47 protein-coding genes (1 of these 47 cut by a window edge) are annotated in these 57,671 nt (G+C 53.5%); 35 read left to right on the top strand and 12 right to left on the bottom strand.

Features of this window, described 5'->3' with window-relative positions:
* Positions 1–32: 32 nt before the first annotated feature.
* From PXG97_RS02495 to PXG97_RS02440, 12 genes are all read left to right on the top strand, one after another.
* Positions 33–521: a SixA phosphatase family protein gene (locus PXG97_RS02495; protein ID WP_276496141.1), complete on the top strand. Its 489-nt coding sequence runs from the start codon at positions 33–35 to the stop codon at positions 519–521.
* Between the two features lie 107 nt (positions 522–628).
* Positions 629–1,375 (top strand): ParA family protein, encoded by a 747-nt coding sequence (locus tag PXG97_RS02490; protein WP_276496140.1) that lies wholly within the window; start codon positions 629–631, stop codon positions 1,373–1,375.
* A 149-nt stretch (positions 1,376–1,524) separates the two neighbouring features.
* Complete coding sequence (locus PXG97_RS02485; protein WP_476744720.1) at positions 1,525–6,039, top strand: HAMP domain-containing protein; 4,515 nt, start codon at positions 1,525–1,527, stop codon at positions 6,037–6,039.
* Between the two features lie 2 nt (positions 6,040–6,041).
* Positions 6,042–6,656, top strand: a complete 615-nt coding sequence (locus PXG97_RS02480; protein ID WP_276496138.1) for a chemotaxis protein CheW — start codon at positions 6,042–6,044, stop codon at positions 6,654–6,656.
* 24 nt (positions 6,657–6,680) lie between these two features.
* Entirely contained in the window at positions 6,681–7,055 is a 375-nt protein-coding gene (locus PXG97_RS02475; protein WP_276496137.1) for a response regulator, read from the top strand.
* Positions 7,056–7,103: 48 nt separating this feature from the next.
* Complete coding sequence (locus PXG97_RS02470) at positions 7,104–8,240, top strand: chemotaxis protein CheB (protein ID WP_276496136.1); 1,137 nt, start codon at positions 7,104–7,106, stop codon at positions 8,238–8,240.
* Positions 8,215–9,855 (top strand): chemotaxis protein CheA, encoded by a 1,641-nt coding sequence (locus tag PXG97_RS02465; protein ID WP_276496135.1) that lies wholly within the window; start codon positions 8,215–8,217, stop codon positions 9,853–9,855. The genes PXG97_RS02470 and PXG97_RS02465 overlap by 26 nt, the downstream gene beginning before the upstream one ends.
* A gap of 34 nt (positions 9,856–9,889) precedes the next feature.
* The gene (locus tag PXG97_RS02460; RefSeq protein ID WP_276496134.1) at positions 9,890–10,537 is read left to right on the top strand and encodes a chemotaxis protein CheC; all 648 of its coding nucleotides are present in this window, start codon (positions 9,890–9,892) and stop codon (positions 10,535–10,537) included.
* Positions 10,538–10,623: 86 nt separating this feature from the next.
* On the top strand, positions 10,624–11,436 hold the full coding sequence (locus tag PXG97_RS02455) for a putative phage abortive infection protein (protein ID WP_276496133.1): 813 nt from the start codon (positions 10,624–10,626) through the stop codon (positions 11,434–11,436).
* A 159-nt stretch (positions 11,437–11,595) separates the two neighbouring features.
* The gene (gene speE, locus PXG97_RS02450; RefSeq protein WP_276496878.1) at positions 11,596–12,930 is read left to right on the top strand and encodes a polyamine aminopropyltransferase; all 1,335 of its coding nucleotides are present in this window, start codon (positions 11,596–11,598) and stop codon (positions 12,928–12,930) included.
* Complete coding sequence (locus PXG97_RS02445) at positions 12,920–13,990, top strand: agmatinase family protein (protein ID WP_276496132.1); 1,071 nt, start codon at positions 12,920–12,922, stop codon at positions 13,988–13,990. Before speE ends, PXG97_RS02445 begins: the two co-directional genes overlap by 11 nt.
* A 148-nt stretch (positions 13,991–14,138) precedes the next feature.
* Positions 14,139–14,471, top strand: a complete 333-nt coding sequence (locus tag PXG97_RS02440; RefSeq protein ID WP_276496131.1) for a phage holin family protein — start codon at positions 14,139–14,141, stop codon at positions 14,469–14,471.
* Between the two features lie 79 nt (positions 14,472–14,550).
* On the opposite strand, the gene PXG97_RS02435 is transcribed toward PXG97_RS02440, so the two are convergent.
* Positions 14,551–14,886: a four-helix bundle copper-binding protein gene (locus tag PXG97_RS02435; protein WP_276496130.1), complete on the bottom strand. Its 336-nt coding sequence runs from the start codon at positions 14,884–14,886 to the stop codon at positions 14,551–14,553.
* A gap of 166 nt (positions 14,887–15,052) precedes the next feature.
* Between PXG97_RS02435 and recQ the strand changes: the two genes are divergently transcribed.
* The gene (gene recQ, locus PXG97_RS02430; protein ID WP_276496129.1) at positions 15,053–17,185 is read left to right on the top strand and encodes a DNA helicase RecQ; all 2,133 of its coding nucleotides are present in this window, start codon (positions 15,053–15,055) and stop codon (positions 17,183–17,185) included.
* 91 nt (positions 17,186–17,276) lie between these two features.
* Here recQ and PXG97_RS02425 read toward each other — a convergent pair whose 3' ends face one another.
* On the bottom strand, positions 17,277–18,737 hold the full coding sequence (locus tag PXG97_RS02425) for a S8 family serine peptidase (RefSeq protein WP_276496128.1): 1,461 nt from the start codon (positions 18,735–18,737) through the stop codon (positions 17,277–17,279).
* A gap of 547 nt (positions 18,738–19,284) precedes the next feature.
* Between PXG97_RS02425 and PXG97_RS02420 the strand changes: the two genes are divergently transcribed.
* Positions 19,285–20,070: an XRE family transcriptional regulator gene (locus PXG97_RS02420; RefSeq protein WP_276496127.1), complete on the top strand. Its 786-nt coding sequence runs from the start codon at positions 19,285–19,287 to the stop codon at positions 20,068–20,070.
* A 179-nt stretch (positions 20,071–20,249) separates the two neighbouring features.
* A complete protein-coding gene (locus tag PXG97_RS02415; RefSeq protein ID WP_276496126.1) occupies positions 20,250–20,975 on the top strand; it encodes a pirin family protein in 726 nt (241 codons plus the stop codon).
* Between the two features lie 82 nt (positions 20,976–21,057).
* Here PXG97_RS02415 and PXG97_RS02410 read toward each other — a convergent pair whose 3' ends face one another.
* Entirely contained in the window at positions 21,058–23,463 is a 2,406-nt protein-coding gene (locus PXG97_RS02410) for an ABC transporter permease (RefSeq protein ID WP_276496125.1), read from the bottom strand.
* Between the two features lie 275 nt (positions 23,464–23,738).
* Between PXG97_RS02410 and PXG97_RS02405 the strand changes: the two genes are divergently transcribed.
* From PXG97_RS02405 to PXG97_RS02395, 3 genes are all read left to right on the top strand, one after another.
* On the top strand, positions 23,739–25,124 hold the full coding sequence (locus PXG97_RS02405; RefSeq protein WP_276496124.1) for a sigma-54-dependent transcriptional regulator: 1,386 nt from the start codon (positions 23,739–23,741) through the stop codon (positions 25,122–25,124).
* Positions 25,114–26,469 (top strand): sensor histidine kinase, encoded by a 1,356-nt coding sequence (locus tag PXG97_RS02400; RefSeq protein WP_276496123.1) that lies wholly within the window; start codon positions 25,114–25,116, stop codon positions 26,467–26,469. Before PXG97_RS02405 ends, PXG97_RS02400 begins: the two co-directional genes overlap by 11 nt.
* A gap of 63 nt (positions 26,470–26,532) precedes the next feature.
* On the top strand, positions 26,533–26,988 hold the full coding sequence (locus PXG97_RS02395; RefSeq protein ID WP_276496122.1) for an OsmC family protein: 456 nt from the start codon (positions 26,533–26,535) through the stop codon (positions 26,986–26,988).
* 82 nt (positions 26,989–27,070) lie between these two features.
* Here PXG97_RS02395 and PXG97_RS21470 read toward each other — a convergent pair whose 3' ends face one another.
* A complete protein-coding gene (locus PXG97_RS21470) occupies positions 27,071–27,301 on the bottom strand; it encodes an NAD(P)H-binding protein (protein WP_420851742.1) in 231 nt (76 codons plus the stop codon).
* A gap of 146 nt (positions 27,302–27,447) precedes the next feature.
* On the opposite strand from PXG97_RS21470, the gene PXG97_RS02390 reads away from it, so the two are divergent.
* Positions 27,448–28,767 carry a type IX secretion system plug protein gene (locus PXG97_RS02390; protein ID WP_276496121.1) on the top strand — a complete coding sequence of 440 codons (1,320 nt, stop codon included), beginning with the start codon at positions 27,448–27,450 and terminating at the stop codon, positions 28,765–28,767.
* 227 nt (positions 28,768–28,994) lie between these two features.
* Here the strand turns inward: PXG97_RS02390 and ychF are convergent, their stop codons facing one another.
* Positions 28,995–30,092 carry a redox-regulated ATPase YchF gene (ychF, locus tag PXG97_RS02385; RefSeq protein WP_276496120.1) on the bottom strand — a complete coding sequence of 366 codons (1,098 nt, stop codon included), beginning with the start codon at positions 30,090–30,092 and terminating at the stop codon, positions 28,995–28,997.
* 152 nt (positions 30,093–30,244) lie between these two features.
* Positions 30,245–30,577 (bottom strand): DUF3276 family protein, encoded by a 333-nt coding sequence (locus tag PXG97_RS02380; RefSeq protein WP_276496119.1) that lies wholly within the window; start codon positions 30,575–30,577, stop codon positions 30,245–30,247.
* 135 nt (positions 30,578–30,712) lie between these two features.
* Between PXG97_RS02380 and PXG97_RS02375 the strand changes: the two genes are divergently transcribed.
* Both PXG97_RS02375 and PXG97_RS02370 read left to right on the top strand, forming a co-directional pair.
* A complete protein-coding gene (locus tag PXG97_RS02375; protein WP_276496118.1) occupies positions 30,713–31,126 on the top strand; it encodes a septal ring lytic transglycosylase RlpA family protein in 414 nt (137 codons plus the stop codon).
* A gap of 2 nt (positions 31,127–31,128) precedes the next feature.
* Positions 31,129–32,040, top strand: a complete 912-nt coding sequence (locus PXG97_RS02370; protein ID WP_276496117.1) for a DUF58 domain-containing protein — start codon at positions 31,129–31,131, stop codon at positions 32,038–32,040.
* 73 nt (positions 32,041–32,113) lie between these two features.
* Here the strand turns inward: PXG97_RS02370 and PXG97_RS02365 are convergent, their stop codons facing one another.
* Both PXG97_RS02365 and pgi read right to left on the bottom strand, forming a co-directional pair.
* On the bottom strand, positions 32,114–33,694 hold the full coding sequence (locus PXG97_RS02365) for a hypothetical protein (protein ID WP_276496116.1): 1,581 nt from the start codon (positions 33,692–33,694) through the stop codon (positions 32,114–32,116).
* A 106-nt stretch (positions 33,695–33,800) separates the two neighbouring features.
* The gene (gene pgi, locus PXG97_RS02360; protein WP_276496115.1) at positions 33,801–35,447 is read right to left on the bottom strand and encodes a glucose-6-phosphate isomerase; all 1,647 of its coding nucleotides are present in this window, start codon (positions 35,445–35,447) and stop codon (positions 33,801–33,803) included.
* A gap of 289 nt (positions 35,448–35,736) precedes the next feature.
* Here pgi and PXG97_RS02355 point away from each other — a divergent pair, with 289 nt between their 5' ends.
* The 5 genes from PXG97_RS02355 to PXG97_RS02335 all read left to right on the top strand — a co-directional run bounded on the left by PXG97_RS02355 (position 35,737) and on the right by PXG97_RS02335 (position 42,214).
* Positions 35,737–35,922: a hypothetical protein gene (locus tag PXG97_RS02355; RefSeq protein ID WP_276496114.1), complete on the top strand. Its 186-nt coding sequence runs from the start codon at positions 35,737–35,739 to the stop codon at positions 35,920–35,922.
* Positions 35,923–36,323: 401 nt separating this feature from the next.
* The gene (locus PXG97_RS02350) at positions 36,324–37,103 is read left to right on the top strand and encodes an HAD family hydrolase (protein WP_276496113.1); all 780 of its coding nucleotides are present in this window, start codon (positions 36,324–36,326) and stop codon (positions 37,101–37,103) included.
* A 143-nt stretch (positions 37,104–37,246) separates the two neighbouring features.
* On the top strand, positions 37,247–38,827 hold the full coding sequence (gene otsB / locus PXG97_RS02345) for a trehalose-phosphatase (protein ID WP_276496112.1): 1,581 nt from the start codon (positions 37,247–37,249) through the stop codon (positions 38,825–38,827).
* A gap of 4 nt (positions 38,828–38,831) precedes the next feature.
* Positions 38,832–41,234 (top strand): glycoside hydrolase family 65 protein, encoded by a 2,403-nt coding sequence (locus tag PXG97_RS02340; protein WP_276496111.1) that lies wholly within the window; start codon positions 38,832–38,834, stop codon positions 41,232–41,234.
* A 29-nt stretch (positions 41,235–41,263) separates the two neighbouring features.
* On the top strand, positions 41,264–42,214 hold the full coding sequence (locus PXG97_RS02335) for a 1-phosphofructokinase family hexose kinase (RefSeq protein WP_276496110.1): 951 nt from the start codon (positions 41,264–41,266) through the stop codon (positions 42,212–42,214).
* Positions 42,215–42,251: 37 nt separating this feature from the next.
* Here PXG97_RS02335 and fbaA read toward each other — a convergent pair whose 3' ends face one another.
* From fbaA to PXG97_RS02320, 3 genes are all read right to left on the bottom strand, one after another.
* Positions 42,252–43,331, bottom strand: a complete 1,080-nt coding sequence (gene fbaA / locus PXG97_RS02330; RefSeq protein WP_276496109.1) for a class II fructose-bisphosphate aldolase — start codon at positions 43,329–43,331, stop codon at positions 42,252–42,254.
* Between the two features lie 112 nt (positions 43,332–43,443).
* Positions 43,444–44,859 carry an exonuclease domain-containing protein gene (locus PXG97_RS02325; protein ID WP_276496108.1) on the bottom strand — a complete coding sequence of 472 codons (1,416 nt, stop codon included), beginning with the start codon at positions 44,857–44,859 and terminating at the stop codon, positions 43,444–43,446.
* 132 nt (positions 44,860–44,991) lie between these two features.
* Complete coding sequence (locus PXG97_RS02320; protein WP_276496107.1) at positions 44,992–46,131, bottom strand: AI-2E family transporter; 1,140 nt, start codon at positions 46,129–46,131, stop codon at positions 44,992–44,994.
* A gap of 351 nt (positions 46,132–46,482) precedes the next feature.
* Here PXG97_RS02320 and PXG97_RS02315 point away from each other — a divergent pair, with 351 nt between their 5' ends.
* The 9 genes from PXG97_RS02315 to rplT all read left to right on the top strand — a co-directional run bounded on the left by PXG97_RS02315 (position 46,483) and on the right by rplT (position 56,443).
* Positions 46,483–48,345 carry a DNA topoisomerase IV subunit B gene (locus tag PXG97_RS02315; RefSeq protein ID WP_276496106.1) on the top strand — a complete coding sequence of 621 codons (1,863 nt, stop codon included), beginning with the start codon at positions 46,483–46,485 and terminating at the stop codon, positions 48,343–48,345.
* Positions 48,338–51,088 carry a DNA gyrase/topoisomerase IV subunit A gene (locus PXG97_RS02310; protein WP_276496105.1) on the top strand — a complete coding sequence of 917 codons (2,751 nt, stop codon included), beginning with the start codon at positions 48,338–48,340 and terminating at the stop codon, positions 51,086–51,088. Before PXG97_RS02315 ends, PXG97_RS02310 begins: the two co-directional genes overlap by 8 nt.
* Before the next feature lie 66 nt (positions 51,089–51,154).
* Positions 51,155–51,943 carry a tetratricopeptide repeat protein gene (locus PXG97_RS02305; RefSeq protein ID WP_276496104.1) on the top strand — a complete coding sequence of 263 codons (789 nt, stop codon included), beginning with the start codon at positions 51,155–51,157 and terminating at the stop codon, positions 51,941–51,943.
* 12 nt (positions 51,944–51,955) lie between these two features.
* The gene (locus tag PXG97_RS02300; RefSeq protein ID WP_276496103.1) at positions 51,956–52,099 is read left to right on the top strand and encodes a hypothetical protein; all 144 of its coding nucleotides are present in this window, start codon (positions 51,956–51,958) and stop codon (positions 52,097–52,099) included.
* A 15-nt stretch (positions 52,100–52,114) separates the two neighbouring features.
* Positions 52,115–53,194: a tetratricopeptide repeat protein gene (locus PXG97_RS02295; RefSeq protein ID WP_276496102.1), complete on the top strand. Its 1,080-nt coding sequence runs from the start codon at positions 52,115–52,117 to the stop codon at positions 53,192–53,194.
* A 6-nt stretch (positions 53,195–53,200) separates the two neighbouring features.
* Positions 53,201–55,138, top strand: a complete 1,938-nt coding sequence (thrS, locus tag PXG97_RS02290; RefSeq protein ID WP_276496101.1) for a threonine--tRNA ligase — start codon at positions 53,201–53,203, stop codon at positions 55,136–55,138.
* A 119-nt stretch (positions 55,139–55,257) separates the two neighbouring features.
* Positions 55,258–55,779 (top strand): translation initiation factor IF-3, encoded by a 522-nt coding sequence (gene infC, locus PXG97_RS02285; RefSeq protein ID WP_276496100.1) that lies wholly within the window; start codon positions 55,258–55,260, stop codon positions 55,777–55,779.
* 23 nt (positions 55,780–55,802) lie between these two features.
* Positions 55,803–55,997 carry a 50S ribosomal protein L35 gene (gene rpmI / locus PXG97_RS02280; RefSeq protein WP_025605954.1) on the top strand — a complete coding sequence of 65 codons (195 nt, stop codon included), beginning with the start codon at positions 55,803–55,805 and terminating at the stop codon, positions 55,995–55,997.
* A gap of 101 nt (positions 55,998–56,098) precedes the next feature.
* Positions 56,099–56,443 (top strand): 50S ribosomal protein L20, encoded by a 345-nt coding sequence (gene rplT, locus PXG97_RS02275; RefSeq protein ID WP_276496099.1) that lies wholly within the window; start codon positions 56,099–56,101, stop codon positions 56,441–56,443.
* A 211-nt stretch (positions 56,444–56,654) separates the two neighbouring features.
* Here the strand turns inward: rplT and accC are convergent, their stop codons facing one another.
* Positions 56,655–57,671, bottom strand: the 3' portion of a protein-coding gene (gene accC, locus PXG97_RS02270) for an acetyl-CoA carboxylase biotin carboxylase subunit (protein ID WP_276496098.1). It continues 489 nt past the right edge of the window; 1,017 of the gene's 1,506 nt are visible here — the last part of the coding sequence; the start codon falls outside the window, past its right edge; its stop codon occupies positions 56,655–56,657.

Genomic DNA, 57,671 nt, shown 5'->3' with positions numbered 1-57,671 from the left:
CACCATAACTATACGTTCACCTGATCTACTATATGCAAAGAATTGTGCTCCTCTGCCGCCATGCTGAAGCGTATGACCCTTTTCCGCTTCAGCCAGACTTTGAACGCGAGCTTACACCGGCAGGCCAGCAACAAGCCCGAAACACGGGGAAATGGCTTCGTGAAAAATTTTCGAAGGTTGATGCTATTCTGGCTAGCCCAGCCACCCGCGCCAACGCCACCGCCCGTGCCATAGCAGGCCGTTTATACTTCGATGAGGAGCAGATCAACTACAACCCCGACCTCTACAATGCCCGCGAAGCATACCTGATCAAAGGCCTTGGCGAGCTGCCCGATCATGTAAAGCAGGTGCTGCTAGTGGCGCACAACCCCGGTATAACCCGCCTTGCCCGCGAATTAACGGATGAGCTGCAGCTTGGTTACCTGGACCCTGCCGGCGTGGTGGCTGTGGCCCTCGATTTAAAGCAGTGGCAGGACATACACATAACCACTGGCCACCTGCTGGACCAGTTTAAGGCATAGGCGCACTTCTTGCAGCCTTTTTCTTACTTTCAATTTATACTTTAATTCTTTAGTTTAGTGGCATGGCTGGCGCAAAGCCGCCAATCTGCACCCTTAAGACCTACTTGATGAAGACTAATGTAGTGGCCGTGATTAACCAGAAAGGCGGCACTGGCAAAACAACTACAACCATAAACCTGGGCAGTGCCCTGAGCAAGCAGGGGAAAAAAGTACTGCTGATCGACCTGGACCCCCAAAGCAACCTTTCCTACTCGCTGGCTGTTTCCAACCCGGAGTCCACGCTGGCCGATGTGTTTCAGGGCGATAAAAGTATAAACGACGTGCTGGTAGAGAAGAACGGTGTTTGGATAGCTCCTGGTTCCAACGAACTGGTGGATATCGAGATATCGCTGGTGACGCAGCCGGAGCGGGAGAAATTTTTAAAAGCCATCCTTTCGCAGGCCCGGGGCTTCGACTTTATCCTCATCGATTGCCCGCCCTCGTTGTCGGTGCTGACGCTAAATGCCTTAACGGCTGCCCATGAGGTGCTTATTCCGTTGCAGATGGAGGTGCTCACGCTGCAGGGGCTCGACCAGATTATGAACACGGTGCAGAAGGTGAAAAAAACATTTAACCCGAAACTTAAAATAAAAGGTGTCGTAGTGGTGATGTTTGATGTGCGCCGCAAGCTGAGTCAGGAGGTGCTGGAGTACCTGCAGGAGAACGTGAAGGAGAAGATTTTCCGTAGTCAGATCCGCATGAATGTGAAACTGGCCGAGGCACCATCGTTTGGGAAGAGCGTTTTGGATTACGATGCGTCCTCTAATGGTGCCCGTGACTATGCCGCCCTGGCGGAGGAGTACCTGGAAGCCTGAGCGTGAATACCTCCGCATAGATCAGGAAATTTGATACTTTTATAGTAAATTGCACTACTCGAAATCCTGCGGTGTCGAAACATCCCATTCTTCGGACTGTTTCGATGCTACACAAGGTTTAGAGATACCCTATTCCAACCAAACTAACTATGGCCTTAGGTAAAAACTTGAAGTTGAGTAAAGAGAAGCTCATCAGTGACGTAGAAGCCAAAGAAGAGAAGAAAAATGCTCCTCAGGCTAAAGCCGAGAGAGGGGGCGCCGCTACAGTCGTGGAAGAAGCCCCTGCCAAGCCTGCTGCCCCTGCGGCTAAAGAACTTCCAGCCGGTGCTGCCAAGCCAGCTGCCGACAAGGGCGCCCCATCCAAAAAGCTGCGACAAGGCAAACTGCCTAGCAATCCCGACTACATCAGTGACCAGCTGAACCGGGTGCTTTATGCCCTCGACGCATTTAAGAAAGGAGACGTGTCGGTGCGCCTGACAAAGCAAAACGACGACATCTTTGCGGATATAGCCGAGGCCTATAACTCGATGGTGGAGATGATTGGTGGTGTTGGTGGCGAGGTGTCGCGTATCTCCAAGGTAGCCGGTGTGGAAGGAAACCTGAAAGCCCGTGCCTCTGCCGAGAATGCTTCCGGTTTCTGGAAGGATATGATCAACAACATCAACGGTCTGGTGGATTCTATCGCGGTGCCTGTACTCGAGGTGGGTAAGGTACTGAAGAATATTTCCCGCGGTAACCTGGATGAAACCTTCCAAATCCCGGTGTCCGGCGACTTCAAGGTTATGGCCGAGACCATCAACCGGACCATCGATAACCTGAACCTGTTTGCCGGTGAGGTTACCCGTGTGGCCCTGGAAGTGGGTACAGAGGGTAAATTGGGTGGACAGGCATCGGTGCCGAACGTGGCCGGTGTTTGGAAAGACCTGACTGACAACGTAAATACCATGGCCTCCAACCTGACTTTTCAGGTGCGTGACATCGCCAACGTGGCCACCGCGGTGGCCAAGGGCGACCTGACGCAGAAAGTGTCGGTGGACGTGAAAGGGGAGTTAAGTGAGCTGAAGGAGAACATCAACCGCATGGTGGACTCGCTCAACATCTTTGCCGGTGAGGTAACCCGTGTGGCGCGTGAAGTAGGTACGGAAGGACGCCTAGGTGGCCAGGCCAGAGTACCGAACGTGGGCGGTGTTTGGAAAGACTTGACCGACAACGTGAACACCATGGCCTCCAACCTGACTTCCCAAATGCGGGATATTGCCAACGTGGCTACTGCCGTGGCCAAAGGTGACCTGACGCAGAAAATTACGGTGAATGTGCGTGGCGAGATGGCCGAGCTGAAGGAGAACATCAACCAAATGGTGGACTCGCTCAACATCTTTGCCGGTGAGGTAACCCGTGTGGCACGCGAGGTGGGCACCGAGGGCAAGCTGGGCGGCCAAGCCAATGTACCAAGAGTAGAGGGTACCTGGAAAGAACTTACTGATAACGTGAACCTGATGGCTGGCAACCTGACTTCTCAGGTACGTGACATCGCCAACGTGGCTACTGCGGTGGCCAAGGGCGACCTGACGCAGAAAGTGTCGGTGGACGTGAAAGGCGAGCTGGGTGAGCTGAAGGATATTCTGAATGAAATGGTGGACCGACTGAATGTGTTTGGCGCGGAAGTAACCCGTGTGGCACGTGAGGTGGGTACAGAAGGTATACTAGGTGGCCAGGCCAATGTGCCCAACGTAGCGGGTATCTGGAAAGAGCTCACGGACAACGTGAACTCCATGGCCTCTAACCTGACGCTGCAGGTTCGTGACATTGCGAATGTGGCGACGGCCGTGGCCAAAGGGGACCTGAGCCAGAAAATAACAGTGAATGTGAAAGGCGAGTTGGCCGACCTGAAGGAGAACCTGAACCAGATGGTGGACTCGCTCAACATCTTTGCAGACGAGGTAACCCGTGTGGCGCGCGAAGTGGGCACCGAGGGCAAGCTGGGCGGCCAGGCCAACGTGCCGAACGTAGGCGGTACCTGGAAGAACCTGACCGACAACGTGAACACCATGGCCTCCAACCTGACTTCGCAGGTGCGCGATATCGCTAACGTTTCTACGGCTGTTGCACAGGGCGACCTGACGCAGAAGGTGTCGGTGGACGTGAAAGGCGAGCTGGGTGAGCTGAAGGAAAACATCAACCGCATGGTGGACTCGCTCAACATCTTCGCCGGTGAGGTGACCCGTGTGGCCCTGGAAGTAGGTACCGAGGGTAGATTGGGTGGCCAGGCCAATGTACCGAACGTGGGCGGGGTTTGGAAAGACCTGACTGATAATGTAAATATCATGGCCTCCAACCTGACAACGCAGGTAAGAGGTATAGCCAAGGTAGCCACCGCGGTAGCGAAGGGCGACCTGAGCCAGAAGATCACGGTAGAGGCCCGCGGCGAGCTGCTTGACCTGAAAGAGAACCTAAACCAAATGGTGGACTCGCTCAACGTCTTTGGTGATGAAGTAACCCGCGTGGCACGCGAGGTGGGCACCGAGGGCAAGCTGGGCGGCCAGGCCAACGTGCCGAACGTGGGCGGTACCTGGAAAGACCTGACCGATAACGTGAACTACATGGCTTCTAACCTGACTTCGCAGGTGCGTGACATCGCTAAGGTGGCCACCGCAGTAGCGAAGGGCGACCTGAGTCAGAAGATCACGGTAGAGGCCCGCGGCGAGCTGCTTGACCTGAAGGAGAACCTAAACCAAATGGTGGACTCGCTGAACATATTTGCAGATGAGGTAACCCGCGTGGCGCGTGAAGTAGGTACAGAAGGACGCCTTGGTGGCCAGGCCAACGTGCCTAAAGTACGCGGCACCTGGAAAGAACTCACGGACAACGTGAACACCATGGCCTCTAACCTGACGCTGCAGGTGCGCGACATCGCCAAGGTAGCCACTGCGGTGGCCAAAGGCGACCTAACGCAGAAAGTGTCGGTGGACGTGAAAGGCGAGCTGAACGAGCTGAAGGAGAACATGAACCGCATGGTGGACTCACTGAATATCTTTGCCGGGGAGGTGACGCGCGTATCGCTGGAGGTAGGTACTGAAGGACGCTTGGGCGGCCAGGCCAACGTGCCGAACGTAGCGGGTGTATGGAAAGACCTGACTGACAACGTGAACACCATGGCCTCTAACCTGACGACGCAGGTGCGGGGTATCGTAAAAGTAGTAACAGCGGTATCCAAAGGTGACCTAACGCAAAAACTGACGCTGCAGGCAAAAGGCGAGATGGCCGAGTTGGCAGACACCATCAATACCATGGTGATCGACCTGAACCGCCTGGCAGGTGAGGTGTCGCGTGTGGCCAGGGTTGCGGGTGTAGAAGGCAAGCTGACCGAGCGCGCCACACTGCAAGGTGTGGGCGGTAGCTGGAAGGAACTGGTGGACACGCTCAACGACCTCCTGGAGTCTATCGTAACGCCGGTGCTGGATGTATCCCGCGTGGTACGTGCCATCTCCGAAGGTGACTTGACTCAGAAAGTAGAAGCGCAGACAGCCGGTGATATCTTGGATATGGCCAATGCCCTGAACCTGGCGGTAGAAAACCTGAACGCGCTTCTCGGTGAGATCAATGATTCTTCGCTGGTAGTAGGCTCTTCCTCCGAAGAAATGGCTGCCAAAGGATTGGAAATGAACAAGGTGACGCTGGACGTGGCCCTTGCCATGCAACAAATGGCGGAGGGTGCGCAGAACCAGGCCCTTAAAACAGACCAGGCTTTCAAGCTGATCGAGGAGATCATGAAAGCGACGAAAGAGACGGCTAACCGTGCCGAGGTGGTGAACAAATCAGCCTTGCTTGGTGAGGAAAGCTCTCAGATCGGCCTGAAGACAGTGGCAGAGGTGGTGAAGAACATGGAGGAAATCTCCAGTTCAGCAGCCCTCACCTCCAAAACGATTGAAGTACTGAGCACTCGCTCACAGGAAATATCCAAATCGCTTGGTGTTATTACGGATATCGCCGCACAGACAAACCTGCTGGCCCTGAACGCTGCCATTGAGGCGGCCCGTGCCGGTGAGGCGGGACGTGGCTTTGCCGTGGTAGCCGAAGAGATCCGAAAGCTGGCTGAGGGTTCACGCAAGTCTGCCAGCGAGATTGCTACACTGGTGGAGGACGTGAAGAAAGACACTGCCTCTGCGGCTACGGCAATCTCTACCATGGAGGGTCGTGTATTGAAAGGAAAGAATGCCACCTTCGAGGCGTCCGGGGCTTTCAAAAACATTGCAGCATCCAGCGGTGAGACACTGCGCACTGCGCAAGATATCTTAACGGCGACGGAGGTTCAGAAAACGACCATTGGCGACGTAGTGAAGTATGTGGAGGAAGTGGTAGCCATTGCCGAGCAGACGGCCTCTGGTACGCAACAGGTAGCTAGCACAGCCAAGCAGCTGTCTGGCTCGATGCAGGAACTGACCTCATCCTCACAGAACCTGAACGATATCGCGGCTGACCTGCAGGTGAGCATCTCTGCCTTCAAGCTGGTTGATGGCAACCTGGTGTTTAATGAGCGTAAGGGGCTGATGACTTCTATCCCAACCAACAGCCGCAAACAGCGCAGTCATACAGGAAACAGGCGTGCGGCCACCGATTCGCCTCGTAAGCTAAATGATGTGAAAATTGGTGATGGCAAGAAATAGGCATGGCAAAGGAAACGAAGACAACCAATAAACCAGCGCCGGTGCCAGCAGATACACAGCCCGTGGCTGCCAAACCTGAACTTACGCCTGAGAAGGATAAGCAAGAGAAGCAGGATACACCGGTTACAGAGGCTGCCCGAGAACAGGTTGCCCCGGAAATGGTGCACCTGATTGTCTTCAGGCTTGGCACGGAAGAATATGCCATCAGGATCGGGCAGGTAAAGGAAGTAACCGTTACACCAAGTGTTACGCGCATGCCCCGTACCCCTGATTTTGTGAAAGGCGTGGCCAATATCCGCGGCGATATTATCGCTATCATTGATCTGGAAAGGCGCTTTAACATCAAGCCTGACCCCGGAATGACAAGTACGGGAACAAGTTATACGCTCGTAGTGGAGGCTGATGATTATAGCATCGGCGTGGATGTGAGGGAGGTGCCGCAGTCGCTGAACCTGCCGCTGACCAAGATCGACAAAACCCCGTCATTTCTGCAGGATGTGAGCGTGAGCGAAAATTTTATCGAGGGGATTGCCAAAATTGACAACAGGCTTATCATCGTGCTGGATATGCACAAGATCCTGACACAGGAGGAAGTGAACCTGTTGCCTAACTTATAAATCAGAAACTATACTTTACCAGGTATGAAAAGAATACTAATTGTAGACGATTCCTTCTACATGCGCACCATGCTCAAAAACATGCTCACGGATGCTGGCTATGAGATTGTAGGTGAGGCACCAAACGGGCAAACGGCGCTGGAACTGGCAAAGGAAACGAAGCCAGACCTTATTACTTTGGATGTGATCCTGCCGGATAATACCGGTCTGGAGGTGCTAAAGGGTATAAGAGCGGAGCAGCCGGAGCAGCGGGTGATTATTGTAAGCGCCGTTGGCCAGGAAGTGATCGTGAACGAAGCAATGGAGAATGGTGCCAAGTCTTATATCGTAAAGCCGTTTTCAGAAGAGAATGTGCTAGAGGTGGTAAGCAAAGTGCTGGCCGACGAGCCAATTAAATAAAGCGTCTTCGCAGCAGGGGAGAAAGGAGTACTTTCATACTTTAAGGAAGTGGCGGAGGAAGGTTTTATGTTGCGTGTGCTGATTGCGGATGGCTCGAGTTACTCCCGTATGGTGTTGCAGGATATTATTGGAGCGGCACCAGGGGTACAGGTTACGAGTCTGGCCGCAAACAATGAGGAGTTGCTGAATTGCCTGAAGGCTGAAGAAGTTAGCCTGGTGGTGCTGGACCATGATTTGCCGGATAACGAGAACATGCTGGCGCTGAAGCGGATTTTCAGCGAAGAACCGGTGCCCGTTCTCCTGCTCCTGCAGCAAGAGCAGTTAACCCTCAACCTATTAAAGCAGGCTGTGGAGCTCGGGGTTTACGGCGTAGTGCTGAAACCCGGGAAAGGCCGCTACTATACAAAGTATAGGAGTATCGCCCAGGAGGTGCTGCAGAAGGTGTTGGCTGTTCAGGAGTACAGTGTGCTGGATGCACAGGACCGCCTAAGGGTGCTGCAGCAGCAGGTAGCCCTGCAGGAGGAGCCCCAAGGCAGTGTAACCCAGGCCGCCGCAGAGACCGTCATCGTTATAGGGGCGTCTACGGGAGGTACGCTGGCAGTGGAAAGCATCCTGAGGCAACTTTCGCCGGACCTGCAGGCTGCCGTATTAGTAGCGTTGCACCTGCCGCACAATTTTACCCGGACTTATGCCGAAAGGCTTCAGAAGCTTACGCTCCTGAAAGTGGTGGAAGGCCGTAAAGGCCAGAAGCTGAAGCCTGGCAAAGTGATCGTTGCGCCGGGAGGGCGCAACATGGTGGTTCAGCCCGTGCTGGGAAACAAGGCAAGCCTCACGGTTGCTTTTACAGAGGAGCAGAGCCCGCTTTTCGACCAGCCTTCCATTGACCTTTTAATGCGCTCAGTAGCTCAAAGCGACGTTAAAACGGTGATAGGAGTGATTTTAACAGGTATGGGCAAAGACGGTACCTCTGGTGCTGCTCATATCAAGGCCCGCGGAGGAATAATGCTGGCCCAGGACGAGGAGACCTCCACCATCTATGGGATGGCAAAGTCCGCCATTGAAGGCGGCTATATCAACAAGGTGCTGCCCTTACAGGAAATACCGACGTTCCTGAACAAGCTTGTAGCGGGGCAGCAGGTCAGTTTAACTGACAGCACATATGAAATCGAGAGAACAGGAGTATAAAGAAATATTTATTGCCGAGGCGCTGGAGTATTTTGATGCTCTCAACAGGCATATCAGCGTACTAGAGAAAGAGCCGGAAAGCGATGAGACGCTGGCCGAGATCTTCCGTTTGCTGCATAACCTGAAAGCTAACTCCAAGGCAATCGGATACCTGCAGATCTCGGATGTCTCGCATAAACTGGAGACAGCCTTCAGCCTTATCCGCAACAGAGAACTCACGTTCAGCGATGAGGTAGTAAAAGTGCTTTTCGACGGGATAGACCTGCTTGGGGAACTCATCCACAACGTGGACAACCCGAAGTATGGGGAGCCGGACCCGCTGTTGTTGCGCAACCTCGATATTATAGTAGAGAATCTCTCTGACAGCACCATCGAACTGGCCAAGGTTCAGAAGTATAACACTTCCAAAAACCTGGCGCTTTCTGAGCTGATCTACATTCAGATCAAGAAGCTGGACCACATGATGAACCTGGTGGGGGAGCTGATGATTGACCGGGACCGTATACTCTCGATCAGCAGGGAGACAAATAACGATGAGTTAAAGAGCGTAAGCTCCCACCTCTACCGAATCACCGAAGACCTGCAGTACAGCGTGATGGACGCGCGCCTGGTGAACATCGGTTCGCTGTTCAACAAATTCCCGCGCATTGTGCGGGACGTGGCTTCGGCCGAAGGCAAACAGGTAAACCTGGTGCTGGAGGGGCACGATATCCAAATAGACAGGAATATCCTGCAGATCATGGCTGATTCGCTGCTGCACCTGGTGCGCAACGCTATCACGCATGGCCTGGAACGGCCGGAGGAACGTGAGGCAAAGGGTAAGAGCCAAACCGGCCAGTTAGTACTGGCGGCGCAGAGTGATCGGGAGAATGTCCTGATCCGGCTGCAGGATGACGGCCGTGGCATAGACTTACGGCAAGTGAAGCGAACCGCTGTAGAAAAGCAGCTGGTAACGGTGGAGGCGGCCCGCAGCATGGCAGACAATGAGGTGCTGTCACTTCTTTTCGAGCCGGGTTTTTCGACGGCAAAGGAAGTAACGGAATACTCCGGGCGCGGCGTGGGGCTGGACGTGGTGAAGAACGCCATTGACTCCATTGGAGGCCGCATCAACGTACATTCCGAGAAAGGCAGCGGTACCACCTTTAGTTTGCAGTTGCCTTCCTCCATCGCTGTGAAGGGCGCCCTGCTGTTTGAGGTGGATAGCATCTTCTTCGCTATCCCGTTGATACACACCGACCAGGTGGTGTCTTTAGACAAGGACGAACTGCATGAAGTAGGAGGGGTGCTGATTGCAGACCTGAAAGGGGAGACCGTTACGGTAGTTTACCTGAACGAGCTCCTGAATGCCCCGGAGGCAGAAATGAAACTCGGTGACAAATCCAAGCTGAAAGGACAGGTGCAGAGCATCATCATCGTGTCCTACAACAACAGGAAGCTTGGGCTGATTGTAGATAAACTGTATAGGCAGCAGGACATAGTGGTGAAGCCGCTGAGCAAACCACTGGACCAGATTGACATTTATGGTGGCGTTACCCTTTTAGGCACAGGTAAAGTATGTCTGGTGTTGGATGTGCCGGCCATTACGCGCTACTTTATTCACAGAAAGCAGGCTTGAGGCGGTGGGAAAAATTAACACAAAAGAGACAACTATGATGATGGAGGCTCAGATTACAGAGTTAGAGAGAGATATTATCAAAGAAATACTCAATATTGGCTTGGCCAGGGCCGCAGATTCCTTTGCAGCCATAGCAAAGGACAAGGTGCTCCTGAAAGTGCCCGACCTAAAGCTGATTGAGGTAAAGGAGCTTCTGGAGTTAGTTGCGGAGTATGAGGATACACACGTCATCATCCAGTCCGACATCAAAGGGGACTTTAACGGCGCTACGCTCATGCTCTTCTCCGACGACCATATTGAGCGGCTATCGCAGGTGTGCCTAGGATTGGACGACGTGCAGAAAGGGGAGCTGTCTGTGATGCAGGAGTCGCTGCTGCTCGAGATCAGCAACATTATCACAGGTGCCCTTGTCACGCAGATGGCCAATATCCTGAAAGCAAACATATACGGTTCACCGCCTAAAGCCCCGAAAGGCTATATTGCAGATTCCCTGAAAGATATCCTGGTGCAGCACCCTCTGTTTCAGCCGCTTGTGTTTACAGTCATCACCCGCTTTACCCATAACTACAGAAGCGTGGAGCTGCCCCTGCTGCTGTTCTTCGACTCCAAGACATTCATGCACATCATCGAGATCATCCGGAACTTCAACCTGGGCAAAAACAACCTGATGGAAACCGACTGAACCGAATTGCAGTAGTGTAGCTTATCTGATGCCAGGGCCGATGCCTTAGTGAACGTGCGGTTTTCAGATGAAGCGATACTTCCCTTATGCCACAACCAAAGCAACGCCTCAGCAAGTATGAAATCACCGGTTACGTCCTAATCATCACAGGGGCGGTGGTGCTGGTTTGGGGCACTATCAAATTCAACCTTGTCGAAGAGCTGTACCTCGACCCAGCCGACAGAGAAGGAGTGTTCGGGCAGTACGGCGAGTTTATAGGCGGCATCGTCGGGTCGCTTTGGGCGCTGGCCGGGGTTTTCCTCTTTTTTGCCACCCTTACCTACCAAAAGCGTGAGTTTGAGCTGCAGCGCTTCGAGCTGCACAAAACGCAGAAGATCTTTCAGCAGCAGAACTTTTCTACGCTCTACATCAGCTTTATCCAAAAGCATAACGACATTATCGACTCTCTGGTGGCCTTCGACATCAACAAGAGCGACTGGCGGGGATCTAACTTCTTTGTCTTCTTTCAAGAGAAAGTGCTCACCTCTTTCGTGCAAAAGGTGCGGGCCCTGGGGCCGGAGGAAAAGACCGCAGCCGAATTACAGCACATCTTCCAGGACTACTTTACCTACCACTTCTCCTTTTATCAGAGCTCTCTGAACCCGTACCTGAAAAACCTGAGCGTGCTCTTCAAGCTGATACAGAAGTATAAAACCGAGACGCAGGACCAGGGCGAGTATTATAGTTTCATCACCAAGGCCAACTTCACCCAATCCGAGCTTTTCCTGATTTACCACGTGGTACAGTTCAACTTACTAAAGGAGTTCAGCACGATCGGCAATGCCTTTGACGTGTATGAGGACATGGCCGAGGAGAATAAAGTGGAGTATATTGTACAGCAGGAGCTGCAGAATGCATAGGCGGTAGATTTTCCCGCACCGCAACAGCCATAATCGGAAATAATTAACCCATTGATAGGCAAAGCAGTATAACTTTGGGACCATGTTTTACTTTTGATTATAAAGGCATATTTTGTTTTTTTGCCCTCTTATCAATTTTCAAACCTTCTATACTTATTGATGAACGCTTTAGGCAGACACATTCTAGTTGAATTTTACGATTGCTCTCCTGAGCTGATGAACGATGTGGTTCACATTGAGAACAGCATGGTAGCCGCCGCCGAAACAGCCGGTGCCACTGTCATCAACAGCACGTTCCACCACTTCTCGCCTTATGGCGTTTCGGGTGTGGTGGTGATTCAGGAAAGTCACCTGGCCATTCATACCTGGCCAGAGTACGGGTATGCTGCCGTGGACCTCTTTACCTGTGGCGACTCCGTAGACCCCTGGGTATCCTACAATTACCTGAAAGACGCCTTTGAATCGGGGCATGGTTCATCGATGGAGCTGCGCCGCGGCCAATTGGGTCTGCTGAAGCGCAATGATTTTAGCCTGGAGCAGTTACGTGATGTGTCTCCGAAGCCAAATGAGGAGCCGGGTACCATTACGCGTGATGTGTGGTTTACGGAGCGCGATGAGAACATCGCCCTGTCGCTGAAGCACTCGGGCAACCAGCTCTACAAAAAGGATTCTCCATACCAACGCGTGGAAGTTTTTGAAACGCTGGCCTATGGAAACATGCTGACGCTGGATGGCATGGTGATGTGCACGCAGAAAGACGAGTACGTGTACCACGAGATGATCACGCACGTGCCGATGATGAGCCACACGAAGGCAAAGCGTGCCCTGGTGATTGGCGGCGGTGACGGCGGTACCGTGCGCGAGCTGCTGCGCTACGAGCAACTGGAGGAGGTGACGCTGGTGGAGATTGACGAACTGGTGATCGAGGCCTGCAAACTGCACCTGCCAGAGACGGCCGTGGCATTTGACAACCCGCGCCTGAACCTGCTGGTGGAAGACGGCATCAAGTATATTAACGAGTGCGAGGACGGCCGCTACGATCTGATCATCGTGGATTCTGCCGACCCTGTTGGGCCGGGTGAAGGCCTGTTTACAGCGGAATTCTACAGCCAGGTATACCGCTGCCTGACTTCTGACGGCGTGATGATCACCCAATCGGAGTCGCCGCGCTTCAACAGTGCCGTGTTCGTGGAGATCTACGACACCTATAAGAAGATATTCGGGAAGGATAAAGTACACTGCTACCTGGCAGCTATTCCTACCTACCCGACAGGCACCTGGAGCTTCTCTTACTCCTCCAAAGGCAACTCGCACCCGCTGCAGTTCGACCGCGAGGCGGCAACCCGCTTCTCGCGGGAACAGGGCCTGAAATACTATAACGAAGAGATACACGCCGCAGCCTTTGCCCTGCCAAACTTCGTGAAGGAGCTGCTAAGCAGCGGCTCTCAGAAAGCAATTGAAGCCTATTCAGCAGAACCAACAGATGAACAGTAAAGAACAGAAAATACAGAACTTCGACCCGAACGGGGTAGGCGACAGCAGCGGCGGCCTTTTCGGCCTTCCATTCACCGTAGAAGAGTCGGAGGTGGTGATCATTCCTGTGCCGTGGGAGGTAACGGTGTCGTATAGTGCCGGCACGGCGCAGGGCCCGCAGGCAGTAAAAGACGCTTCTCCGCAGCTCGACCTGTTTGAGCCAAGTATAAAGGATGCCTGGAAACTGGGCGTGGCCATGGAGGATATCTCCGAGGAGTGGTCCGCCACCAGTGAAGCCCTGCGGGACAAAGCCGAGGCGTACATCAACTGGCTGGAGGCCGGAAGCCCGGAGATCGGCAAGGCAGATTTTGAGAACTTGCCAGCCGAGGTGACCGCCAAAGGAGAGGAGCTACTGGCTTGGCTGAAGCAGAAAGCGCTGCGCTACCTGGAGCAGGGCAAACTGGTAGGCGTGCTGGGCGGCGACCACAGCACCCCACTGGGGTTGATGCATGCGCTGGCCGAGAAGCACGAGGAGTTCGGCATCCTGCAGGTAGATGCGCACGCCGACCTGCGCGATGCCTACGAAGGCTTTACGTACTCGCATGCCTCTATCATGTTCAACGCCCTAAAGTTGCCACAGGTGAAGAAACTGGTGCAGGTGGGCATCCGGGACATTTGCCAGGCAGAGGCTGAACTGGCAGAGCAGTCTAACGGCCGTATCACGATCTTCTATGATGGCACGCTGAAGGAAAACATGTACGGCGGCGAGAGCTGGAAGAAGGAGTGCAAAAAGATCATTGCGCAGCTGCCGCAGAAAGTATACATCAGCTTTGACATCGACGGCCTGGACCCGAAGCTTTGCCCGGCAACCGGCACTCCCGTTCCGGGAGGGCTGGAGTTTGAGCAGGCTGTGTTCCTGATCAAGCAGCTGGTGAAATCTGGCCGCGAGATCATCGGTTTCGACCTTTGTGAGGTGGCTCCTGGCGACAGCGAGTGGAACGGTAACGTAGGCGCCCGCATGCTCATGAAGCTCATTAACTGGACGGCTGCCTCACAGCAGAAGCTGGAGGCGCAGTTCTAAATGCAATAGCTTATTCTTTTAAAGCCCGTAGCAACCGCTGCGGGCTTTTTTTATACTTGGTGCAACAGCCTGCGCCATACTTCTGTAAGCATAAGTATAGCTGAAAAGCTATAACTTTCGGGATTAATATTTATCTAAAAATAAAACTATGGGATTCGTAATTAAACTGCTCTTGACGGGCGCTGCCGCCATGGTAGCCTCCTACATTTTACCAGGTGTATATATCGATGGTTTTCTGACGGCGCTGATACTGGCGCTGGTGTTAGCCGTACTGAACGCCATTGTGAAGCCAATTCTTATCTTCCTGACAATTCCGGTCACTATCCTGACGCTGGGGCTGTTCCTGCTTGTCATCAACGCTGTGATCATACTTATGGCCGATTGGCTCGTGGCGGGGTTTGACGTGTCGGGCTTCTTTTCGGCACTGTTGTTCAGCCTGGTGCTTGCTATCATCACGGCCATACTCGACATGATTTTCTAAAAACGGCTTCTAGTTTAAAAACACAGAGGGGCGGGCCAAGTATAGTTGGTCCGCCCCTCTGTGTTTGGTGAAACAGAGCTTATTTCTGCTGCAGCCAGTTTTGGCATGCCTCAGCGCATTCGCGGCAGGCGTCGGCGCACTTCTGGCAATGGTCGTGCTCGTGCTTGCGGCACTCTTCTTCGCAAAGGCGGCAAATCTCGATGCACTCCTTCATCACGTGCTTGGCATGCGGTGAGTTACGGGCAACAAACTGGGCGGTCAGCACACAGATGTCTGCACAATCGCGGTCCAGCATGATGCAGCGGGCCATCATTTTTACATTATCTTCCTGCAGGCACAAGGTAGCACAGGTTTCGCAGGCGGTCATACACTTTACCAGGACGTGTTCCAGGTTGTTTGTTATTTCTGATTTCATAGCTTTACTTTTTTAAGGTATGGTAAAAGGTACGGCGGTAGCTTCCGATGGTTCCAGAACATTGAAAAGCAGCACAGTTTCTCGTATTTAAGTGCCATTATGGTTACCTTTGGGGATAAAGAGAGCAGGAGGCGCAGGTGAGCCTGTGCAGGAGATTTTTATACTTATGGCGACGATAAGAGAGGCGAGAGAAGCCCTGAAACTATACTTTGGCTACGAACAGTTCCGCCCCATGCAGGAGCAGATCATTGAGGGGGTGCTGCAGGGGAAGGACGTGGTTGTGCTGATGCCGACCGGAGGCGGTAAGTCGGTTTGCTACCAGGTGCCGGCGGTGGTGCAGCCAGGCCTGTGCGTGGTGGTGTCGCCGCTGATCGCGCTGATGAAGGACCAGGTGGAGGCGTTGCTGGCAAACGGTATTCCGGCCGCCTACATCAACAGCTCCCAAAGCGCGGAGCAGCAGTACCAGATCGAGAACCAATGTCTGGAGGGGAAGCTGAAGCTACTGTATGTGTCGCCCGAGAAGCTGCTCTCCTCTGGCTTTTTGGCGTTCCTGCGCCGTGTCACTATTTCTCTCTTCGCCGTGGATGAGGCCCACTGTATCTCGTCCTGGGGGCACGACTTCCGCCCGGAGTACACGCAGCTAAAGGCCCTGAAGCAGCAGTTCCCGAATATTCCTGTCATCGCCCTCACCGCCACTGCCGACAGGCTCACGCAAAAAGACATTCAGGAGCAGCTGTACCTGCGCGACCCGCAAGTATACCTTTCCTCTTTCGACAGGCCCAACATCAACCTGATGGTGAAGCCAGGCCGCGACCGTTTCAACAAGATCACTGATTTTCTATCTAAAAGGCCGAACCAACCGGGCATCATCTACTGCCTGAGCCGTAAGGCCACCGAAAGCCTGGCAGACAAGTTGAAGCGCAGCGGCTTTAACGCCACCCACTACCATGCCGGCATGTCGGCAAACGCGCGGGCCAAGGCGCAGGAGGAGTTTCTGAACGACGATGTGCAAATCGTGTGTGCCACGATTGCCTTCGGTATGGGCATAGATAAATCGAACGTGCGTTGGGTCATCCATTACAACCTGCCGAAGAACATTGAGGGGTATTACCAGGAGATTGGCCGTGCCGGGCGTGACGGGGCCAAGTCGGACGCGCTGTTGTTCTATAGTTATGCCGATGTGATGAGTATGCGCAGCATGCTGCAGGAGAGCCAGAACGAGAACCAAACGGAGCTGCAGCTGGTAAAGTTGGAGCGCATGCAGCAGTTTGCTGAGGCCGCCGCCTGCCGCCGCCGCATCCTGTTGCAGTACTTTGGCGAAACCATGACCAAAGACTGCGGCAACTGCGACATCTGCCGCAACCCGCCCATTAGGTTTGACGGTACGGTGATCGCGCAGAAAGCCCTCTCGGCCATTGCCCGGACGCAGGAACGCGCCAATATGAGCCTGCTGGTGGATGTGCTGCGGGGCGCCCGCAATGCGCAGGTGCTGCAAGGGGGCTTTGACAAGGTGAAAACCTACGGGGCCGGCCGCGACATCAGCACACTAGACTGGAACCGTTACCTGCACCAGCTGTTGAATGAGGGGCTGATCGAGATGGCGTATGACCAGGGCTATACGTTAAAACTGACGGAGCAGAGCAAGCAGGTGCTCTTTGAGGGCCGCCAGGTGCAGCTCGTGAAGTTTGAGGAAGTGAAGCAGGAGGAGCCTGCTGTGAAAGCCCGTCCGAAGCGCGAGTTGATAAAGGATGCGCTGTTCGAGAAGCTGCGCGCGCTACGAAAGAGCCTGGCCGACGAGTACGGTGTGCCGCCCTACGTGGTCTTTACCGACACCACTTTGCAGGAAATGGCTGCCGAGCGTCCAACGAACAAGATCGCGATGCTGGCCATATCCGGTGTGGGTGCCCAGAAGTTTGAGCGCTACGGCGACGCCTTCATCACCGCGATCATTGATTTTATAAACGAGGAGCAGAACAAAGGCAACAAGATAAAAGGAGCCACTCACTTGGCTACGCTGGAGTTGCTAAACCAAGGGTACAGTGTAGAGTTGATAGCCAAGGAGCGCAACCTGAACCCAGTGACCGTCTTCTCGCACCTGGCCACGCTTTACGAGCAGGGGTATAAAGTAGACCTGGAGCGCTACGTGAGCAGGGCGGAGTACAAGGTTATTGCGAAGGCCATCGCTAAACTTGGCGTAGATGCCAAACTGAAGGATATCTTTGAGGCGCTGAATGAAGCTTACGAATACTATAAAATCAGGCTCTCGATCTCAATCTTCAAAAAAGAAAACGCTTGGTAAAAGCCTAAGCTTGCAGCAAACGACAAATACCTAAACAGAAAGGCCGCTCTACATAGAGCGGCCTTTCTGTTTAGGTATTTGTACTGGTAAATTATTTCACAGAAGCGATTGGGTCAGGCGTACTGTCTTTGTCGCCGGTGATATAGCCCTGGCTCAGCACCTCGCCGCGCAGGGCAAGTATACCTGCTACGTGTGGCGCAGCCAAAGACGTGCCGTAGTGGCCGCCGGAGATACCGCCCGTTTTGTTGGTAGCCGTCACGTTCACACCTGGGGCAGCAAAGTCAACACCTGCACCGAAGTTAGAGGATGACCACATCCTGTTATAGCTGTCCATGGCCGAGATAGTGTACACCCCAGGGGCGTTAACACGGGCTGGAGATGTGCCGGAGCAGTCTACGTTGCTGTTACCGGCCGCTATGGCGAAAAGAATGCCTTTAGCGGCGGCGTTCATCACGGCATTGTCCAGGGTAGAGGAGATGCCGCTGCCCAGGCTCATGTTCACGACATCACCAGGCTTACCGTTGTTGCTCACGTGGTTTACGGCAGATATCGCTCTGGATACTGTGCCGGCACCGGCATCGTCAAACACACGCAGCGCAATGATGGTAGCGTTAGAAGCCACCCCGAGCATGCCGGAGCCGTTGTTCTTGGCAGCGATCACACCAGCCACTGACGTACCGTGTCCATAACCGTCCTCAATAGAAGGGTTACCATAGATAAAGGAGAAGCTTCTGGCCACATCGATGTTCAGGTCGGGGTGGTCCGTATCTATACCCGAGTCTATTACCCAAACCGTTTTGCCTGTGCCATCGCCGTAACCTACACGCTCCACGTTCCATGGAACTGTCTCGCCGGCAAGCGGTGTAACTGTGGCATAAGCCGGTGCTGGCTCAGAAGGCACTGTCGGCTCTGGCTCGGTAGGGGCCGGTTCTGTCGGCGCTGGCTCTGTGGGAGCAGGGGCTGTTGTGGTTGTATCTGATGGGGCAGGATCTACAGGCGTTGGCTCTGTTGGTGCAGGCTCTGTGGTGTTTTTATTGTTTCCTTTTCCTCCGTTCGTGGTTGTCTCACCGCCTGTGTTGCCTCCTTTGCCATTTCCTTTAGTGGAAGTAGGTGCTGTGTTATCTTTCCATTTCGGGGCAAGGGCAATAATGCGGTCCTGCTCAACATAGGCCACCTCCGGGTTTTGACGAAGGGAGGCCAACTGCTCTGGAGAAAGGCGTGCGGCGAAGCCGTTCACCACTCCTTCATATACTTGGGAAACTTCCCTTGCCTCAACTTTAGCAGCTGTAAGCACACGCTCGCGCTTCATGGCCGCCTCTACTTTGCTGGCCTTTAGCCCCTGAGTGTTACTGGTGCTCAGGCTGGTGCTGCCATTTTTGAAAACAACGATGTACTGCCCTTCTATGGCTTGCCCATCTTGTGAGGAGAAGGTCGCCTCGGGGGAGGCAAACTGATTTTCCATCAGCTCTTCTTTCTGGCAACCGGTAAGGGACACAGCGGCGACCATGGCAGCCAACGCTACCGAACGTCTAAGAGTAAGGTTACTGATCATAGCTAAAAGTTGAAGTAATAGGGTTTAAAGTTATGGGTTTAGGGATATATTTTTTTTTAGATGCTGTAACCGGGCAAATTCACCTAAAGTTCAATTCCTAGGCTTGTTTTTGAAAAATTTAGAGATAATAAGCTTTGTAAAGTATAAAAAGGGCAATAAAATTCCCTGCCTCTTCTTTTTATGGCTATATAAACAGAATAATACCTGTGTGATTAGGACTATTCTAAACCTTAGTGATTAATGAGGAGAAGTAGTAGTGTTGCAAATTTTATATCTGGTTTTAAGTTTGTTTTTCTATCGGGGTTAAAAGTGTGGCATTAATAGCAAATATCAAAATATGTGTGCTGTCTGGTGTTAATAAAAAATTGTACTTTTATTATTATTTGTAATTTTCATGAAAATATGAAATTGTATCAGTGTTAAAGATTAATATAGGATTAAGGATATTACTTTTTTTGTGCTAAAATAATTAGTATCTTTGCTAAAGATTACGTACTTTTACACATGAGCAGCTAAAGACTAGCCGCGAACAGAAAAAGGAGCTATTATGCAGTTGGTTACATCAAATATAAGACACCTGCGCAAGCATGCCGGTTTAACCCAGGCACAGCTGGCCGAGAAGCTGGATATAAAGCGCTCTTTGGTGGGCGCCTACGAAGAGGGGAGAGCAGAGCCGAAACTGAGCACGCTGGTAAATGTAGCCCGGCTGTTTGAGGTGTCGCTCGATGACCTGGTAACACGTGACCTGGTGCAGGAGGCACCTGCAGGAGTGGCAGAAGGCACAGGTCGCGCCCATGGCGGTAACCTTCGGGTACTTGCCATTACGGTAGATGAGCAAGAGAACGAGAACATCGAGCTGGTGCCGTACAAAGCCAGTGCCGGCTACCTGAACGGGTATGCGGATGCTGAGTTTATAGAGGAACTGCCCCGTTTTAAGCTGCCGATGCTGGGCTCTGGCGGCACGTTTCGCGCTTTCGAGATCAGCGGCGACTCCATGCTGCCAATCGCCTCGGGCACAGTGATTGTGGGCCGCTTTATTGAGGATTGGAGCCAGATTAAGGATGGTACGCCTTGCATCATTGTCAGCCAAAAAGAGGGGGTGGTCTTCAAGCGCGTCTTTAACAAGATCAAGGATGCTGCTGTGCTGCGCCTGCACTCCGACAACCCGGTGTATTCCCCGTATGAGGTGCATGTAGAGGATGTGGTGGAGATTTGGGAAGCCAGGTCTTACATTAGCTCCACCTTCCCCATAGCCGACCTGTCGCTGGACAAGCTATCCAGCATTGTGCTGGACCTGCAGAAGGAAGTGCAGAAGCTAAAGAAAGCAGAGTAGAGAGCCCTCTAAATTTTATATTAGCCTGATGTTGCTGAGTGTGCGACATCAGGCTTTTTTATGGCCGTACTTACTGTTTTGAGGCATCTGCTAACAACAAATCAGCTATATCCGTACTGTTTAAGCAGAAAGGGCACAGCCTGTGCCCCAACTCATTATGCACCTTAGCAAAACCAACTATGATAAAACTGATACCTGCCTCAGAGCATCACCATGCTAAAATAGGAGATTGGCTGGAGTCTTACTACATGTTCTCTTTTGCCGATTATTATGATCCGACCAACATCCAGTTTGGCCCGCTGCGCACGTTTAACCACGACCGTATCAAAGGTGGCAACGGTTTTCCGCTGCACCCGCACGCCGAGATGGAAGTGGTGACGGTCGTGCTGGACGGGGAGGTCACGCACAAGGATAGCCTGGGCAATGAGGTAACGCTAAAAGCCGGCGATGTGCAGCGCATGACATCCGGCACCGGCTTTACGCACTCAGAAACCAACGACACTGACCATACTGCTGAGCTGCTGCAGTTGTGGTTCCTGCCCAACAAGCGGGGCCTGGCACCGTCGTATGAGCACCTGAATGTTGACTTTATGGATGCCAAGTTCAAGAACAAGTTGGTGCCACTGGTTACGGGGCAGAAGGTGTTGGAGAACGTAGCTTACCTCAATTCTAACTCAACGGTATACTATGGCCAGGTGGGACAGGGAGAGGAAATAGATTTCAGAACCTTCAAAATACGCAAAACCTTGGTTTACGTGCTCACCGGAGCCATGTTGATCAACAATGTAGAAGCTGATACCGGTGACCAAGTAAGGCTGGAAAACCAAGACGTGGTAACTCTGCACGGCAACGCGGAAGCCACGTTTGTTCTGGTGGACGTGCCGGCAACAGAGGCAAATTATTGATCGGCACTTATAGGTAAAGCAAAAGTATAAAGCGAGCCGCCCCAAAAGGGCGGCTCGCTTTATACTATGGTGGCGACAGTGCTTACTCGCTCTTTAACGATACGACCGGGTTGGCTAGGGCAGCCTGCACAGCCTTGGTGCTCATGGTAAGCAAGGCAATGAGAAGCGTAGCCAAACCAGCCAGTACAAAAGGCCAATAGCCTATTCCGATGCGGTAGGTAAAGTCCTCCAGCCACAGACTGATGATGTAATAGGCGATGGGGGCCGCCAGCACGAAGGCGATTAAAACCAGCTTGATGAACTCCTTAGAGAACAGCACCGCGATGTTGAAGATGGAGGCGCCCAACACCTTCCGGATGCCCACCTCCTTGGTGCGCTGAGCCGCCATAAAGGCAACCAAGCCGTACAGGCCTAAGCAGCCGATAAAAATGGCGATGAAGGAGAAGACCTTAAACAGCTTGCTCTGCCGCGCCTCTTCCTGGTAAAAGTTGGCGATTGTCTCGTCCAGGAACTCGTAACTGAACACATCGTCCGGGTACGCCATGGACCATACTTCCTCCAGGTGGGCGAGGGCCTCCTGCTTCTGGCTCATGTCGATCTTGGCGTTCAGGTACAGGTAGTCTTGCTTTGATGTGAACAGGATGATGGGGTCGATCGGGCGGTGTAGGGAGGTTTGGTGAAAATCCTCCACCACGCCCACGATGGGTGCTTTAAACTCCCTGCCGACCCGCATGGTTTTACCTATGGCGGCAGCGGGGCTCTCGATCCCCAGCTTGCGACGCATCGTTTCGTTGATCATCACGGCTGCCGAGTCGGCGTTGGTGTAGGCGCGGCCGGCTGCCAGCTTAATGTCGAACAGGTCCAGGTAATGCTCGTCTGCAAATTTCAGGTTAGCCTCAAAAGTGGCGTCGTCGCTGGAGTTGTTGTAGGAAAAGTTAGAGCCCCAGGTAAAGTTGGAGGACGGCGGCGCACCCGCAAAGCTGACCTCGCGCACAGCCGGGTTGCGAAGCATCTCCTCGCGCAGCGGCTGGATTTTCTCGCCTGCCTGGTTCGGCAGGAGCACCGTTACCACAGCCTCTTTGGCAAAACCCAGCGGTTTGCTCCGGAAGTAGTCCATCTGCTCGTTTACCAGAATGGTGCAGATAATGAGCACCTGGCAAATCGTGAACTGCAGTACCACCAGCCCCTGCCGTATGGGGAGGCCGGCCACTTGCTGGGTGCTGATGCGGCTTTTAAGCGCTGCTATCGGCTGGAAGTGCGACAGTATCATGGCAGGGTATAAACCGGCGAACAGCGTTACCAGCACTACCTCCGCCACCAGGAACAGCAGGATCACCGGATCTTGGAGGATGCTGAAGGAGATCTCCAGCTCCAGCAGGCTGTTCAGGTATGGCAGCGCCAGTTCCGTAAGTATAACAGAGCAGAAGGTAGCCAGCAGCGTAATCAGAAAGGTTTCCCCGATAAACTGCATCACCAGCTGGCTTTTGCTGCTGCCCAGCACCTTGCGCACCCCCACTTCCTTGGCACGCTTCACCGCCTGCGCAGTAGCCAGGTTCACAAAGTTGATGCAGGCCACCAACACCAGGAAAACGCCCACAAGGGCCATGGACCAAATCACCTCAATAGCAATGGTGCGTTGCCCGAAATTGCCTAGATCAGCGTTAAAGTGCAGGTCATTCAGCGGCTGTAGTTTATAGCTTTCCGTGCCCTTGCGGTTTTCCTCGCGGTGGCTGTTCACAAAGGCAGTAATCTCCGCTGCTTTTTGCTCCGGATCCACGCCCTCCGGCAGCAGTGCGTAAAGCTGAAAGTTGCTGTTGAGCATGTTATAGTTGTCGATCTCGAACTTGGTGTAGTTCCGGAACGAGGGATAGGAGATGAGCATGGCAAACGGGAAATCGGAATTAGAGGGCGGGTTGGGAATTACGGCGCTCACCTTCAGGGTAAGGATGTTGTTGAACTTGATCACTTTGCCCAGGGCATTCCCTTCCGGAAAATATTTGTCGGCCACGCGTTGGGTCAGCACTACATTGTTTGGCTCGGCAAGGGCGGGGCGAGGGTCCGTCTCGCCCGTCTCAAAGTTAAAGATATCGAAGTACTCCGGCTCTACAAAGGCAATGGGGCTCTCTTCCAAAAAGCGCTTAGGCGCGCTGCCGTCTTCGCTCAGGATGTTGATCTGGGCGCTTTCCTCCCCATAAACAATGGCTGTCTTCTCCATGCCTAAATTGCCATTGCTGCGGAGCAGTTTCGGGATAGGGAAGCGGATGCCGATGTGCTGCTGCTCGCCATCCCCGGTTTTGTAAAAGGAGGTGATGCGGTAAATACGGTCGGCGTTGCTATGAAAGGTGTCGTAGCTCAACTCATACTTTATCACCAGGAAAAGCAGGATGCTGCAGGTGATGCCTAATGAAAGCCCGGCTATATTGAGGAGGCTGTAGCTCTTGTTGCGCAGGAGCGAGCGGAAGGCGGTAAGGAAATACAGTTTTAACATAGTTCTAACGGTTTAGGGAGTAGCCAAAGCACTTATCTGCACTGGCCATGGCCAATACCTGTGCCAAAGCTCAAAAACGCATTAAAGGCCAGCAGGAGGAAGTATAGGCTTTTAACTATGTCCACTGCCGGACACTTTATGTCCACGCCCGGACAGCCCAAGGTATACTTTCCCAGCTAATTTTTGCTAAATTAGATGTAGCTAAAGCTGGCACAGTATTTTTATACTTTACTTTAGCGGCAACAGCCATATACCCGAACAATCATACTTATACTATGGAAGAACAAAACCTAGGGCGCATTCTGGTGATTGATGACAATGAGGACGTGCTTTTTTCTGCCAAAATGCTGCTGCGGCGCCACGCCCGGGAAGTGGTGATGGAGAAGAATCCCAAGAAGATCCCGTTCCTGCTCTCCAATGAAGAGTTCGACCTCATCCTGCTCGACATGAACTTTAGCCAGGACATTACCAGTGGGCAGGAGGGGTTTTACTGGCTGAAGGAGATCCTGAAGTATGACCCATCGGCGGTGGTGGTAATGATCACAGCCTACGGCGATGTGGAGATGGCGGTACGGGCCCTGAAGGAGGGAGCCACTGATTTTGTGCTGAAGCCCTGGCAAAACGAGAAGCTGGTCGCCACGCTTTCTGCAGCTGCCAAACTGCGCCACTCTTATAAAGAGGTGAGCCAGCTCAAAGAGGTGAACCGCGCCCTCAGCTCCCAACTCAACACCGGCAAAGACATCATACAAGGCGAGAGCAAAGCCATGCGCCAGCTGTTCTCCATCATTGACAAGGTGGCCAAGACGGATGCGGACATACTTTTGCTGGGCGAGAACGGCACCGGAAAAGAAGTGATCGCCCGCACCCTGCACGAGCGCTCCTCCCGCGCAGACAAAGTATTTGTCACGGTGGATATGGGAGCCCTGACAGAATCGCTGTTCGAGAGTGAGTTGTTTGGCCATAAAAAGGGCGCCTTCACCGATGCCAAGGAAGACCGGATCGGGCGCATTGAGGCGGCCAACGGCGGCACGTTGTTCCTCGACGAGATCGGCAACCTGTCGCCGGCCATGCAGGCCAAACTGCTCACGGTGCTGCAGCGGCGCGAGGTGATACGGGTGGGCACCAACAAACCTATCCCTGTAAACGTTCGGCTGATCTGCGCCACCAACATGCCCCTGAAGGAGATGGTGCAGCGAGGCGAGTTCCGACAAGATCTTTTATACCGCATCAATACGGTGGAGCTGCACCTGCCGCCGCTGCGGGAGCGCCTGGAGGATATCCAGTTGCTTGCTGATCATTTCCTGCAGGGCTACGCACAAAAGTATAAGCAGCCGGTTAAGCGCCTTGGCGAGTCGGCCTTGGCACGCTTAAAGCGCTATAGTTGGCCAGGCAACGTGCGCGAGCTGCAGCATGCCCTGGAGCGCGCCTCCATCATGAGCGACAACCGCGAGCTGCAGGCCGAGGATTTCTTTTTCCTGGCAGAGGAGGAAGTTGCCGCAGCGCCAGCCGTGACGGCCCAGACCCTGGACCTGGACGACCTGGAGCGGGAGGCGGTGCAGCGGGCTCTGCAAAAACATGATGGCAACATCTCGAAAGCCGCAAAGGAGCTGGGACTGAGCAGAGGAGCGCTCTACCGAAGACTGGAAAAGTATGAGCTATAGGCACTATAAGTTACAGCTCTTGCTGCGGGTGCTGGTGCTGGCTGCTTCGGTATTTGCTTTGGCCAAAATAGAGTTTAGCCAGGAGTATAGCGGCACCATACTGGGCCTGGGGCTTTTTGTTCTGCTGCAGGTATGGTTGTTGATGCGCTACATGGAGCGCACAAACCGGCTTTTTCTCCGCTTCCTCAACTCCATCAAGTATGACGATTTTACCGAGCAGTTCCATGTAGGCGGCGAGGGCAAGACCCAGAACATGCTGGCCTTGCGCCTGAACGAGGTGATGGCAAAGTTTAAGGAGGTGCGGGCAGAGAAGGAGGCGCATCTGCAGTACTTCGAGGTGATTGTGCAACATATCGGCATTGGCATCATCACCTACAAACCCGACGGAAGCATACTTTCTTTGAACAACGCCGCTAAAAAGCTCCTGCGCGTGAGCCAGCTCCGGAGGGTGCAGGAATTACAGCAAAGCAGCCCTGTACTTGCGCAGCAGCTGCAGCAGCTGGCCGGCGGCGAAAAAGTGCTGGTGCCCATGCGGCAGGAGGGGGAGCAGGCCAACCTCTCCGTGCATGTGATGGAGCTCTCCCTGCTGGGGGATAGGGTGCGGCTGGCCTCGCTGCAGAACATCCAGTCGGAGCTGGAGGAGAAGGAGATGGAGGCCTGGGGCAAGCTCATCCGGGTGCTGACGCATGAGATCATGAACTCGGTAACCCCTATTTCCTCGCTCTCGGCCAGTGCCTGCGAAGAGATCCACAGCTACACGGATACTGATGCTGAGGAGGTCACGCTGCTGCGCGAGGAGCTGGAAGACATCGGGCAGTGCCTGCAAACCATTAGCCGCCGCTCCGATGGGCTCATTCGCTTTGTGCAGGAGTTCCGCAACCTGACCACCATTTCTACGCCACAGATGAGCCGCTTTGATGTGGCCGAGCTGCTGCAGGAGATAAAACTGCTGCTGCGCGAACAGCTGACACAGCAGCAGGTGCAGCTAGTGGTGCAGGCCCCCCGGGACAACATGCTGCTTACCGCCGACCGAAGCATGATCGAGCAGGTGCTGATTAACCTGGTGAAGAACGCCAGCGAAGCCGTGCACGAGCAGCCGGACGGTAAGGTGGTGCTGCGCGCCGCCCTGGATGAGCGTAGCCGCGTGACGATTGCCGTTGCGGATAACGGACCAGGGATGACAGAGGAAGCGCAGGCGAAGATCTTCATCCCTTTCTACAGCACCAAGAAAGCCGGCTCTGGCATTGGCCTGAGCCTGTCGCGCCAGATGATGCGCCTGCACAAGGGCACTATCTCGGTTCAATCCGTACTGGGGCAGGGCACCACTTTCCTGCTGCGCTTCTAGGGCAGCCGCAACCTTTCCGCTGCCTACCGTTATACTAGTAGCATCATCCCCTAAAGTATAAACATGAGCCTAGAGGAGAAAGAAGGTTTTGTAACGGTGTACACAGAGCGTGGCGCCCCCATGGTAGCACGTATCAACGCTGGAGTAGACACCATGACAATTGACGAATCTGGTGTGGCGCAGGGTCTTAAAGAAGGAGCCGACCCCTACGACTACATATTGGCTGCGTTGGGTGCCTGTACCGCAATTACGCTGCACATGTATGCACAGCGCAAAGGTTGGCCGTTGGAGCGGGCGGAGGTAAGCCTGCGGCACGAGCGCGTGCATGCCAACGACTGCCAGCAATGTGAAGAGAAGGAGGCTAAACTCAACCAGGTTACCAAACACCTCCGCCTTACGGGAGATTTAACAGAGGAGCAGCGAAAGCGGCTAACGGTGATTGCCAGTAAATGCCCGGTTCAGAAAACGCTGGAGGCAGGCATAGCCATAACAACACACCTGCTGGAAGAGCCGGTTTAGGGCCTGGTTGCTCCGGCTTCAGCTGGTGGCTGTAAGTGAGCCTCCAGGGAGTGATCGCCCATCCTGCTGCGGTCGTTTAAGCTTATATTTTTCCTAAGGCAGAGATTACGACCGTAATGCCATGACAGCAGCTTCGTAGCTCCTCCGGGCGTGTGGCAGCAGCAACAAACAAGCCTATAGGCGGCGGAGTGAGCAGTATTCCCCTCTGCTTGCTCCTGACCAATGCAGTTACAGGGTAGCCCCTTGAGGTAAGGGCGTGCAGAATGTGGCGGCCGAGCTTTCCCGTAGCTCTGGCCAAAAGTACATGCTCCATGCTTTGTTTAAAGTACAAGTAGAATATTACAAATAAGGCTGCGCTCTTTCAACCACCGGTACCGTTCTTGTAGCGATGGTTTATTCTTTTTAGCTATATTCGTTCTGATGAACCTGTGGTTATGCAGCAAAGCATGGCCCTACCGAATGATGATGCTGAAAAGATCAACCTATACTTACCTGCTTGCCGGAGCGCTGGCAGTTGGCGCTGTGGCCTGTGTGCCTATTGAGCAACAGGTGCAGAGCAGTAACACCACGCAATCCCAATTACGATACGAGGATTTTGTCTACGATGAAAGCATACAGTCGGTGCAGGCCTATGTGGCTACCGGCTTTGAGGAGGAGGTGCTGGAGCCTCCTGTGGTGCCCATCAACCAGACCAAACCGATCATACTGGAGTTCGACCGCCTGAATGCCGTCCCCAACCGGCTGCAGGCAAAGCTCATACACTGCGATGCCAACTGGAAGCCCTCCACGCTTAACGACTCCCAATTTCTGAACGACTTTAACGAGTTCTTCATCACAGATGCCCAGAACTCGGTGAACACCCGCGTGAACTACGTGCACTACACCTTCCGGGTGCCGCGTGTGAAGCTGAGCGGCAACTACCTGCTGGTGGTGCAGGAGGAGGGAGGCAAGCTGCTGCTGACACAGCGTTTCTTGGTGTACCAGGAGTTGGTAACGGTGGCAGCCAAACTGGGGGCGCCCCTAGGCCCGCAGGGACGCGAAACGCGCCAGCCGGTGGAGTTTAACGTGTTTTATGCAGATTATGAGCTGGTGAACCCTGCCGCGGAGGTGAAGGCCGTGATGCGCCAGAACTTCCGTTGGGACAATGCCAAGCGTCTTGCCCGCCCCACCTATGTGCAGGACGCACAGCGCCGCCTGGAGTATGTGTTCTTTGAGCCGAGCGAGTTGTTTAAAGGCTTAAGCGAGTTTCGGGCATTTGATACCCGTAGCCTGAATTACAATGGCATCGGGGTGGAAGAAATAGACCTGCAGCAGAGCCCGGCGGTGGTGTACCTGCAGACGGACAAGAGCCGCAGCGGCCTTGCCTATAGCCAGGATCCGGATATTAACGGCAAGCGTATTTTCGGCAACCGCCAGTACGGCAACGGCGATGTGAACGGCGATTATAACTGGGTTGATTTCGAGCTGCAGGTATCGGACAAGGTGCCTGGCGAAGTATACCTGCAGGGTGAGCTAACGAACTGGCGCCAGACCGCGGACGCCAAGCTAACCTTTGATGCCGAGCGGCAGGCGTATACCGGCCGTATGCTGCTGAAGCAGGGCTACTACAACTACTACTATACTTTAAAGTCAGGCACAGCCGCCCCAGATGATAGCTACTTCGAGGACAGTCACTTCGAAACCGGAAATAACTACGACATCCTGATCTACTACCGCCCGCCCGGTTCCCGCGCCGATTTACTGATCGGATATGAGAGGTTGCTCTTCAACAGGAAGTAAGAACAGGTATAGTGCAGATAAGCTGAATAGACTTTCGTTAGTACTATAGTTGAAAATAGGTCATGTTCAGACAGACCTGAAACAGAGTAAGTATAGAAGAGCGTCACATTATCTAAAGTTAAACAGTGCTTAAGTTATCAAATCAGAAGAAGGTCTAACTTTTAGCAAATAGAAAAAGGCAGGTAGAACACCTGCCTTTTTCTGCTTTTATACTTTATATTTTTGCCTTACACGTTAAAGCGGAAGTGCATGATGTCGCCGTCCTGCACCACGTATTCTTTGCCTTCCACGGCCATTTTACCGGCCTCTTTAATCTTGGCCTCGGTGCCATACTTCTGGTAGTCCTCCAGCTTGATCACCTCGGCGCGGATAAAGCCTTTCTCAAAATCGGTGTGGATCACGCCGGCAGCCTGCGGTGCTTTCCAGCCTTTCTGTATCGTCCAGGCACGTACCTCTTTTACGCCAGCGGTAAAGTAGGTGATCAGGTTCAGCAGGTTGTAAGAGGCGCGAATCAGCTTGTTCAGGCCCGATTCCTTCAGACCATACTCGGCCAGGAACATTTCCTTCTCCTCCTCATCCGTCAGCTCGGCAATTTGGGCTTCAATAGAGGCGGAGATCAGCACTACCTGCGCATTCTCGTCCTTCACATGCTCGGCCAGTGCCTTAGAGTACTGGTTGCCTTCAATCATTGAGTTTTCATCCACGTTGGCGGCATAGATCACGGGCTTGGCTGTCAGCAGCTTCAGGTCCTCCACAGCCTCCAGGTCATCCTCGGTCACATCCAGGCTGCGGGCATTCAGGCCAGCCTCCAGGTGTGCTTTATACTTCTCCAGGCTTGCCAGTTCTTTCTTTGCCTTGGCATCCCCGGACTTGGCAGAACGGATTACCTTCAGAATTTTCTTGTCTATCGACTCGAGGTCCTTCAGCTGCAGCTCCGTGTCAATGATCTCTTTATCGGAAATAGGGTTCACCTTACCGTCTACGTGCACGATGTTCGGGTCCTCAAAGCAGCGCACCACGTGGATGATGGCGTCTACCTCGCGGATGTTGGCCAGGAACTTGTTGCCCAGGCCCTCGCCTTTGCTGGCGCCCTTCACCAAACCGGCGATGTCTACAAACTCAATCACTGTTGGCAGCACGCGCTCCGGGTGCACCAGATCTTCGAGTATCTGCAGGCGCTCGTCTGGTACCGTAATCACGCCCACATTTGGCTCAATGGTACAGAAAGGATAGTTGGCAGACTCTGCCTTGGCGTTAGAAATAGCGTTGAACAGGGTAGACTTACCAACATTTGGCAGCCCCACAATACCGCATCGTAGTCCCATTTATACTTTAGTTTTTAGTATCAGGCCGCAAATATACAACAATTTAAGCTGCTGTGCGCGCCCCTTTGCCTGATTTAAGCCGGGGAGGGGAAAAACAAAAGCCTGCGCTATGGGCGCAGGCTTATTTGTACCTTATAAAAAGCAGGGGAGTGTTATTCCCACTTCAGTTCTTCGTCGAAGGAGGCTTCCTCTTTCTCCACTACAGGGTTTTCCAGAGCTGCCAGCGCTTCCTCTGTCAAGAGTTCGGATTTAACGTGGTCAATCGTTCCCTGAAGTGCTTCCATGAATTTCGCGAAGTCTTCTTTGTACAGGAAGATCTTGTGTTTCTCATATGAGAAGCTGTCATCCTTGAACTTACGCTTGCTCTCCGTGATGGTCACGTAGAAGTCGTTAGATCGAGTTGACTTCACATCAAAGAAATACGTTCTCTTCCCGGCTCTTACTCTCTGGGAATAAATTTCTGCTTTTTCGTTGTTCTCTTCCACCGTTATTTAGACGTTAAATTCAACCTTGAGAAGCTAAAAGTAATATATACTTATGATATATAAAAGTTTTTGAATTTAAAATTCGCATAAATTATTTTAGTTCTATATTTGTAGCCGGACCAACTATGTGATACTATGAATTTATGTTCAGTAGTATTGATCTTCCTGCTTTCGTTCTTTTCGGCGCCAGAGAGTTACACGGCAAACGGCAAAGCCTCCTTCTACGCCGACCGTTTCCAGGGCCACCGCACCGCCAGTGGCGAGCGTTACGATAAAGCCCAACTAACCGCCGCGCATGCCTCACTGCCTTTTGATACCAAGGTGCAAGTGACCAACCTCAGGAATGGGAAAAGCGTGGTCGTGCGCATCAACGACCGCATGGCTTCAAGCCGGCACCGCGTGATCGACCTTTCCAAGGCCGCCGCCAAAGAGATTGATATGGTGCGCGATGGCACCGTGACCGTGAGCCTGGCGGTAGTGCCCGACGAGCCGGCACAACAAGAGACGCCTTTTGCCGTTTCAGAGGCAGAAGCCAAACCACAACAATAACCATGAAAAAGCCCCTCACCCTTGCCGATGTACAGAAGTTCGAAAATATGGAGTTTCTTGCAAAGCAACTGGTGGAGGGCTTCATCACAGGGTTGCACCAGTCGCCGTACCATGGCTTTTCGGTAGAGTTCTCAGAACACCGTCTCTACAATAACGGCGAAAGTACCCGCCACATCGACTGGAAAGTCTTTGCCCGTACCGATAAACTTTTTGTAAAGCGTTTTGAGGAGGAGACGAACCTGCGCTGCCACATCCTGCTGGATGTCTCGCCATCCATGTACTACCCCCTGGAAAACAACGGCAAGCTCACTTTCTCGGCCCTCTGCGCCGCCGCCCTTGCCACCCTGCTGCGCAAGCAGCGCGATGCCGTGGGGCTGGTGACGTTCTCCGATAAAATCGAGCAGCAGACACCGGTGCGTTCCACGGCCTCTCACCTCCATACCCTGTTATTGCTACTGCAGCAGCAATTAGACCAGAGGCCAACCGCCCGCGATACGAACGTGGCGGATGTGGTGCACCAAATCGCCCAGCAGATTCCGAAGCGCTCGCTGGTGGTCATCTTCAGCGATATGCTGAGCCGGGTGGATGACATTGAGGCTAGTTTTGCCGCCCTGCAGCACCTGAAGCACCAGAACCATGAGGTGCTTTTGTTCCATGTGATGGACCGCAAAACAGAGGAGGAGTTTGATTTCTCCGAGCGGCCTTATGTGTTCGTGGATGTGGAGACAGGGCAGGAGCTGAAGCTGCAACCCTCACAAGTGCGCGAGCATTACCGCACTGCCGTAGAGAACTATAAAAAAGAGCTGGCCCTGAAGTGCGGACAGTATAAAATTGATTTTGTGCCCGTAGATATCAGCGAGCCCTTCGACAAAGTATTATATTCTTATTTGGTAAAGCGGGCAAAAGGACGGTAGTCGTTGTTCGTTACTCGTTTATAGTTGTTCGTTTTAGATCGATTAAAGAGCAATGAGTAATGCATAACGTAGATTAATTGCCTTCCCGGTCGTAGGCGTGCACCCGGACGTCATCTGTCGTCATGTCCTTGGCTTCGGTGCCGAACTCTATCTCGTTGCCGCGGTCTGTGTCGTAAATGCGGGTATACTTCTTCCAGCCGCTCACGCGGGAATTGTCGGTGATCTCGTCCTCGCCCAGTCCGCCGTAGATCCTTACAAGTATACTTTCTTGCACTTCGCCTGAAAGTATAAACTCATCATCTCCAGCTAAGCCATATAGTCTGATCTCTTCTGTTTCGCCCCGCTTAAAAGTGCGCTTGTACAGTTGGGTGCCAGAGGCGTCACGCGTCACGGTTACCTCTACATGCTCGTTGTCCAGCCGCTTCACCTCGAAACGCTCCTTCTTATCAGAGCCAGCTACGGTTACTGATTTGGCAAGTAGTGCATACATTTTTGCAGCAGCCTTGTCTAACAGGTTGCGGCGGCTTTTGAGGTTGCTGCTTATTTTTGCGCCTACCATAGTATAGATTGGCGCAGGAAGCTCTTTCACGGCACTCTCGATTACTTCATCTGTCAGCTGAGCCTGCATATCTTTGGCGATCCGTTGCCAGTCCTCCTGGCTTAATTCGTTCAGCAGGCGCTCATCTATGAATTTTGCGTTTATCATATAAGCTTTCACGTCGCTGAAGTCGTGGTCGAAGGTATGGAACTTGCGTGCCAGCAGCTTATTGGTGGCAATAAAAGGGATGAGACCATCCTTCATTTTCAGGAAAACCTGATCACGGTCTTTCGGGATGGGGTCGTAGACGGTGTCGGTACCCTGTGCCGTAACTGCCCAGTCCCACTGGCCTTTATGGCGGTCCCAGTCGCCGATGAGCAGGTCGAGCAGGCGGGCGCGGGCAAAGGCCCTTTGGTTAAAATGATACGCGTTGCTCCTAAACCGCTTCCGAAGCGCATCCTCCGACTCCTCAAAGCCGATCACGTCCGGGGCGAAGGCAGCCGTGATATCAGCAGGCGTCTCATACTTCTCCTCCAGCATAAATACCTTTCCTTGCACTTGCTGGCTAAACTTCCCGAAAAGAGTGTCGTTGGCTGCCACATAGTATAGCTTTGGGTTGGTATGGTATACTCCTGCAGCCTTGGCTAGTGGAGGCACCACCAAAGCGCCAAAAGGGTTGGCGGCAGACGTTTGGTCGCGTAGGATGTTGGTGACAAAAGTGCCCTGCCAGAACTTGGAGACAACTTCTTTTGGGTCTTTATCGATCGAGCGGAGCGCATAGAGACGACCATATTTATCCTGCAGCTGAAAGCTGGTGGTTTGGTAACCGCCGCCTTTTTTTACGACTTTCAACCCTCCCTGTATGGAGTCGAGCTTGAAAATGGGGAGCTGAACCGGTGTTGTCCAGAGTGGGCGGTGGTGGTTTCCCCAGAAAAAACGGTAAAAGCCGCTGCGGTCGTAGTGGCGCCCCAGTATCACCCAGGCACTATCCGGACCGGCAGCGGCTCTTCCTGCTAGTTCTTGTTCTGTTGCCAGGGCGTCGTGCTGAAAAAAATCCTCGTTTGCACAGCCGCTTAAAGCCAGACTGCAAAACAGCACCAACGCCACTCGCTTCATTTATTTTAGTTAAGAGTTAAAAGTTTAAGAGTTGAAAGTTGAAAAGAAGGTAGAGGTATTAATCAAATAGGTACAACTCATAATTCTCAACTCTTAACTCAATAAGCTATTTATTTTCGGTGTAGTACTGCATTAACCCGCTGGTAGAGCTGTCGTGGCTGGAGACTTTGCCTTGCAGCAGTTCGCCTTCAATTGTTCCGGCCAGTTGCTTGCCCAGCTCCACACCCCACTGGTCAAAGCTGTAGATGTTCCAGATCACGCCCTGTACAAAAGTTTTGTGCTCGTACATGGCAATGAGGCTGCCCAGCTCAAAAGGGGTAAGCTTCTTCATCATAATAGAGGTGGTGGGCTTGTTTCCCTCAAAAAGCTTGTGCGGCAGCAGCTGTTCCAGTTCCTCCCCGCTCATCCCTTTCTGCGTGAGCTCCTGGCGCACCTCCTCTGCGTTCTTGCCTTTCATCAGCGCCTCGGTCTGGGCGAAGAAGTTAGACAGCAGCAGTGGGTGGTGGTTGCCGATAGGGTTGTGGCTTTCGGCCGGGGCAATATAATCGCAGGGGATAAGGATAGTGCCCTGGTGAATGAGCTGGAAGAAGGAGTGCTGGCTGTTGGTGCCCGCCGCTCCCCATACCACCGGCTGCGTCTGGTAATCCACACGGTTGCCGTTGCGGTCAGTGCTCTTGCCGTTGCTCTCCATCAGCAGTTGCTGTAGGTACTCTGGCAGCAGGCGCAGGTATTGGTCGTACGGGAGGATGGCGTGGGTCTGGCAACCGAAGAAATTGGTGTACCAGATGCTGAGCAACGCCATCAGTACCGGAATATTTTTTTCCAGCGATTCCTGTTGGAAGTGCTTGTCCATTGACTCCGCGCCGCGCAACAGCTCCTCAAATTTATCATAGCCCAGCGCACAGGCAACGGACAAGCCGATAGCCGACCACAGAGAGAAGCGGCCACCTACCCAGTCCCAGAAGCGGAACGCGTTCTCTTCGGCAATGCCAAACTTCGTTACTGCCTCAAGGTTGGTGGAAAGCGCCACGAAATGCTTCTTAATGTGCTCACGGTCCACAGCCTTGTTCAGGAACCAGCCACGGGCGGTTTCAGCATTGGTGATGGTTTCTTTCGTGGTAAAGGTTTTAGAGGCGATGATGAACAGTGTCGTTTCCGGGTCAAGGCGGCGCAGGACCTCGGCGGCGTCGGTGCCGTCCACGTTAGAGATAAAGTATACCTCCAGGTCCGGCTGCTGGTACTTTTTCAGCGCCTCCACCACCATCTTGGGGCCCAGGTCGGAGCCTCCGATACCGATGTTCACAATGCTCTGAATACGCTTGCCGGTGTAGCCGGTCCACTCGCCAGAGTGCAGCTTATTGCAGAACGTGCGCATCTGTTCCTGCACCTGGCGCACTTCCTGCAGGGCATTCTCACCGTCTACCTCCAGGCTTTCATCAGAAAAGTTGCGCAGGGCAGTGTGTAGCACCGCGCGGTTCTCGGTGGCGTTTATCCTTTCCCCGCCAAACATACCTTCTATGGCGCCAGCCACCTCCATCTCCTCTGCCAGCTGTACCAGCAGTTGCAGGGTTTCTTCGGTGACACGGTTTTTGGAGAGGTCGTAGATCGTATTGTTCAGGCGGTAGGTGAACCTGTTGAAGCGGTCTGTGTCCTGTGCAAACATATCGCGCAGGTGCAGTGGCTGCACTGCCTTATAATGTTCCTCCAGCTTTTTCCAGGCTTCGGTTTTGGTGGGAGAGTAGTTTTTTAGCATAGTGTTTTTTCAGGGATAGGTGGCCTTCCGGGGTCCATTACTTTGATTTGGTATACCAGGTTGCGGCCAGTTCAGTTTTTACGTATAAAGGTTATACGGCAAATTGCCCGTGCTCAAAGATAGGAATTCCTGCAGATTATACAGACTCCTGCCTGGTACAGCGCCAAGAACAACTTGATCAAAACCCCTTGTGTTGCGTAGGTAAGGTATTATTCGTTTGAAAGGACCAGTTGGAGCTACTGCAGTTGCTGTGCCCCCTTTTGAACTTAACATTTAACAAGGATGCCTTATGGAAGAGAGAAAGAAAGATCAGGCTGGAAATGCTGAAAAGAAAAACGATAACCCAGGAGAAGATAAAGGCAAGGGTTCATCCCCTGGGGCCACGGGCTACATTACCGGCGGGGAAAACTGGTCTACCCGGCCAGAGCAGGGGCCGGATGTACCCCCAGAGGAGCGCACAACAGGTATTCCGTAGCCGCAATCCTGTAAAACAGTCGATGGGTGGAGAGGCAGACGCACCTGAAAGACCAATGGGAAAAAGTTTTTTTCTCTTTCCTGACGCAGCGCACTATATAGGATAAACAGCATATGAGAGGCTGGCCCTTGGTCGAATGAGCCAAACCGCGAAGTATTTGTTTGTAAACATATACAATTTAATAGCCGTAGATGCTGCAACTGTGAGGGCAGGTACCTATATTTGATGAGCCGGATAAAGGCTTCGTGTTGCTTTTCCCGGTGCGCAACAATCACAAAGGGGCGTGCCCGTGGGTGTAAGGCAGGGCAAAAAGGCGTGGCCAGCGCTGGGGAAGAAAGCCAGTTGCCATAAGTCCAGTCGTCTAAAACTGAAATAGAAACCTATCAAGCAAACCTATACTTATGAGCAATCTGAGTAATCTTATACAAGAGAGAAACATCAAGGCCCTCATCCTGGATATGGACGGGGTAATCACCAATACGGCCGGACTGCATGCCGAAGCATGGAAAAAGCTATGTGACTCGTTCCTGCGCCAGCGCAGCGAGCAGGACGGCAAAACCTATGCGCCTTTTGACCTGAAAGAGGATTACCAGACGTACGTGCACGACGTGCCCCGCATTGATGCAATGCGTAATTTCATGGCCTCCAGGGGCATTGAGCTGCCAGAGGGCGAGCCCAGCGACAGTGTAGGTGCTAATACGCTGGTTGGCCTGGGGGAGCGAAAGGACTACTATTTCCACGAGCTGCTGAAGCAGAATGGCGTGGTAGTGTTTGATGATGCTGTAAAGTATGTGAAAGAGCAGCAGGAGGCAGGCATGAAAACGGCCATTGTTTCTGGTAGCCGCAACTGCCTGACCATACTTCGCCGTGCCGGTTTGGACAAGCTTTTTGAGGTGCGTGTAGACAAGGTAGTGGCCAATGAGCTGAAAATGCAGAGCAAGCCCGCTCCGGATATTTACCTTGAGGCGGCCCGACGTCTGGGCGTTGGCCCAGAGGAAACAGCTGTTTTTGAAGATACCGTAGGCGGCATCGAAGGTGCCAAGGCTGGAGGCTTCGGCTTGATAGTAGGAATAGACCGCAGCTTTGTGCAGGAAAGGCTGGAGGCAAAAGGAGCTGACGTCGTGATCAAAGGATTTACGGCGGAGCTGCAAGAGAAAGCAGCCTCCTCGCTCGGGTCCTAATCCATTCATATACTTCTGAAACCATTACAAAAGCGCCTCCTGTCTTGCAGGAGGCGCTTTTGGTTTATCCGGGAAGTATAACTTAATGGCCTAAACTATAGTATGCTTTTCCTGAGAGCAGCATCTCCCAAACCCCATGCAGCATGCCACAGCAGAACCTGTTTCACCTACTGGAGAGCAAGCGCGTCAAGGCGCTCATCTTCGACCTGGACGGGGTGATTACCCAGACAGCCAGGGTCCATGCCGCCGCCTGGAAGCGCATGTTTGATGCCTACTTGCAGGAGCGGGGGCGGCAGGATGGGAAAAATTATGAGCCGCTGGCTATCGCCACGGATTACCGCCGCTACATCGATGGCATTCCGCGTTACGACGGGGTGCGCAATTTTCTGGCCTCCAGAGGCATCAACCTGCCGGAAGGCAGCCCGCAAGACAAACCTGGAGCCGAGACAGTGTCTGGTTTAGGCAACTTAAAGAATGTTTACTTTCAGGAACTGCTGGAGGACGGAGGGGTGGAAGTATACACTGACACAGTAGCCTTCGTGAAAGAGATGCGGCGCCAAGGAATGCGAACGGCTGTAATCTCGGCTAGCAAGAACTGCAAAGCCATACTTGCCGCGGCAAGGCTAGAGGAGCTGTTCGAGGTGCGGGTGGACGGCCTGCTGTCGGCGGAACTGGGCCTGAAAGGCAAGCCCGCCCCCGATATCTTTCTGGAGGCCGCCAAGAGGCTAGGCGTAAAGCCCGAGCAGGCGGCCGTATTTGAGGATGCGCTGGCCGGTGTAGAGGCCGGCAAGGCAGGCGGCTTTGCCTTGGTCGTAGGCATCGACCGCACAAATGAAGCACAAGAATTAACAGAACACGGTGCCGACCTGGTGCTGCAAACCTTTCCAAGCCAAAACCATACTATGACGAACCCGACTACCTCCACGGTAAAGAAGCAGGACGGCAAAAACCTTCCTTCCGCTTTAAACAAAGTAAGTGAGCTTTTAAATGGCAAAACTCCCGCTGTATTTCTGGACTATGACGGCTGCCTGACCCCCATTGTGAAGGATCCGGACAAAGCCATTCTTTCGGGCAGCATGCGGCAGACGCTGCGGCAGTTGGCGGAAGTATGCCCGGTTGCTGTTGTGAGCGGGCGCGACCGTGCCAACGTGGAGAAGCTGGTGCAACTGGATAACCTGTACTATGCCGGCTCGCACGGCTTCGATATCTCAGGGCCCGACAACCTGCACACCGAGCCGGGAGGCGCCGCCGCCGCCATTCCCGCGCTGGATAAGGCACAGGAAGAGCTGAACGAGCGCCTGAAAGATGTGGCAGGGGCGCTGGTGGAGCGGAAGCGCTACGCGATTGCCGTGCATTACCGCAACGTGGCTGAAGAGGAAGTGAGCCGGGTGCTGGAGGTGGCGCACGAGGTGCTCGCCAGGTATGAGGAGCTCAAGCCCGGCCCAGGCAAAATGATCCTGGAGCTGAAGCCGAACCTCGACTGGCACAAAGGCAAGGCCGTGCATTGGCTCCTGGACGAGCTGGACCTACGCCAACCGAATATTCTCCCCCTGTATATTGGCGATGACCTGACGGATGAGGATGCCTTTGCCGCCCTGAAGGGAGAGGGTGTAAGCATCCTGGTGGGGGAGCATGCTGAGGAAACCGCAGCAGATTACCGGCTGGAGAGTGTGGAGGAAGTACAGCAGTTCCTGGAGGCGCTGGCGCAACACCTAAAGAAATGAAGCTATGCAGGACTGGAAAGTCACCTTCGACAGCTGGAACCCGGAGCAACAGGCGCTCCGCGAGGCGCTTTGCACCTTGGGTAACGGCTACTTTGCCACCCGGGGAGCTTTCGAGGAGGCCGCAGCAGAGCGCGGCGCCCACTATCCCGGTACCTACCTGGCTGGCGGCTACAACCGCCTCACTTCCGAAATAGCGGGTGAGAAGATAGAGAACGAGGATCTGGTTAACTGGCCTAATTGGCTTCCGCTTACCTTTTGCCATCCCGATGAAGAATTGTTCGATGTCAGGAAGGTAGAGATGATCGGCTTTCAGTTGGAGGTGGACATGCGCCAGGGGCTGTTGCTGCGTCGAATGCATTTCCGCGATAAGAAGGGCCGTGAGACGTCCTTGGTAAGCAGGCGGCTGGTGAGTATGGCCAACAAGCATGTGGCGGCGCTGCAATGGGAAATAACCCCCTTGAATTGGTCAGGAGAGGTAGTGGTACGCGCCGCCTTGGATGGGCGCGTGACGAACAGCGGCGTGGAGCGCTACAGCGCCTTGCAGAACCGGCACCTGCGGCCCGTTGGGCAGGGGCAGCATAATCCGGAGACGATTTACCTGGAGGTGGAGACGGTACAGTCGAAGCTGCTGATGGCGCAGGCGGCCCGGGTGCGGGTGTTCCGCGGTTCGGTACAGGAAAACATCTCCTATGAGATGCAGCAGGAAGAGGGGTACGTAGCCCTTCAATGCCGTGTGCGGTGCGAGCAGAACAAGCCGGTGCAAATTGAGAAAGTGGTGCAGCTCCATACTTCCCGCGACCAGGCAATTACTGAGCCGCTGCAGGAGGCTTGCAAGAACATCGACCGCCAAGGTAACTTTGAACACCTGCTGGGCAGGCATGTGCTGGCCTGGCAGCGCCTCTGGAACCGCTGCGATTTAGAAATAGCCTGCAACACCAAAACCCAGGGCATCCTCCGCCTGCATATCTTCCACCTGCTGCAAACCGTCTCGGCTAACACCGTGGGCTTTGATGTGGGGGTGCCGGCCCGCGGGCTGCATGGCGAGGCGTACCGTGGCCACATTTTCTGGGATGAGCTCTTTATTTTTCCTTTCCTGAACTTCCGGCTGCCCGAGCTGACGCGCGAACTGCTGCAGTACCGCTTCCGCCGCCTGCCGGAGGCGCGTTATGCCGCCCGTCAGGCGGGTTATCGCGGAGCCATGTTTCCGTGGCAAAGCGGCAGTAATGGGCGCGAGGAGAGCCAGATTATCCACCTGAACCCGCAGTCGGGCCGTTGGTTACCAGACAACACCTATTTGCAGCGCCACATCAGTGCCGCCGTTGCTTACAATGTGTGGCAGTATTACCAGGCCACTGAAGACATGAGCTTTTTGGCTTTTATGGGGGCCGAGCTGATGCTCGATGTTGCCCAGTTCTGGTCCTCTATTGCCACCTTAAACCCCACCCGTGGGCGCTACGAAATTCACCATGTAGTCGGACCAGACGAGTACCATACAGCCTATCCCGGCTCTGATGAGCCAGGGTTAAGCAACAATGCCTACACTAACGTGATGGCGGTGTGGGTGATACAAGCGTCCCTGAAACTTTTCGGGATTCTCGACGATTCCCGTTTGGAGGAGCTGTTTCAGAAGCTAAGCATCAGCAAGGAGGACACCGCCCGCTGGCGCGACATCGCGGCCAAGATGTACGTACCCTTTATTGGTGACAGTGGTATTATTGCCCAGTTTGAGGGCTACGAGCAGCTGGCGGAGTTTCCGTGGGAGGAGTACCGGGCCAAGCATGGTGAGGCCATGCGCCTGGACCGTATCCTGGAAAGCCAGGGCGACAACGTGAACAAGTATAAAGCCAGCAAGCAGGCAGACGTACTCATGCTGTTTTACTTGTTCTCCTCCGAGGAACTGCTGGAGATTTTCCGGCAGCTGCAGTACGATTTTAAGCCGGAGAGTATCCCCGCCAACATCACCTACTATGAGCAGCGCACCTCGCACGGGTCCACGCTCAGTAAAATCGTGCATTCCTGGGTGCTGGCACGCTCAGACCGTAAACGCGCCTGGAGGAACTTTGAGATTGCCCTGGTAAGCGATGTGGAAGACATCCAGGGAGGAACTACCGCGGAAGGAATCCATCTGGGGGCGATGGCAGGCACCGTGGACTTGGTGCAGCGAGGCTTTACAGGTATGGAGATCCGGGATAACGTGCTGTGGCTCAATCCTGTGCTGCCAGACGAGGTGGGCTGCCTGAACTTCCAGGTGCGATACCGCAACCACTGGATCTCTATTCGCCTGACCCAGGACACCATGCGCATAACCTTTGACCGCGGCTGGTCTAAGGAGGTGCAGATCGGGGTGCGGGGCGAGGTGCATACTTTCCGAACAGGTGAGCAGCGCGAGTTCAACATTGCCCGGTAACCGGTTTATACTTTATAACTTCTCTTTTTATGAGCGATATCATCACCATCACTCTCAACCCGGCGCTGGATAAGAGCACCCATGTGGCGCAGGTGCTGCCCGAGAAAAAGCTCCGCTGCGATTCCCCCATCTATGAGCCGGGTGGCGGCGGTATCAACGTGTCGCGGGCACTGCGGAAGCTCGGTAGCAGCTCCTGCGCCTGGATGCTGGTAGGAGGCCCTTCCGGGGAGCGGATCTGTCTTCTGCTGGAGGAGGAGGGCGTACATTTCAGGGCATTCAAAACCAAGAATTGGACCCGCGAAAACCTGATGGTGATGGAAGACAACTCTGGCAATCAATACCGCTTTGGCATGCCCGGCCCCGAAGTATACGAGCAGGAGTGGCGGCAGTGCCTGGATGATCTGGAGCAACTGCCCGAGGCGCAAACACCAAAGTATGTCGTGGCCAGCGGCAGCCTTCCGCCGGGTGTGCCAGACAATTTTTACGAGCAGCTCGCCCTGATTGCGCACCGCAAGAATTTCAGGTTGATCGTGGATACTTCCGGTGATGCCCTGTTGAAGGCGGCAGGAGAGGGGGTATACTTGCTGAAACCGAACCTGGGCGAGTTGGCAGCACTGGCCGGGAAGGAGCAGATATCGGCAATGGAGCAGGAAGAGATTGCGATGCAGGTGTTGAACGAGGGGAAATGCAAGGTGCTGGTGGTGTCGCTGGGGCCGCGCGGAGCCATGCTGGCCTCTAAGGAAGGCATCACCTATGTAGTGCCGCCCACCATGCCGCAGCAGAGCGCCGTGGGGGCCGGCGATAGCATGGTGGCAGGTATGGTACTCTGCCTGTTGCGGGGAGGCAGCCTGGAGGATATGGTCCGTTATGGCGTGGCGGCCGGCACCGCCGCCACCATGACGCCCGGCTCGGAGCTTTGCCGCAAGGAGGATACCGAAAGAATCTACAAGTGGCTGCAGGAGCGTAAGGAGCAGGTATAAAAAAGTATGGCGAGGTTTTGCCTCGCCATACTGGAAATTACTCGTTGCGGTTGTTCGCGTTTAGGTCCGTGAAGGCCTCCTTTAAACGGGCGATGAAATTCTTCTCGCCTTCGCGCAGCCAAACGCGCGGGTCGTAGTATTTTTTGTTTGGCGAGTCTTCGCCATCCGGGCTGCCGATCTGGCTCTGCAGGTAGCCTTTCTTCTCCTCGTAGTAGTTGCGGATGCCTTCCCAGAAGGCCCACTGCATGTCCGTATCAATGTTCATTTTGATGGCGCCATACTCGATAGCCTCCTTGATCAGGTGCTTTTCGGAGCCGGAGCCGCCATGGAATACGAAGTGCACCGGGTTAGGGCCCGTGCCAAACTTCTCCTGGATATGGTCCTGCGAGTTTTTCAGGATAACCGGGCGCAGCTCCACGTTGCCTGGCTTATACACGCCATGCACGTTGCCGAAGGCTGCCGCTATCGTGAAGCGGGTGCTCACCTTGTTCAGTTCCTCGTAAGCATAGGCCACTTCTTCAGGCTGGGTGTATAGTCTGGAGCTGTCCACGCCGGTGTTGTCCACGCCGTCTTCCTCCCCGCCAGTCACGCCCAGTTCAATCTCCACCGTCATGCCCAGCTTGTCCATGCGCTTCAGGTAGCTGGCGCAGGTCTCAATGTTCTCTTTGATCTCTTCCTCCGAGAGGTCCAGCATGTGGGAGCTGAAGAGTGGCTTGCCGTGCTGCGCATAGTACTTTTCTCCCGCGTCCAGCAGGCCGTCTATCCAAGGCAGCAGTTTTTTGGCGGCATGGTCGGTGTGCAGCACCACAGGCACGCCATAAGCCTCGGCCATCAGGTGCACGTGCTGTGCCCCGGAAACAGCACCGGCAATGGCAGCCTTTTGGTTATCGTTGTTCAGGCCCTTGCCAGCGAAGAACTGGGCGCCGCCATGCGAGAATTGAATGATGACCGGTGAGTTAACGGCTTTGGCTGTCTCCAGCACAGCGTTGATCGAATTCGTGCCGATCACGTTTACCGCTGGCAGTGCAAAGTTATTCTCGTTCGCATACTTAAACAGCTCTGTCACCTCATCGCCGTACAATACGCCCGGCCTGAATCTTGTTTTTGTTTCGTTCACAGAATTATTCGTTAATAATGGATTATACTATGTATCAGAAAGTATGGCTCTCTGTATACTTTAAACGTCTTGAAGTTAGGCGGCTTTTGCTGTAAAAGCAAACCAGAAGCCCTTAATCAAACACCAGTACTTTATCTTTGTGTTTGCCGCGCATGTGGTTGCGGATAATCTGCTGCACATCCTTGTTGTCGTGGAAGCGCTGTATGGCTCCCTTGAAGTCCTCCAGGGTGCTGGCCGAGAAGGTATCGTCCACAAAGCCGAAGCCCAGGTAGGTGCCGTGCTCCACCACCACCACCGAGCGCTCCCCGGGCTCCCGGCCTTTGCCTACGATCACGAAGCTGTGGTGCTCATAGGTGAAGGAGTCGATGGCCTCGTCCACGCGCTTGTTATACTCCTCCGGGCTCTCCTTGCCGATGCAGGCACCATTGCATTGGTGCACCTGGTAATCGAAGCAGGCGCCGTTGGTCTTGTAGAGGTCGCAGAGTTTTTGGCAGAGGTTAAACTTGGCTACTTTATGAAAAAGAAACCCTTTTGCCTTGAAATGGTTGGATAAGGCAATAATTGGCGTCATGCTTACATTATCAGCCTTGTTCACGCTGCTGTAGGTCAGGCGTTTGTAGCCGTCAGCATCCTCGTACACATAAATGCCGGTGTTAAACACGCTGCGGCGCTGCTGGCGGTTGTAGTGCGGCTTCATACGCTTTATCTCCGCCGACTCAAACAGCAGCGACACCAGCTCGTTGCCCATCAGTTCATAGGTGATGTCGGCAATGCTGTTTTTGAAGTCCAGCGACTTGCGGCTCTTGTAGTCGATGTTGAAGTGCTGAATGATGCGCTTCTTGATGTTGATGCTTTTGCCGACATAGATCACCTCGCCCTGCTCGTTATGGAAGTAGTACACCCCCGGGACCATGGGCAGGGCATCTATTTTTTCCTTGCTGATGGCGGGCGGTAGCAGCGACGTTTTAATTTCCTGCTTCAGCACCTGCGTGGTATGCTCGGCGGCCATGTTCATGTTGCCGTCCACCACAGGGCGGTTGATCTTTATAAGCCTGTCGAAAAGTATGGCGGTGGCCTCGGCATCGCCGATGGCGCGGTGGCGCTGGCTGAGCGGTATGTCTATGCTTTTGCAGAGCTTGCCCAGGCTGTAGGAAGGCAGGCCCGGCATCAGGGAGCGGCTGAGCCGCACGGTGCAGAGGGTTTTGCGCTGGAAGGTGAAGCCAAGGTCGGCAAATTCCTTCTTGATAAAGGAGTAGTCGAAGCGCACGTTGTGGGCCACAAAAACCTTCCCTTCAGTGAACTCGACGATTTCCTTGGCCACCTCGTAGAACTTCGGCGCGTCCTGCACCATGTCGTCCTTTATGCCTGTCAGTTGGGTAATAAAGAAGGGGATGGGGCGCTCCGGGTTAACGAGCGTGTGGTACTTGTCTACAATTTTCTCCCCGTCGTGAATAAAAATGGCAATCTCGGTGATCTTGTCCTGGTGCGGCTGGCCACCGGTTGTCTCGATGTCTACTATGGCGTACAAGTTGCTCTGGTTTAGGTCGTGTGGATCCGGGCCCGAGGCATTAGCCGCGGCCCCTTCTTCTAAACCAAAATTATTAGTATTCCGTTTCAATTTGCTCTCTGTGCTTGTTGGCTGCCAAAAAGGTTGGCAAGCTTACTCGTTCGGATTCTTTTTGCCGCGCCAGATGCCATTCACAAACTCGTCGAGCCAGCTGCGCACCCGTCCTTTCCCCTTCGGCTTAACCTCATCTATGTCCGCCAGCAGAAAACCGAAGGGCTGCAGCGGCTCATACACATCAAAAATCACCTTCATCATGGCGATGATGGGGATAGAGAGGATCATACCTGCCGCCCCCCAGATCTCGCCGCCTACCAATAGGGCAAGTATGGCCGCAAAAGGGTTCAGGCTCACCTTAGACCCTACCACGAACGGTGTGATGAAATTCCCCTCCAGGAACTGCACAAACATGAACACCACCACAACCAGCACGGCGTCCAGCAGGTTGCCGGTGGTGGCCAGCGTGAACAGGGCCGGCAGGGAGGCACCGATCATAATCCCGATGTAGGGGATGATGGTCAGGATGGAGGCGAATACCCCAAAGAAGACGGCATACTTCACCCCCAGTATAAGCAGCCCCGCCGAGTTCAGCAGGGCCACCACCACGATCACGATCATCAGCCCGGAAATGTAGCTCTGCACCACATGCTGGATATCGGTCATGGTCTGGATCACGCCGCTACGGCGGTCCTTAGCCACAAACTTGAACAGGAACTGCTCCAGATGGTCGCGGTAGTAGAGCAGCAGGAAAACGAAGATAGGTACCAGGGTCAGGACAGTAATAGCGCCGGTGGTGATGGAGATGGTGCTGCCGAGAAATGAGGTGGTGAATTCCTGGAGCCCCCCGATCGCGTTCTGTATCAGCTGGGATTTGTTGGGCGGTGCGATGCCGAAGTTTGTCAGGAAGAACTCCTGCACGTTCAGGATCAGCTTTTGCATGTTCTTACCGATTGACTCCAGCTCCGTGGTAAGGCTCACGAGCTGCATCGACAGGAACCACACGACCAGGCCAAGTACAATGATCACCAGGGTAATACATGTAAGTATGGCCAAGGGCCTGGGGAACCGCAGCTTTTTCTCCAGGTCTCGGGTGAGGGGCAGCAGCAGCAGGGCAAAGAGCAGGCCGAATGCCAGCGGCATGAGTACCGCCTTTAAAAGCTGCAGCGTGTAAATGAGCAGGGCCAGCCCCAGAAGTATAACTGTATATTTAAAGTATGCGGGTAGCTTAATTTCCATTTAACTTCTCCATGTCGTTTTATTTCTCCTGTCAACTCCTACTTTTGCCACTTCAAAATAAGCAAATGTCGCGCGATTAAGCATATGAATATCAATATATAAATTTGCTAAAAAAGTTAGCCTAAAAAATATAGTAAACTATAAAGATATGCTGAACTACCTCCTGTATTATACTGTTATGAATAAGCAGCCAGTATTTAGCATGTAAAGCTTTGGCTAAAAAGGTTAGTAATTTAGAGCGAGAGTTCTTAATTTAGCCTGTGATAGGAACTAATCAGTTGCATCATGTCTTCTAGTTTTTCCTATCTTTCGCATTGATATTACCTAATCAACTACACTTACGCTTTCAGAATGGCAGAGTTAGAGCATAATTACGACGAAGACAGCATACGCTCCCTTGAGCCGCGCGAGCACATCAGGCTGCGCCCGGGTATGTACATCGGCAAGCTGGGCGACGGATCTTCGGCAGACGATGGAATTTACATTTTGGTGAAGGAGGTGATCGACAACTCGATCGATGAGCACGTGATGGGCTTCGGCAAGACCATTGAGGTGAAGATCTCCGACCACAAAGTGCAGGTGCGCGACTATGGCCGTGGCATACCGCTGGGCAAGGTGATCGACTGCGTGAGCAAGATCAACACCGGCGGCAAGTACGACAGCAAGGCTTTCCAGAAGTCGGTGGGTTTGAACGGCGTGGGTACAAAGGCCGTGAACGCCCTTTCCAGCCACTTCCGCATCCAGTCGGTGCGCGACGGCAAGATGAAGGCTGCCGAGTTTGAAAAAGGGGTGCTGGTGCAGGACTTTGACGTGCAGGAGTCGTCGCAGCGCAACGGCACCCTAACCACGTTCACGCCAGACGATACTATTTTCAAGAACTACCAGTTCAACCCGGACTACCTGGAGAACCAGATCTGGAATTATGTATACCTGAACGCCGGCCTGACCATTAACTTTAACGGCAAGAAATTCTACTCTGAAAACGGCCTGCTGGACCTGCTCCGCAACAAAGCCGACGAGGAGAGCATGCGCTACCCTATCATCCACCTGAAAGGAGAGGATATCGAGCTGGCCATGACGCACGGCAACGACTACGGCGAAGAGTACTACTCCTTCGTGAACGGGCAATACACGACTATGGGGGGCACGCACCTGGCTGCCTTCCGTGAGGCGGTGGTGAAAACGGTGCGTGATTTCTATAAGAAGGACTACGATGCCGCCGATATCCGGGGCTCTATCATTGGTGCCATTTCCATACGGGTGCAGGAGCCGGTGTTTGAGTCGCAGACCAAGACCAAGCTGGGCTCCATTGAGATGGGGCCGGACGGACCAGCCGTGCGGGCGTACATCAACGACTTTGTGCGGGAGCACCTGGACAATTACCTGCACAAGAACCAGGCAACGGCCGAGGCGCTGAAGAAGCGGATAGAGCAGAGCGAGCGCGAGCGCAAGGATATGGCCGGTGTGAAAAAGCTGGCCAACCAGCGCGCCAAAAAAGCAAACCTGCACAACCGCAAACTGCGCGACTGCCGCCTGCACTTTAATGAAGACAAACACGAGAACGCTGCTGTCTCCACGCTGTTCATTACAGAGGGTGACTCGGCCAGTGGTTCTATCACCAAATCCCGGAACGTGGACACGGAGGCTGTTTTCAGCTTGCGCGGAAAGCCGCTTAACTGCTTTGGACTGAAGAAAAAGGTGGTGTACGAGAACGAGGAGTTTAACCTGCTGCAGCACGCCCTGAACATCGAGGAGGGGCTGGAGGGCCTGCGCTACAACCGCGTGGTGATCGCGACGGATGCCGACGTGGACGGCATGCACATCCGCCTGCTGCTGCTCACGTTCTTCCTGCAGTTCTTCCCGGACCTGGTGCGCAACGGCCATGTGTACATCCTGGAGACGCCGCTCTTCCGGGTGCGCAACAAGAAGGAAACGATCTATTGCTACAACGAGACCGAGAAGCAGGAAGCGATCAATAAACTAGGCAAGAAGCCGGAGATCACCCGCTTTAAGGGTTTGGGGGAGATTTCCCCGGACGAGTTCGGCAAGTTTATCGGCGATAACATCAAGCTGAAGCCGGTGATCCTGCAGAAGGATACCACGATACAGAAGATGCTGAGCTACTACATGGGCAAAAACACGCCTGACCGTCAGCAGTTCATCATTGATAACCTGAAGATTGAAAAAGATATAGTAGAGGAAGTATATGCATAACGACGAGTTGAACAACGAAGAATTAGAGCAAAACGAAGAGCTGGAGGTGGAGTTCTCCGATGGGGATGAGGAGATCATCCACAACGTGACCCCTGTCTCCGGTCTGTACGAAAACTGGTTCCTCGACTATGCTTCTTATGTAATTCTGGAGCGTGCGGTGCCAGCCATCGAGGACGGCCTGAAGCCGGTGCAGCGCCGCATTCTGCACGCCATGCGCGAGATGGACGATGGCCGCTTTAACAAGGTAGCCAACGTAATCGGCCAGACCATGCAGTACCATCCGCACGGCGACGCCTCCATCGGCGACGCGATTGTGAACCTGGGCCAGAAAGACCTGCTGGTTGAGACGCAGGGTAACTGGGGCGATGTGCGTACGGGCGACAGTGCGGCGGCGGCTCGTTATATCGAGGCGCGCCTCTCCAAGTTTGCGCTGGATGTGGTGTTTAACCCGCAGACTACGCAGTGGCAGCTGAGCTACGACGGCCGTAAAAACGAGCCGGTGACGCTGCCGGTGAAGTTCCCGCTGCTGCTGGCGCAGGGCGTGGAGGGTATCGCCGTTGGCCTGTCTACCAAGATCATGCCGCACAACTTTAAGGAGCTGATCAAAGGTTCTATCGATGTGCTGAAAGGGCGCAGCACTAACCTGCTGCCGGATTTCCCTACAGGCGGTCAGGTGGATGTGACCAATTATAACGGCGGTCAGCGCGGCGGCAGGATCCGTGTGCGCGCTACCATCGAGAAGGTAGACAAGACGATGCTCATCATCCGCGACGTGCCCTACGGCATTACGACTACCGGGTTGATGGAGTCGATCGTGAAGGCTAGTGAGAACAACAAGATCAAAGTCAAGAAGGTAGTCGACAACACGGCTGCCAACGTGGAGATACAGGTGCACCTGCCGGCAGGCGTGTCGCCGGACCTGACGATGGACGCGCTGTATGCTTTCACCGACTGCGAAGTCTCCATATCCCCGAATGCCTGCGTCATCATCAATGAGAAGCCGCACTTCCTGGACGTAAACGAGCTGCTGCGCATCTCTACCTTCAAAACGGTGGACCTGCTGAAGCGTGAGCTGGAGATCCGAAAGGGAGAGTTGGAGGACAAGTGGCACTATTCTTCGTTGGAGAAGATCTTCATCGAGAACCGCATCTACCGTGATATTGAGGAATGTGAGACGTGGGAGGCCGTGCTGAATGCCATTGACATCGGTTTAGACCCTTTTAAACCTTTACTGCGCCGCGAGGTAACGGAGGAGGATATCATCCGCCTGACGGAGATCAAGATTAAACGCATCTCCAAGTATGACTCCTTTAAAGCGGACGAGTACATCAACAAGCTGGAGGAGGAAATGGCTGAGGTGGACGATAACCTGGCTAACCTGATCCGCTACGCCATTTCATACTTTGAGGGACTACTGAAGAAGTATGGCCAGGGCAAAGACCGCCGCACGCAGGTGAAGACCTTCGACGTGATCAACGCACAGAACGTGGCCATTGCCAACCAGAAGCTGTACATGAATGCTAAGGATGGCTTTATCGGCACCAGTTTGCGCAAAGACGAATTTGTGTGCGATTGCTCTGACATGGATGACATCATCGTTTTCCGGAAGGATGGGAAGTTCATGGTGACGAAGGTGGCCGAGAAAACCTTTGTGGGCAAAGACATTGTGCTTGCCGGCGTTTACAACAAGAACGACGAGCACATGGTGTATAACATGATTTACCTGGATGGCAAGTCAGGGGTGTCGTATGCCAAGCGTTTCTCTGTCAAGTCCATTACCCGCGACAAGGAGTATGACCTGACCAAGGGCAACAAAGGCTCCAAAGTGCATTACCTTACTGCCAACCCCAACTCTGAGTCAGAGGTGGTAACTGTTACGTTGGCTCCGAATGCGTCAGCGCGAAACAAAGTCTTTGATTTTGACTTTGCTGAGCTGATGATCAAGGGCAAAGGCTCCAACGGCAATATTGTAACGAAGTACCCGGTGAAGAAAGTGGTGCAGAAGAGCCTGGGTGAGTCTACGCTGGGTGGCCGTGAGATCTACTACGATGAGGTGATCGGAAGGCTGAACACCGAAGCACGCGGTCGTTACCTTGGTTCTTTCAATACAGATGACACCATACTGGCCATTTATGAGGACGGTTCCTACGAGCTGACGACCTTCGACCTGGCCAACCACTATACGGTGGAGAAACTGAAGGTGCTGCAGAAGTTCGATCCGGAGCTGGTGATTTCAGCCCTTTATTACGAAGGGGAAAATAAAACCTACTACGTAAAACGTTTCAAGGTAGAGACGACCACGGTAGGCAAGCGCTTCGCCTTTATCCCGGAAACGAAGAACAGCAGGCTCGAGGCTGTGTCCACGCACTCCGCACCGTTAGCGACAATTAAGTTTAAGCGTTCCATCCGCGGCGAGCGCGAAACCGAAAAGCTGCTGCTCAGCGAGTTCATTGACGTGAAAGGCTGGAAGGCCCTTGGCAACAAGCTCAACTACTTTAAGGTGTATGAGGTGGAGGTGCCGAGAATGGATGAGGTGGAACAACCGGAGGACGACAAGCCAAAAGCGAAAAAAGCTGCCCGGAAAGAGCCGGTGTCGCTGCCCTCGCAGCTGAAGGAGCTGGCCGAAGAGGCGGCCCGGGCCAGTGGTGCTCAACCTATGCAGGCTGAAGCCGTAGAAATTGATGTAGACACCGAGGAGGCGAAGAAGGCCCTGAAGGAGAAGAAACAGCTCGACTTGTTTTGATTTTTCTCTCCCGGGCCTTGCGAAAGTCGCTGGTACTTGGTAGTTTACGGGAGAGAATATCTATATATGAAGAGAGTTTTTAAAGCTGTTTTGCTCGGTTGCGTGCTTTGCACCCTTTCCCCGGCACTTGCCTGGGCAGAGGGTGGTGCATCTGGCAACACGGAGTTGATGAAGCGGGCGGAGCAGCTTTTAAGTAACTATAAGGAAAGCGAAGCACTGCGGCTGTTTGAGCAGGTATTGGCAGAGTCGCCAGATAATTATGAGGCGCTGTGTAAGGCCAGCCTGCTGCACAGCCGCATTGGCGACAGGTTTATGGACGAGACGCGTAAGCAGGAGCACTTCGCGACGGCTAAGGAGTTGGCGAAGCGCGCTTACGAGCTCGACCCGGTGGATGCCGAGGCAAATTTTGTCATGGCAGTCGCCTTGGGCGCCAACGCTATGATTTCAGGGCCTAAGGAACGCTTGCAAGGTATACACCAGATGAAGTCGTTTGTGGATGCCGCGTTGGCGAACAACAACCATCATGCGGGTGCCTGGTACATGCTCGGCCGCTGGCACTTTAAAATGGCCAACCTTAACTTCGCTGAAAAGGCCGCCACTAAAATGTTCTTTGGCGGCGTTTGCGGAGAGGCTTCCAACGAAATGGCCGCGAAGGCCATCGAGCAGGCCATTGTGTATGAGCCGAACAACATCCGGTACTACTATGACCTGGCCAGTATTTACAAAGAGATGAAAAACACCGCCGCCTGCATCAGTACATTGCAAAAGGCGCAGACGCTGACGCTCGAGACGAAAGAGGAGCTGGAGCTTAGCAGGCGATGCAGTATCCTGTTGCAGCAGCAACAGAAACTATAAAGGTAGAAAACTTTGTTAGAAAGCCTGCTCCCTGTTTGGTGGCAGGCTTTTGTTTTTAAAAGTGCGGCGGGCTTCCGGGAATGGATAGTTTCTATTTGGGTAAAATGTCTTAATTTAGCGCAGGCAAAGTATAAACGCGCTTTTGAAGAAGTATAAAATTAGCCGGTAAGGATGCGGATTTTGAGTTTGATGCTGTTGGCGGTGTCGGTGAGCCTTAGCGCCTGTACTTTGGAGGAGAGCGATCGTGAGCAAATGGTGAACCTGCAGGAGGTGAAAGATGATCCTGCCGCACAATTGCAAAACCTGAACATCGCGCTGGAGAACTCAAAGCGTGATGGCAGCCTGTATGCCCGGCGCGCCGTGGTACTGCTGCAGAACGGAGAGCTTGAAAAGGCGCTGGAAGATGCTGATCAGGCCGTTCGGTTCACCAGGAATGAGCCTTCCAGTCTGTTTGTGAAAGCGCAGGTGTTGCGGGCCATGGGTAAACCGGAAGAAGCGTTGCCCCTGGCGCTTACTGCGGAGCGCAATTCCTACCAAAGCTCCTCCCTGTATGTGCTGCTGAGCGAGTTATACTTGCAGCGCAAGGAGTATGAGCAGGCAATGGCCTACATTCGAAAGGCGCAGGAGCTGTCTCCGGCTGATGAGTTTGCTTTTTACTACAAGGGCCGGATACAGGAGGCTACAGGTGATTCGGCCAGTGCGATACGCAACTATAAACTGGCCTTGGAACAGGCTCCAAGCTTTATGCAGCCGCAGCGTGAGCTGTCGGCGATGCTGATAGGAAGAGGGGAGCATGCCGCTGCCAGGCCATACTTGCTGAAGGCCCTGCAGAAAGCGCCCAACGACGCCAAGCTGTGGTACAACCGAGGATTGGTGTACCAGGCGGAGCAGAAGCGGGACAGCGCCATGCAGGCTTTTGACAAAGCGGTAAGTTTAAACGATACACTGTCTGGGCCGCATTACCAGTTGGGGGTTTACCATCTGGCCCAGGGACATGATTTTGAGGCAATGGAGCACCTGGAGCAGGTCTACAAAACGTACCGCTCCAAGCCAGAGTACCTTGCGAAGTTAGCCACCGCCTATGAGCGCAATGGCTTTTATTCCAAGGCGCTGACTACATATGAGCGCTTGGCCGTCATTGACCCGACTGCCACGTACGCTTACAGGTCCATCGCCAGACTTAAGTATAGAATAGCAACACGAGTACCTGATAGTGCAGCTGTACGCCTACAGGAGAAGACAGAAAGATAAACAACTATGATCAACATCACACTGCCAGACGGTTCGGTGCGCCAGTATGAGAGCGGCGTAACCAGCCTAGAGATTGCACAGAGCATCAGCGAAGGCTTGGCTCGTAACGTGCTTGCTGCCAAAGTAAACGGTACTGTTTGGGATGCCACGCGCCCCATCAGCTCGGATGCGACGGTGCAGCTGCTCACCTGGAATGATGAGGAAGGCAAGAACACCTTCTGGCACTCCTCTGCCCACCTGCTGGCAGAAGCTTTAGAGGACATGTACCCAGATGTGAAGTTCGGCATTGGCCCTCCGGTGGAGAACGGCTTTTACTATGACGTGGACCTGGGCGACCACCACCTTTCTCCGGAGGATATTGCCAAGCTGGAGCAGAAGATGCTGGAGCTGGCCCGGGAGAAGAACGTTTACCTGCGCAGCGAGGTTTCGAAGGCGGAGGCCATTGATTACTTTACCAAGAAAGGGGATGAGTATAAGCTGGACCTGATCAAGGACCTAGAGGACGGAAGTATCACGTTCTACGAGCAAGGTAAATTTGTTGATCTTTGCCGCGGTCCGCATATTCCGAATACTGGCTTCATCAAGGCCGCTAAAATCACCAATATCGCCGGTGCCTACTGGCGCGGCGATGAGAAAAACAAGCAGCTTACCCGTATCTACGGCATCACGTTCCCGAAACAGAAGGAGCTGACAGAATACCTGGAGCGCCTGGAGGAAGCCAAGAAGCGCGACCACCGTAAGCTGGGCAAAGAGCTGGAGCTGTTCGCTTTCTCTGAGAAAGTGGGCATGGGCCTCCCGCTTTGGTTGCCGAAAGGCACACTGCTGCGTGAGCGCCTGGAGCAGTTCATGCGTAAGGCACAGGTGAAAGCCGGCTACCAGCCTGTGGTTACCCCGCACATCGGTAGCAAAGAGCTGTATGTTACTTCAGGCCATTACGAGAAGTATGGCGCAGACTCCTTCCAGCCGATCAGGACACCGAACGAAGGGGAGGAGTTCTTCCTGAAGCCGATGAACTGCCCGCACCACTGCGAGATCTACAAGACACGTCCGCGCTCTTACAAAGAGTTGCCGGTGCGCCTGGCTGAGTTTGGAACCGTGTACCGCTATGAGCAGAGCGGCGAGCTGCACGGCCTGACCCGCGTGCGTGGCTTCACGCAGGACGATGCGCACATCTTCTGTCGCCCGGATCAGGTAAAAGAGGAGTTCACTAAGGTGATCGACCTGGTGCTGTACGTGTTCAAGGCCCTGGGCTTTGAGGATTATACCGCTCAGATATCGCTGCGGGACCCGGAAAATAAGCAGAAGTACATCGGCTCTGACGAGGCTTGGGAGAAAGCAGAGCGCGCTATTATAGAGGCGGCTGAGGAGAAAGGCCTGCCTACTGTAACCGAATTGGGAGAGGCTGCGTTCTACGGACCTAAGCTGGATTTCATGGTGCGAGATGCATTGGGCCGTAAATGGCAGCTGGGAACTATTCAGGTAGATTATAACTTACCAGAAAGATTCCAGCTCGAATACATCGGTGCTGATAACCAGAAACATCGCCCTGTGATGATTCACCGTGCGCCTTTCGGTTCTCTGGAGCGCTTCGTGGCGGTGTTGATCGAGCACTGTGGAGGCAACTTCCCGCTTTGGCTGAGCCCGGAGCAGATTGCTATACTTCCGATATCGGAGAAGTATCACGATTATGCCCAGCAAGTATACGATCGCCTGCAGCAGGACGACATCAGGGGTTATGTAGATAACCGCGATGAGAAGATCGGCCGCAAGATCCGTGACGCAGAGGTGCGCAAGGTGCCTTACATGCTGATCGTGGGGGAGAAGGAGCAGGAGAACGGTGCCGTTTCGGTGAGAAGGCACGGCGAAGGCGACCTTGGCTCCATGCCGGTGGAGGAGTTCAGCACGTTTTTCCAGGGCAAGATTGCCGAAATGCTGAACAAATAGGAAAGAAATTTCTTTTTTGATAGATAATTTGCGATATTCGCAACTTAATTGTGGAATTTAATTAAGGAGGTACAACTATAGCTACTACGCAAAACAGGCGCAACATCCCACGCGGAAAGGTGGAGGAGCCATACAAAGTCAACGAAAGAATAACTGCCAGAGAAGTAAGGGTGGTTGGTGACAATGTTGAGCAAGGAGTATACTCAACCCGAGATGCTCAGAGAATGGCAAATGAGCAAAATCTTGACCTGGTTGAGATTTCGCCGACAGCCAACCCACCCGTATGCCGCATCATCGACTACTCGAAATTTAAGTACGAGCAGAAGAAGAAGACAAGGGAGATGAAGGCGAAGCAGCAGAAGGTTGTGATCAAGGAGATCCGCTTCGGCCCGAACACCGATGATCATGACTTCGAGTTTAAGCTCAAGCATGCCAAAGGCTTCCTGGAGAGCGGCTTCAAGATCAAGTCATATGTGCACTTTGTGGGCAGGTCGATCGTGTTTAAAGAGCGCGGCGAAATCCTGTTACTTAAGTTTGCGCAGGCGCTGGAAGAACTGGCGAAGGTTGAGCAGCTGCCAAAGCTGGAAGGAAAGCGCATGTTCCTGATTTTGGCGCCGAAAAACGCTCCTGTGAAAAAGTAATTTTTTCAATTAATTATATACTCATGCCAAAAGTAAAAACCAAATCTGGTGCAAAGAAGCGTTTTTCTTTGACAGGTACTGGCAAGATCAAGCGTAAGCACGCTTACAAAAGCCACATCCTGACGAAGAAGACGACAAAGCAGAAGCGTAATTTGACGCACATCGGCCTTGTTAGCAAAGCTGACGAAGCAAACGTTAAATTCATGCTGAAAATCTAATTCTCAAGCAGAGTTAGAAGTAGGTTAATCATTAGTACGAACCCGGCATCTGGTCTTAAGAAGAATCCTCAGATTCACCAGCCGCCAAAACTTTAAACAAAATGCCAAGATCGGTCAATGTCGTAGCAGCACGACACAGAAGAAAAAAAGTAATGAAAATGGCCAAAGGTTACTTTGGCCGTCGCAAGAACGTTTGGACAGTTGCGAAAAACGCGGTAGAGAAAGGTTTGCTGTATGCTTACCGCGACAGAAAAGCGAAGAAGAGAGACTTCAGAGCCCTGTGGATCCAGCGTATTAACGCCGGTGCCCGCGAGCATGGCTTGTCTTACTCTGCGCTGATGGGCGGCCTGAAGAAGGCTAACATCGACCTGAACCGCAAAGTACTTGCTGACCTGGCGATGAACCACCCAGAGGCTTTCAAAGCTATCGTTGATAAAGTAAAGTAATTTACTTGCAGATATAATACGGAAGGGCTTAGCATACTTGCTAAGCCCTTTTTGTTTTTTGTGCTCCTAAAATTCCCCGCGTCTCCGAAACACATGCAGCGGAGGCCTTGTCAGAAAGCGAGAGGGCCAAACACGATAAATCCCCTGAAGGCAAAGTTTATACTTGCATCCTCAGGGGATTTATGCTGGAAGTTATGTAGGAGAGGTGTACTTAACGTGTTCTGTTCCTGCGCCAGTTAGAAGTCTGCTTTTCTGAAGCTAGGGCAGCAGTGCCATCCGCGGCGCTTGGCTTTTGCTTGTTCATCAGCATGGCTGCCAGAGCGGCGGCTACTTCGTCTGCCCCCTCATCCGGCTTTCTTTCCAGCACCTCCGGGCTAAAATAGCGCTCTATAAACTTCGTGTCGAAGTTGCCGCTTACAAATGCCTCGTGCTGTAGCACATAAGCCCCAAAAGGTAAGGTGGTTTCGATACCGGTGATCTGGTACTCATCAATGGCGCGCAGCATTTTTTCAATCGCTTCCTGCCTGTCTTTGCCAAAGGTTACCAACTTGGCAATCATCGGATCGTAATAGATCGGAATCTCCATTCCCTGCTCAAAGCCATCGTCCACACGAACACCCAAGCCCTGTGGCCTTCTGTAGGTTTCCAACTTGCCGATGTCTGGCAGGAAGTTGTTGGCCGGATCTTCGGCATATACGCGCAGCTCTAAGGCATGGCCGTAAATTTTTAAATCCTCCTGTCCAAAGCTCAGAGGCTTTCCTTCCGCAATCATAATCTGCTCCTTCACCAGGTCCAGGCCAGTGATCTGCTCTGTAACCGGGTGCTCCACCTGCAGGCGCGTGTTCATCTCCAGGAAGTAGAAGTTCATGTTCTCGTCTAGCAGGAACTCTACGGTGCCGGCGCCAACATAGTCGCAGGCTTTTGCCACGTTTACGGCGTTGCGTCCCATTTCCTCGCGCAGGGCAGGGGTGAGGACCGCCGAAGGAGCCTCCTCGATCACCTTTTGGTGGCGACGCTGAATGGAGCACTCCCGCTCGAACAGGTGCACGATGTTCCCATGCATGTCGCCCAGCACCTGTATCTCGATGTGGCGGGGAGAGCCGATGTATTTCTCAATAAAGACAGAACCATCACCGAAAGCAGAAACGGCCTCACTGACAGCTAACTGCATCTGCTCCTCAAACAGGCCCACATGCTCTACTACGCGCATGCCTTTGCCTCCGCCACC

Source organism: Pontibacter litorisediminis (assembly GCF_029360645.1).
Lineage (GTDB): Bacteria > Bacteroidota > Bacteroidia > Cytophagales > Hymenobacteraceae > Pontibacter > Pontibacter litorisediminis.
The sequence above is the reverse complement of the archived record's forward strand: the minus strand, read 5'-3'. Positions and strand labels throughout refer to the sequence as shown.

Bases quoted from the DNA above. Each gene is read 5' to 3' on its own strand.
- PXG97_RS02495 (WP_276496141.1), top strand. From the start codon at position 33: ATGCAAAGAATTGTGCTCCTCTGCCGCCATGCTGAAGCGTATGACCCT.
- PXG97_RS02490 (WP_276496140.1), top strand. From the start codon at position 629: ATGAAGACTAATGTAGTGGCCGTGATTAACCAGAAAGGCGGCACTGGC.
- PXG97_RS02485 (WP_476744720.1), top strand. From the start codon at position 1,525: ATGGCCTTAGGTAAAAACTTGAAGTTGAGTAAAGAGAAGCTCATCAGT.
- PXG97_RS02480 (WP_276496138.1), top strand. From the start codon at position 6,042: ATGGCAAAGGAAACGAAGACAACCAATAAACCAGCGCCGGTGCCAGCA.
- PXG97_RS02475 (WP_276496137.1), top strand. From the start codon at position 6,681: ATGAAAAGAATACTAATTGTAGACGATTCCTTCTACATGCGCACCATG.
- PXG97_RS02465 (WP_276496135.1), top strand. From the start codon at position 8,215: ATGAAATCGAGAGAACAGGAGTATAAAGAAATATTTATTGCCGAGGCG.
- PXG97_RS02460 (WP_276496134.1), top strand. From the start codon at position 9,890: ATGATGATGGAGGCTCAGATTACAGAGTTAGAGAGAGATATTATCAAA.
- PXG97_RS02455 (WP_276496133.1), top strand. From the start codon at position 10,624: ATGCCACAACCAAAGCAACGCCTCAGCAAGTATGAAATCACCGGTTAC.
- speE (WP_276496878.1), top strand. From the start codon at position 11,596: ATGAACGCTTTAGGCAGACACATTCTAGTTGAATTTTACGATTGCTCT.
- PXG97_RS02445 (WP_276496132.1), top strand. From the start codon at position 12,920: ATGAACAGTAAAGAACAGAAAATACAGAACTTCGACCCGAACGGGGTA.
- PXG97_RS02440 (WP_276496131.1), top strand. From the start codon at position 14,139: ATGGGATTCGTAATTAAACTGCTCTTGACGGGCGCTGCCGCCATGGTA.
- PXG97_RS02435 (WP_276496130.1), bottom strand. From the start codon at position 14,886: ATGAAATCAGAAATAACAAACAACCTGGAACACGTCCTGGTAAAGTGT.
- recQ (WP_276496129.1), top strand. From the start codon at position 15,053: ATGGCGACGATAAGAGAGGCGAGAGAAGCCCTGAAACTATACTTTGGC.
- PXG97_RS02425 (WP_276496128.1), bottom strand. From the start codon at position 18,737: ATGATCAGTAACCTTACTCTTAGACGTTCGGTAGCGTTGGCTGCCATG.
- PXG97_RS02420 (WP_276496127.1), top strand. From the start codon at position 19,285: ATGCAGTTGGTTACATCAAATATAAGACACCTGCGCAAGCATGCCGGT.
- PXG97_RS02415 (WP_276496126.1), top strand. From the start codon at position 20,250: ATGATAAAACTGATACCTGCCTCAGAGCATCACCATGCTAAAATAGGA.
- PXG97_RS02410 (WP_276496125.1), bottom strand. From the start codon at position 23,463: ATGTTAAAACTGTATTTCCTTACCGCCTTCCGCTCGCTCCTGCGCAAC.
- PXG97_RS02405 (WP_276496124.1), top strand. From the start codon at position 23,739: ATGGAAGAACAAAACCTAGGGCGCATTCTGGTGATTGATGACAATGAG.
- PXG97_RS02400 (WP_276496123.1), top strand. From the start codon at position 25,114: ATGAGCTATAGGCACTATAAGTTACAGCTCTTGCTGCGGGTGCTGGTG.
- PXG97_RS02395 (WP_276496122.1), top strand. From the start codon at position 26,533: ATGAGCCTAGAGGAGAAAGAAGGTTTTGTAACGGTGTACACAGAGCGT.
- PXG97_RS21470 (WP_420851742.1), bottom strand. From the start codon at position 27,301: ATGGAGCATGTACTTTTGGCCAGAGCTACGGGAAAGCTCGGCCGCCAC.
- PXG97_RS02390 (WP_276496121.1), top strand. From the start codon at position 27,448: ATGATGATGCTGAAAAGATCAACCTATACTTACCTGCTTGCCGGAGCG.
- ychF (WP_276496120.1), bottom strand. From the start codon at position 30,092: ATGGGACTACGATGCGGTATTGTGGGGCTGCCAAATGTTGGTAAGTCT.
- PXG97_RS02375 (WP_276496118.1), top strand. From the start codon at position 30,713: ATGAATTTATGTTCAGTAGTATTGATCTTCCTGCTTTCGTTCTTTTCG.
- PXG97_RS02370 (WP_276496117.1), top strand. From the start codon at position 31,129: ATGAAAAAGCCCCTCACCCTTGCCGATGTACAGAAGTTCGAAAATATG.
- PXG97_RS02365 (WP_276496116.1), bottom strand. From the start codon at position 33,694: ATGAAGCGAGTGGCGTTGGTGCTGTTTTGCAGTCTGGCTTTAAGCGGC.
- pgi (WP_276496115.1), bottom strand. From the start codon at position 35,447: ATGCTAAAAAACTACTCTCCCACCAAAACCGAAGCCTGGAAAAAGCTG.
- PXG97_RS02355 (WP_276496114.1), top strand. From the start codon at position 35,737: ATGGAAGAGAGAAAGAAAGATCAGGCTGGAAATGCTGAAAAGAAAAAC.
- PXG97_RS02350 (WP_276496113.1), top strand. From the start codon at position 36,324: ATGAGCAATCTGAGTAATCTTATACAAGAGAGAAACATCAAGGCCCTC.
- otsB (WP_276496112.1), top strand. From the start codon at position 37,247: ATGCCACAGCAGAACCTGTTTCACCTACTGGAGAGCAAGCGCGTCAAG.
- PXG97_RS02340 (WP_276496111.1), top strand. From the start codon at position 38,832: ATGCAGGACTGGAAAGTCACCTTCGACAGCTGGAACCCGGAGCAACAG.
- PXG97_RS02335 (WP_276496110.1), top strand. From the start codon at position 41,264: ATGAGCGATATCATCACCATCACTCTCAACCCGGCGCTGGATAAGAGC.
- PXG97_RS02320 (WP_276496107.1), bottom strand. From the start codon at position 46,131: ATGGAAATTAAGCTACCCGCATACTTTAAATATACAGTTATACTTCTG.
- PXG97_RS02315 (WP_276496106.1), top strand. From the start codon at position 46,483: ATGGCAGAGTTAGAGCATAATTACGACGAAGACAGCATACGCTCCCTT.
- PXG97_RS02310 (WP_276496105.1), top strand. From the start codon at position 48,338: ATGCATAACGACGAGTTGAACAACGAAGAATTAGAGCAAAACGAAGAG.
- PXG97_RS02305 (WP_276496104.1), top strand. From the start codon at position 51,155: ATGAAGAGAGTTTTTAAAGCTGTTTTGCTCGGTTGCGTGCTTTGCACC.
- PXG97_RS02295 (WP_276496102.1), top strand. From the start codon at position 52,115: ATGCGGATTTTGAGTTTGATGCTGTTGGCGGTGTCGGTGAGCCTTAGC.
- thrS (WP_276496101.1), top strand. From the start codon at position 53,201: ATGATCAACATCACACTGCCAGACGGTTCGGTGCGCCAGTATGAGAGC.
- rpmI (WP_025605954.1), top strand. From the start codon at position 55,803: ATGCCAAAAGTAAAAACCAAATCTGGTGCAAAGAAGCGTTTTTCTTTG.
- rplT (WP_276496099.1), top strand. From the start codon at position 56,099: ATGCCAAGATCGGTCAATGTCGTAGCAGCACGACACAGAAGAAAAAAA.